The 54,417-nt window shown below is 71.9% G+C and carries 58 protein-coding genes and 1 pseudogene (1 of these 59 only partly in view); 19 read left to right on the forward strand and 40 right to left on the reverse strand.

Features of this window, described 5'->3' with window-relative positions:
- Positions 1 to 127: 127 nt before the first annotated feature.
- Positions 128 to 451: an aldo/keto reductase gene (locus tag ACGFYQ_RS34310; RefSeq protein ID WP_393750118.1), complete on the reverse strand. Its 324-nt coding sequence runs from the start codon at positions 449 to 451 to the stop codon at positions 128 to 130.
- Between the two features lie 239 nt (positions 452 to 690).
- On the opposite strand from ACGFYQ_RS34310, the gene ACGFYQ_RS34315 reads away from it, so the two are divergent.
- Entirely contained in the window at positions 691 to 1,416 is a 726-nt protein-coding gene (locus ACGFYQ_RS34315; RefSeq protein ID WP_393750119.1) for a hypothetical protein, read from the forward strand.
- 58 nt (positions 1,417 to 1,474) lie between these two features.
- Here the strand turns inward: ACGFYQ_RS34315 and ACGFYQ_RS34320 are convergent, their stop codons facing one another.
- The 8 genes from ACGFYQ_RS34320 to ACGFYQ_RS34355 all read right to left on the reverse strand — a co-directional run bounded on the left by ACGFYQ_RS34320 (position 1,475) and on the right by ACGFYQ_RS34355 (position 9,192).
- Positions 1,475 to 2,377, reverse strand: a complete 903-nt coding sequence (locus tag ACGFYQ_RS34320; protein WP_393750120.1) for a branched-chain amino acid aminotransferase — start codon at positions 2,375 to 2,377, stop codon at positions 1,475 to 1,477.
- The gene (locus ACGFYQ_RS34325) at positions 2,374 to 3,681 is read right to left on the reverse strand and encodes an ATP-grasp domain-containing protein (protein ID WP_393750121.1); all 1,308 of its coding nucleotides are present in this window, start codon (positions 3,679 to 3,681) and stop codon (positions 2,374 to 2,376) included. The genes ACGFYQ_RS34320 and ACGFYQ_RS34325 overlap by 4 nt, the downstream gene beginning before the upstream one ends.
- On the reverse strand, positions 3,678 to 4,715 hold the full coding sequence (locus ACGFYQ_RS34330; RefSeq protein ID WP_393750122.1) for a DMT family transporter: 1,038 nt from the start codon (positions 4,713 to 4,715) through the stop codon (positions 3,678 to 3,680). Before ACGFYQ_RS34330 ends, ACGFYQ_RS34325 begins: the two co-directional genes overlap by 4 nt.
- Positions 4,716 to 4,723: 8 nt before the next feature.
- Positions 4,724 to 5,992: a DUF6421 family protein gene (locus tag ACGFYQ_RS34335; protein ID WP_393750123.1), complete on the reverse strand. Its 1,269-nt coding sequence runs from the start codon at positions 5,990 to 5,992 to the stop codon at positions 4,724 to 4,726.
- Entirely contained in the window at positions 5,989 to 6,591 is a 603-nt protein-coding gene (locus tag ACGFYQ_RS34340; protein ID WP_393750124.1) for a bacilysin biosynthesis protein BacA, read from the reverse strand. Before ACGFYQ_RS34340 ends, ACGFYQ_RS34335 begins: the two co-directional genes overlap by 4 nt.
- A gap of 357 nt (positions 6,592 to 6,948) precedes the next feature.
- A complete protein-coding gene (locus tag ACGFYQ_RS34345; protein ID WP_393750125.1) occupies positions 6,949 to 7,539 on the reverse strand; it encodes a DinB family protein in 591 nt (196 codons plus the stop codon).
- A 59-nt stretch (positions 7,540 to 7,598) separates the two neighbouring features.
- Positions 7,599 to 8,474, reverse strand: a complete 876-nt coding sequence (locus ACGFYQ_RS34350) for a glycosyltransferase family 2 protein (protein WP_393750126.1) — start codon at positions 8,472 to 8,474, stop codon at positions 7,599 to 7,601.
- 85 nt (positions 8,475 to 8,559) lie between these two features.
- Positions 8,560 to 9,192, reverse strand: a complete 633-nt coding sequence (locus tag ACGFYQ_RS34355) for a hypothetical protein (RefSeq protein WP_393750127.1) — start codon at positions 9,190 to 9,192, stop codon at positions 8,560 to 8,562.
- A 111-nt stretch (positions 9,193 to 9,303) separates the two neighbouring features.
- Here ACGFYQ_RS34355 and ACGFYQ_RS34360 point away from each other — a divergent pair, with 111 nt between their 5' ends.
- Positions 9,304 to 9,828: a hypothetical protein gene (locus tag ACGFYQ_RS34360; RefSeq protein WP_393750128.1), complete on the forward strand. Its 525-nt coding sequence runs from the start codon at positions 9,304 to 9,306 to the stop codon at positions 9,826 to 9,828.
- Positions 9,829 to 9,851: 23 nt separating this feature from the next.
- Here the strand turns inward: ACGFYQ_RS34360 and ACGFYQ_RS34365 are convergent, their stop codons facing one another.
- From ACGFYQ_RS34365 to ACGFYQ_RS34375, 3 genes are read right to left on the reverse strand one after another with little or no spacing between them, the layout of a single operon-like run.
- A complete protein-coding gene (locus ACGFYQ_RS34365) occupies positions 9,852 to 10,784 on the reverse strand; it encodes an aminoglycoside phosphotransferase family protein (RefSeq protein WP_393750129.1) in 933 nt (310 codons plus the stop codon).
- A 9-nt stretch (positions 10,785 to 10,793) separates the two neighbouring features.
- Positions 10,794 to 11,462, reverse strand: a complete 669-nt coding sequence (locus ACGFYQ_RS34370; protein WP_393750130.1) for an HAD-IA family hydrolase — start codon at positions 11,460 to 11,462, stop codon at positions 10,794 to 10,796.
- 48 nt (positions 11,463 to 11,510) lie between these two features.
- A complete protein-coding gene (locus ACGFYQ_RS34375) occupies positions 11,511 to 11,852 on the reverse strand; it encodes a hypothetical protein (protein ID WP_393750131.1) in 342 nt (113 codons plus the stop codon).
- A 78-nt stretch (positions 11,853 to 11,930) separates the two neighbouring features.
- On the opposite strand from ACGFYQ_RS34375, the gene ACGFYQ_RS34380 reads away from it, so the two are divergent.
- Positions 11,931 to 13,460, forward strand: a complete 1,530-nt coding sequence (locus ACGFYQ_RS34380) for a hypothetical protein (protein WP_393750132.1) — start codon at positions 11,931 to 11,933, stop codon at positions 13,458 to 13,460.
- Positions 13,461 to 13,493: 33 nt separating this feature from the next.
- On the opposite strand, the gene ACGFYQ_RS34385 is transcribed toward ACGFYQ_RS34380, so the two are convergent.
- The gene (locus tag ACGFYQ_RS34385; RefSeq protein ID WP_393750133.1) at positions 13,494 to 13,721 is read right to left on the reverse strand and encodes a hypothetical protein; all 228 of its coding nucleotides are present in this window, start codon (positions 13,719 to 13,721) and stop codon (positions 13,494 to 13,496) included.
- Between the two features lie 159 nt (positions 13,722 to 13,880).
- Here ACGFYQ_RS34385 and ACGFYQ_RS34390 point away from each other — a divergent pair, with 159 nt between their 5' ends.
- Complete coding sequence (locus ACGFYQ_RS34390; RefSeq protein WP_393750134.1) at positions 13,881 to 14,720, forward strand: dienelactone hydrolase family protein; 840 nt, start codon at positions 13,881 to 13,883, stop codon at positions 14,718 to 14,720.
- Here the strand turns inward: ACGFYQ_RS34390 and ACGFYQ_RS34395 are convergent.
- Both ACGFYQ_RS34395 and ACGFYQ_RS34400 read right to left on the reverse strand, forming a co-directional pair.
- Positions 14,717 to 16,057, reverse strand: a complete 1,341-nt coding sequence (locus ACGFYQ_RS34395) for a S28 family serine protease (protein ID WP_393750135.1) — start codon at positions 16,055 to 16,057, stop codon at positions 14,717 to 14,719. The two genes, ACGFYQ_RS34390 and ACGFYQ_RS34395, sit on opposite strands and share 4 nt — an antisense overlap.
- A 180-nt stretch (positions 16,058 to 16,237) precedes the next feature.
- Entirely contained in the window at positions 16,238 to 17,227 is a 990-nt protein-coding gene (locus ACGFYQ_RS34400; protein ID WP_393750136.1) for a DUF5937 family protein, read from the reverse strand.
- A 97-nt stretch (positions 17,228 to 17,324) separates the two neighbouring features.
- On the opposite strand from ACGFYQ_RS34400, the gene ACGFYQ_RS34405 reads away from it, so the two are divergent.
- Positions 17,325 to 18,629 (forward strand): MFS transporter, encoded by a 1,305-nt coding sequence (locus ACGFYQ_RS34405; protein ID WP_393750137.1) that lies wholly within the window; start codon positions 17,325 to 17,327, stop codon positions 18,627 to 18,629.
- A 10-nt stretch (positions 18,630 to 18,639) separates the two neighbouring features.
- Positions 18,640 to 19,581, forward strand: coding sequence for a PhzF family phenazine biosynthesis protein (locus tag ACGFYQ_RS34410; protein WP_393750138.1), 942 nt, complete (start codon positions 18,640 to 18,642; stop codon positions 19,579 to 19,581).
- Positions 19,582 to 19,597: 16 nt separating this feature from the next.
- Here ACGFYQ_RS34410 and ACGFYQ_RS34415 read toward each other — a convergent pair whose 3' ends face one another.
- The 3 genes from ACGFYQ_RS34415 to ACGFYQ_RS34425 form a co-directional block, all read right to left on the reverse strand.
- Positions 19,598 to 20,497: an aminoglycoside phosphotransferase family protein gene (locus ACGFYQ_RS34415; RefSeq protein ID WP_393750139.1), complete on the reverse strand. Its 900-nt coding sequence runs from the start codon at positions 20,495 to 20,497 to the stop codon at positions 19,598 to 19,600.
- Positions 20,498 to 20,570: 73 nt separating this feature from the next.
- Entirely contained in the window at positions 20,571 to 21,380 is an 810-nt protein-coding gene (locus ACGFYQ_RS34420) for a GNAT family N-acetyltransferase (protein WP_393750140.1), read from the reverse strand.
- Positions 21,381 to 21,456: 76 nt separating this feature from the next.
- A complete protein-coding gene (locus tag ACGFYQ_RS34425) occupies positions 21,457 to 21,873 on the reverse strand; it encodes a hypothetical protein (RefSeq protein WP_393750141.1) in 417 nt (138 codons plus the stop codon).
- 238 nt (positions 21,874 to 22,111) lie between these two features.
- Between ACGFYQ_RS34425 and ACGFYQ_RS34430 the strand changes: the two genes are divergently transcribed.
- A complete protein-coding gene (locus ACGFYQ_RS34430; protein WP_393750142.1) occupies positions 22,112 to 24,865 on the forward strand; it encodes an exo-beta-D-glucosaminidase in 2,754 nt (917 codons plus the stop codon).
- 22 nt (positions 24,866 to 24,887) lie between these two features.
- On the opposite strand, the gene ACGFYQ_RS34435 is transcribed toward ACGFYQ_RS34430, so the two are convergent.
- The 11 genes from ACGFYQ_RS34435 to ACGFYQ_RS34485 form a co-directional block, all read right to left on the reverse strand.
- Positions 24,888 to 25,859: an NAD(P)-dependent alcohol dehydrogenase gene (locus ACGFYQ_RS34435; RefSeq protein WP_393750143.1), complete on the reverse strand. Its 972-nt coding sequence runs from the start codon at positions 25,857 to 25,859 to the stop codon at positions 24,888 to 24,890.
- Positions 25,856 to 26,119 (reverse strand): helix-turn-helix transcriptional regulator, encoded by a 264-nt coding sequence (locus ACGFYQ_RS34440; RefSeq protein ID WP_393750144.1) that lies wholly within the window; start codon positions 26,117 to 26,119, stop codon positions 25,856 to 25,858. Before ACGFYQ_RS34440 ends, ACGFYQ_RS34435 begins: the two co-directional genes overlap by 4 nt.
- Positions 26,113 to 26,541 (reverse strand): hypothetical protein, encoded by a 429-nt coding sequence (locus ACGFYQ_RS34445; protein ID WP_393750145.1) that lies wholly within the window; start codon positions 26,539 to 26,541, stop codon positions 26,113 to 26,115. The genes ACGFYQ_RS34440 and ACGFYQ_RS34445 overlap by 7 nt, the downstream gene beginning before the upstream one ends.
- Positions 26,542 to 26,633: 92 nt before the next feature.
- Positions 26,634 to 27,623, reverse strand: a complete 990-nt coding sequence (locus ACGFYQ_RS34450) for a hypothetical protein (RefSeq protein WP_393750146.1) — start codon at positions 27,621 to 27,623, stop codon at positions 26,634 to 26,636.
- Entirely contained in the window at positions 27,620 to 28,897 is a 1,278-nt protein-coding gene (locus tag ACGFYQ_RS34455) for an MFS transporter (protein ID WP_393750147.1), read from the reverse strand. Before ACGFYQ_RS34455 ends, ACGFYQ_RS34450 begins: the two co-directional genes overlap by 4 nt.
- A complete protein-coding gene (locus ACGFYQ_RS34460) occupies positions 28,897 to 30,216 on the reverse strand; it encodes a discoidin domain-containing protein (protein ID WP_393750148.1) in 1,320 nt (439 codons plus the stop codon). Before ACGFYQ_RS34460 ends, ACGFYQ_RS34455 begins: the two co-directional genes overlap by 1 nt.
- A 329-nt stretch (positions 30,217 to 30,545) precedes the next feature.
- Positions 30,546 to 33,377 (reverse strand): DUF5682 family protein, encoded by a 2,832-nt coding sequence (locus tag ACGFYQ_RS34465; protein WP_393750149.1) that lies wholly within the window; start codon positions 33,375 to 33,377, stop codon positions 30,546 to 30,548.
- The gene (locus tag ACGFYQ_RS34470) at positions 33,374 to 34,486 is read right to left on the reverse strand and encodes an AAA family ATPase (RefSeq protein WP_393750150.1); all 1,113 of its coding nucleotides are present in this window, start codon (positions 34,484 to 34,486) and stop codon (positions 33,374 to 33,376) included. The genes ACGFYQ_RS34465 and ACGFYQ_RS34470 overlap by 4 nt, the downstream gene beginning before the upstream one ends.
- A 12-nt stretch (positions 34,487 to 34,498) precedes the next feature.
- The gene (locus tag ACGFYQ_RS34475; protein WP_393750151.1) at positions 34,499 to 35,911 is read right to left on the reverse strand and encodes a VWA domain-containing protein; all 1,413 of its coding nucleotides are present in this window, start codon (positions 35,909 to 35,911) and stop codon (positions 34,499 to 34,501) included.
- Positions 35,908 to 37,326: a hypothetical protein gene (locus ACGFYQ_RS34480; RefSeq protein ID WP_393750152.1), complete on the reverse strand. Its 1,419-nt coding sequence runs from the start codon at positions 37,324 to 37,326 to the stop codon at positions 35,908 to 35,910. The genes ACGFYQ_RS34475 and ACGFYQ_RS34480 overlap by 4 nt, the downstream gene beginning before the upstream one ends.
- Complete coding sequence (locus ACGFYQ_RS34485) at positions 37,296 to 37,763, reverse strand: hypothetical protein (protein WP_393750153.1); 468 nt, start codon at positions 37,761 to 37,763, stop codon at positions 37,296 to 37,298. The genes ACGFYQ_RS34480 and ACGFYQ_RS34485 overlap by 31 nt, the downstream gene beginning before the upstream one ends.
- 241 nt (positions 37,764 to 38,004) lie before the next feature.
- On the opposite strand from ACGFYQ_RS34485, the gene ACGFYQ_RS34490 reads away from it, so the two are divergent.
- Entirely contained in the window at positions 38,005 to 38,403 is a 399-nt protein-coding gene (locus ACGFYQ_RS34490; protein ID WP_393750154.1) for a DUF4440 domain-containing protein, read from the forward strand.
- 120 nt (positions 38,404 to 38,523) lie between these two features.
- Positions 38,524 to 39,219: pseudogene (locus tag ACGFYQ_RS34495) on the forward strand (serine/threonine-protein kinase); the annotation flags it as partial.
- Positions 39,220 to 39,402: 183 nt separating this feature from the next.
- Here the strand turns inward: ACGFYQ_RS34495 and ACGFYQ_RS34500 are convergent.
- From ACGFYQ_RS34500 to ACGFYQ_RS34510, 3 genes are all read right to left on the reverse strand, one after another.
- Positions 39,403 to 40,407, reverse strand: coding sequence for an MASE1 domain-containing protein (locus tag ACGFYQ_RS34500; RefSeq protein ID WP_393750230.1), 1,005 nt, complete (start codon positions 40,405 to 40,407; stop codon positions 39,403 to 39,405).
- Between the two features lie 62 nt (positions 40,408 to 40,469).
- Positions 40,470 to 41,303, reverse strand: coding sequence for a PP2C family protein-serine/threonine phosphatase (locus ACGFYQ_RS34505; protein WP_393750155.1), 834 nt, complete (start codon positions 41,301 to 41,303; stop codon positions 40,470 to 40,472).
- 106 nt (positions 41,304 to 41,409) lie between these two features.
- The gene (locus tag ACGFYQ_RS34510) at positions 41,410 to 42,030 is read right to left on the reverse strand and encodes a DinB family protein (RefSeq protein ID WP_393750231.1); all 621 of its coding nucleotides are present in this window, start codon (positions 42,028 to 42,030) and stop codon (positions 41,410 to 41,412) included.
- 99 nt (positions 42,031 to 42,129) lie between these two features.
- On the opposite strand from ACGFYQ_RS34510, the gene ACGFYQ_RS34515 reads away from it, so the two are divergent.
- Both ACGFYQ_RS34515 and ACGFYQ_RS34520 read left to right on the forward strand, forming a co-directional pair.
- Positions 42,130 to 42,384, forward strand: a complete 255-nt coding sequence (locus ACGFYQ_RS34515) for a hypothetical protein (RefSeq protein WP_393750156.1) — start codon at positions 42,130 to 42,132, stop codon at positions 42,382 to 42,384.
- A gap of 73 nt (positions 42,385 to 42,457) precedes the next feature.
- A complete protein-coding gene (locus tag ACGFYQ_RS34520; RefSeq protein ID WP_393750157.1) occupies positions 42,458 to 42,616 on the forward strand; it encodes a DUF6126 family protein in 159 nt (52 codons plus the stop codon).
- A gap of 144 nt (positions 42,617 to 42,760) precedes the next feature.
- Here the strand turns inward: ACGFYQ_RS34520 and ACGFYQ_RS34525 are convergent, their stop codons facing one another.
- A complete protein-coding gene (locus ACGFYQ_RS34525; RefSeq protein ID WP_393750158.1) occupies positions 42,761 to 43,069 on the reverse strand; it encodes a hypothetical protein in 309 nt (102 codons plus the stop codon).
- A 234-nt stretch (positions 43,070 to 43,303) separates the two neighbouring features.
- On the opposite strand from ACGFYQ_RS34525, the gene ACGFYQ_RS34530 reads away from it, so the two are divergent.
- Positions 43,304 to 44,284: a hypothetical protein gene (locus tag ACGFYQ_RS34530; protein ID WP_393750159.1), complete on the forward strand. Its 981-nt coding sequence runs from the start codon at positions 43,304 to 43,306 to the stop codon at positions 44,282 to 44,284.
- Positions 44,285 to 44,287: 3 nt separating this feature from the next.
- On the opposite strand, the gene ACGFYQ_RS34535 is transcribed toward ACGFYQ_RS34530, so the two are convergent.
- Complete coding sequence (locus ACGFYQ_RS34535) at positions 44,288 to 45,424, reverse strand: MFS transporter (protein ID WP_393750232.1); 1,137 nt, start codon at positions 45,422 to 45,424, stop codon at positions 44,288 to 44,290.
- A gap of 87 nt (positions 45,425 to 45,511) precedes the next feature.
- Complete coding sequence (locus ACGFYQ_RS34540; RefSeq protein WP_393750160.1) at positions 45,512 to 45,670, reverse strand: hypothetical protein; 159 nt, start codon at positions 45,668 to 45,670, stop codon at positions 45,512 to 45,514.
- Positions 45,671 to 45,770: 100 nt separating this feature from the next.
- On the opposite strand from ACGFYQ_RS34540, the gene ACGFYQ_RS34545 reads away from it, so the two are divergent.
- A complete protein-coding gene (locus ACGFYQ_RS34545; RefSeq protein ID WP_393750161.1) occupies positions 45,771 to 45,968 on the forward strand; it encodes a hypothetical protein in 198 nt (65 codons plus the stop codon).
- Here ACGFYQ_RS34545 and ACGFYQ_RS34550 read toward each other — a convergent pair whose 3' ends face one another.
- Positions 45,969 to 46,559: a hypothetical protein gene (locus ACGFYQ_RS34550; protein ID WP_393750162.1), complete on the reverse strand. Its 591-nt coding sequence runs from the start codon at positions 46,557 to 46,559 to the stop codon at positions 45,969 to 45,971.
- 113 nt (positions 46,560 to 46,672) lie between these two features.
- On the opposite strand from ACGFYQ_RS34550, the gene ACGFYQ_RS34555 reads away from it, so the two are divergent.
- Positions 46,673 to 47,914 carry a monooxygenase gene (locus tag ACGFYQ_RS34555; RefSeq protein ID WP_393750163.1) on the forward strand — a complete coding sequence of 414 codons (1,242 nt, stop codon included), beginning with the start codon at positions 46,673 to 46,675 and terminating at the stop codon, positions 47,912 to 47,914.
- 14 nt (positions 47,915 to 47,928) lie between these two features.
- On the opposite strand, the gene ACGFYQ_RS34560 is transcribed toward ACGFYQ_RS34555, so the two are convergent.
- A complete protein-coding gene (locus ACGFYQ_RS34560) occupies positions 47,929 to 49,191 on the reverse strand; it encodes a hypothetical protein (protein WP_393750164.1) in 1,263 nt (420 codons plus the stop codon).
- A 60-nt stretch (positions 49,192 to 49,251) separates the two neighbouring features.
- Complete coding sequence (locus tag ACGFYQ_RS34565) at positions 49,252 to 49,545, reverse strand: hypothetical protein (protein ID WP_393750165.1); 294 nt, start codon at positions 49,543 to 49,545, stop codon at positions 49,252 to 49,254.
- 225 nt (positions 49,546 to 49,770) lie between these two features.
- Between ACGFYQ_RS34565 and ACGFYQ_RS34570 the strand changes: the two genes are divergently transcribed.
- Positions 49,771 to 50,394 (forward strand): class I SAM-dependent methyltransferase, encoded by a 624-nt coding sequence (locus tag ACGFYQ_RS34570; RefSeq protein ID WP_393750166.1) that lies wholly within the window; start codon positions 49,771 to 49,773, stop codon positions 50,392 to 50,394.
- 31 nt (positions 50,395 to 50,425) lie between these two features.
- Here the strand turns inward: ACGFYQ_RS34570 and ACGFYQ_RS34575 are convergent, their stop codons facing one another.
- Positions 50,426 to 51,274 carry an SDR family oxidoreductase gene (locus ACGFYQ_RS34575; protein ID WP_393750167.1) on the reverse strand — a complete coding sequence of 283 codons (849 nt, stop codon included), beginning with the start codon at positions 51,272 to 51,274 and terminating at the stop codon, positions 50,426 to 50,428.
- Between the two features lie 89 nt (positions 51,275 to 51,363).
- On the opposite strand from ACGFYQ_RS34575, the gene ACGFYQ_RS34580 reads away from it, so the two are divergent.
- Positions 51,364 to 51,831, forward strand: a complete 468-nt coding sequence (locus ACGFYQ_RS34580) for a MarR family winged helix-turn-helix transcriptional regulator (protein WP_393750168.1) — start codon at positions 51,364 to 51,366, stop codon at positions 51,829 to 51,831.
- A gap of 137 nt (positions 51,832 to 51,968) precedes the next feature.
- Positions 51,969 to 52,328, forward strand: coding sequence for a UBP-type zinc finger domain-containing protein (locus ACGFYQ_RS34585; protein WP_393750169.1), 360 nt, complete (start codon positions 51,969 to 51,971; stop codon positions 52,326 to 52,328).
- Between the two features lie 10 nt (positions 52,329 to 52,338).
- Here the strand turns inward: ACGFYQ_RS34585 and ACGFYQ_RS34590 are convergent, their stop codons facing one another.
- Positions 52,339 to 53,286: a DUF5996 family protein gene (locus tag ACGFYQ_RS34590; protein WP_393750170.1), complete on the reverse strand. Its 948-nt coding sequence runs from the start codon at positions 53,284 to 53,286 to the stop codon at positions 52,339 to 52,341.
- 147 nt (positions 53,287 to 53,433) lie between these two features.
- Between ACGFYQ_RS34590 and ACGFYQ_RS34595 the strand changes: the two genes are divergently transcribed.
- Positions 53,434 to 53,946, forward strand: a complete 513-nt coding sequence (locus tag ACGFYQ_RS34595; protein ID WP_393750171.1) for a pyridoxamine 5'-phosphate oxidase family protein — start codon at positions 53,434 to 53,436, stop codon at positions 53,944 to 53,946.
- A gap of 309 nt (positions 53,947 to 54,255) precedes the next feature.
- On the forward strand, positions 54,256 to 54,417 hold the beginning of the coding sequence (locus tag ACGFYQ_RS34600) for a VOC family protein (protein ID WP_393750172.1). The gene runs 246 nt beyond the window's last position; 162 of the gene's 408 nt are visible here — the first part of the coding sequence; it begins with the start codon at positions 54,256 to 54,258; the stop codon falls past the right edge of the window.

The raw sequence follows: 54,417 nt of genomic DNA on the forward strand, positions 1-54,417 counted from the left end.
GACGTCCCCCAGCTACCGCTGGGAGGTGCCCCCACCGCGTCGATTCCCTCCTCCGCCTTGCGATCGCACGCACCAGACCCCACCAGCCCCGCCCTCCGGGCGGCCGACGCCACTTTGACGACACTCCCTACTCCGCCCCGCCTCCCGCGACCCGCGCCTCGTCGGGGTTCACCACGAGGGCGGCGCCCTTGGTGGCCAGGAACACCTGGTCGCGCCGCCCGCCGCGGGCCATCCAACGGCCGAGCAGTTCCTCGCTCTCGCCGCCATGACTGCCCGGACGATCCCACCAGCAGTAGCAGTTGGCGGTGTCCAGGAAGGTGCCGCCCGCCTCGGTGAAACGGTCGAGCATCGCGACCGACACCGCCTCGTCCGTCGTCGTCCCCATCAGCATGCAGCCGAGCCCGACCTGGCTCACGCTCTCGCCCGTACGCCCCAGTTCGACACTTCTCACAGGAATCCCCCTCACGGTCCGCGTGGTCACGCGGGTGGCCGATGTGCTGATCGACTGGAGGCTAGATGTTCGAGTGCACACGAAGGCAACCCCCGGCGCGGGGCTGCGGTAGCGGAAGCGGAAGCCGTAGCGGTAGCGGTAGCGGCCCGTGACTCCGCCGAGGCCGTGGCCGCTCACCCGCCGGAGATCGGCCCGTGTGACCATGACCCGTCAGCACATCCGCACCTCATGGGGGGACCATGCACACCCGCACCACCACCGCCGCGACCGGCCTCGTCGCCGCGCTCGCAGCGCTGCTCGTCCTGGCAGGCTGCACCGCACCGGGCGAGAGCCCGCGCGGGGCGGTGACCTCCGGGGCTTCCGCGCCCACGCCCGCGCAGAGCGGCGGGTCCGGGTCCGGGTCCGCGTACCAAGGACCCCGGCCGCAGGACCAGAACCTGCTGGCGTGGACCGGCGACCCCAACGACGCGGGACACGTCACCGCCCAGTCGCCCGCCGGGGTCGGCGGGCGGGTCACCCTGGTACGGATCGTCCTGCACGAGCAGATCACCTGGTCGAACATCTGGCTGGGTCTGGCCGGTATCGATCCGAACGCCCAGCTCGCCAACTGCTACCTCGGCGTGTACGACGCCACCGGCACCCTGGTCGCGGCCACCGCGGACATCTCGCCCCAGCTGATGACCGACGCGATCGCCAAGCCACTGCCCCTCGGCAAGCCGTTCACGGCCGCCCCCGGCACCTACTTCATCGCCCTCCTCCTCAACGGCAATTGGGCCACCAACGCCCTCACCCTGAAGTCCACGGGGGCCGGCATCTCGGTCAATGCCGGTCTGACGCCGCCAACACTCCGGTACAGCACCGTCCTGACCGGTCAGACCTCGCTGCCGGCCGGCGTGAACCTCGCCGAGCAGTCCACCAGCACCATCAACACCGGCTGGGCGAGCCAGTGGTACGGAATCTCCTGAACGGCGGTGTTCCCGGTCGGCGACACGACCGGGAACACCTCGTTCCGGTTGCTGGCGGTCAGTGCGCGTCGCCCATCCGGTCGACGCCGCGCGAGTGGACCAGCCGGGTGTACGCCTCCACCAGTGAGGTGGTCGTCTTGCCCACCCGGTACTCGTGCTGGTCGATGGCCCGGACGGGCTGGACCTCGTAGGCCGTGCCGGTCAGGAAGCACTCGTCGAAATCACCGAGCTCCTCGGGGAGGATGTGCCGCTCGACAACCGGGATGCCGAGCTCACGGGCCAGGTCGAGCACCGTCCGCCGGGTGATGCCGGCGAGGAAGCAGTCGGCCGTCGGCGTGTGCAGCTCGTCTCCGGCCACGAGGAAGAGGTTGGCCCCGGTGGCCTCCGCGACATGGCCGCGGTAGTCCAGCAGCAACGCGTCGTCGAAGCCGGCCTCGTCCGCGGCGTCGCGCGCCAGCGTGCAGATGTTGTACAGGGAGGCCGCCTTGGCCCGTACGGGGGCGGTGTCCGGTGCCGGGCGCCGCCAGCGCGAGGTGCCCAGGCGGATCCCTTGCTCCTTGGCCTCGGCCGAGAAGACATGCGGCCACTCCCAGGTGGCGATGGCGACGTGTACGGAGGCGCCGGCGCCGGACACGCTGATCTGCTCACTGCCGCGCCATGCCACCGGCCGGACGTAGCCGTTGCCGATGCCCTGCCTGTCGACGAGTTCGAGCGTCGCCGCGTCGAGCTCCTCGATCGAGAACGGGAGGTGGAAGCCGAGCTCCCGCGCCGACTCGTGCAGCCGCCGCGTGTGCTCCGTCAGTTTGAAGACGTGGCCGTCGTAGACCCGTTCTCCCTCGAAGACACCGCCGCCGTAGTGGAGACCGTGGGTGAGGACGTGCAGGCGGGCGTCGCGCCAGGGAACGAACTGGCCGTCGAGCCAGATCACGCCGTCGCGGTCGTCGAGGGACGGGAGGGTCACTGTGCGGCCCCTGTCGGTGCGTAGTCGATGCGGATGAGGCTTTCGAGGGAGCGGTGGAACTCCTCCGCGTCCTCGGTGGACCCGTGGTGGGACAGGATGAACGCCGGATACCCGGTGAAGTCGGGGTACGGGCGCACGACGTCGCCCGGGTGCAGCATCTGCACGACGTGGTCCACGCGCGGGTCGTCGGCCAGTTCGTCCAGACCGTGGATCGTGGTGATCCGACCCGAACCGCCGCACGGAACGATGTAGTTGGCCGCCGCGCCGGTGGCCCGCGCCAGCCGCGTCGGCGAGCCGGACCCGCTGCGGGTCAGGCTGTCGGTCACGCTGGTGGGTGCGAGTCCTGCGGCGATGCGCAGCGCGTCACCGGCGAGATCGGCTCCGGTGACGTGCTCGGCGATGTAGTGGGAGACGCCGGAGCCGCCGACGCGGGCGCCGAGTTCCAGCAGGTAGGGGCGGGCGCCGCCGCGCAGCCGCAGTTCCGTGTGGGCCGGGCCGTCGGTCACCCCGAGGGCGGAGTGGGCGGCAACGACCTCCCGTACCACCGCGTCCTGGACGTCCGGCGGGAGCGGAGCCGGTGCCCGGTAGACGCCCTCCTCGAAGTACGGGCCGGTCGGCTCTCCCTTGTACCCGATGGAGAGCACGGTGACCTCGCCGCGATGGGCGAGGGACTCGACGGCGAGTTCCGGGCCGTCCAGGTACTCCTCGACGATCAGACCGGTGGCCCGGCCGAGCTTGGTCCGGCAGACCTGCCGGACCTCCTCGATCACGGCGCCGAGCTGCTCCGCGCTGTCGGCCTTGGTGACACCGAGGCTGGAGAAGCCGTTCGCCGGCTTCACCACGACCGGGAAGGTGAGCCCGCTGTCCCCGTCCCACACTCCTTGGTCGTCCAGGACGACGAAGCCGGGCACGTTCAGTCCGGCTTCGGCCAGCCGCTGTCGCATGAGCCGCTTGTCCTGTACCGCCCGCGCGTCGGCGCTGCCGAGGCCGGGCAGTCCGAGGGCTTCGGCCACGTCGGCGACGAACGGCACGGCCGGGTCGTAGAGCGTGGTGATGCCGTCGAACGGAGTGCTCCCGTACCGTTCCCGCAGGATGGCCAGGGCCTTGACCGGGTCGCCTTCCACATCCAGCGGGAGGACGTCCACCACGGCGGGCGGCAGCCGGTCGGGCGCTACGGACTCGTCGGGGCGGGGGACCAGGACGAGGTCGATTCCGGCGCGCAGCGCGCTGTCGAAGACCCAGCGGAGCGAGGTGCGCTGGTAGACGAGGACGACGGTGGGGCGCGGCGCGCGTGGTGCTGTCACGGTGTGCTTCTTCCAGATTCTGTCGAGGGGACGGGCCTGGGGTCTTGCGCTGCCGGCCCGGAACGGGAAGGTGCGACCGTCATCCACACGCCCGCCGAGCAGAGCCCCAGGAACAGGACGGAGAGCGGGCTCGGTGCGTCCGCCGCGCCCCACACCCGCTCCCCCAGCCGTACGAGGAACGGCACCATCAGGGCGACGGCGGAGGTGAACAACGGGCCCTTGCGCACGATCAGCTCGTGGGAGATGAGGAAGACGGGCGCGGTGAGCACCGCGCCGAGCACGGCGACCGCGGCCCACTGCGTGGCGCCGATGGTGCCCAGCGGTACGAAGACGATCGCGGCGAGCCCGAGCATGACGGTGCCCGCGCCCGTCACCGCCGGGAGCGCGGCCATGGGCGGTACGTCGGACATGTGCCGGCGGTACACGTAGCCGTACAGGGCGTACGCGAACGTGCCCGCGAGGGCGAACAGGACACCGGTGACCAGCAGGCCCGTCCCGGTGCCTCCGCTCGCCGAGCCGCCGTCGATCGCGTAGCCGAGTGCGGCGGCGACGGCGAGGACGGTACCGAGGGCCTTGCGTGCGCTCGTGGGTTCGCGGAAGGCCACGATGCCGATGGCGAAGGTGATGCACGGCAGGAGGGAGACCACCAGGCCCACCTGGGAGGCGCCGATCCGGTCGACGCCGAGCAGCGTGCCCGTGTAATAGGCGAAGAACCCCAGGAACGCGAGGAGGACGACGGCCCGCCGGCGACCCGCGGTGACCCGGATGGCGGGCCAGCTCCGTGGTTGCAGCGCGGAGATCGCGCTGATCACCAGGAAGCTGGCCCCGGTGCGGCCGGCCGCGACGGCCAGCGGCGGAGTGTCGCTCACCAGCCGCCCGGACACCACCCAGCCTGTCGCCAGCAACAGCACCATCAGACAGGACAGGACGGGGACGCCCAGGCGGCCGCTGCCGGCACCGTGGCCGCTGCGGCCGATGCGGCAGATGCGGCCAATGCGGCCGATGCCGCCACGGTGCCCGGGGTCGTCGCTCATGGCCGGTGTCACCACTCGGCTTCTGCGAACCGCAGCGGCGGCAGTTCTGCCAGCGGCTGCTTGGCCCGCAGCAGTACGCTCTGGTCCTCGGTGAAGCGGTACCGCTGCTTCACCTCACCCTCGGGCAGGTAGGTGCGGACGAGCGCCTTGGCCGCGGTCCGGTACTCGTCATCGGTGGTGACCTGCTCTTCGAGTTCCTCGACGGTGGCGACGAACTCGCGCAGGGCGTCAAGGGTCTTGTCCCGGTCGAAGTGCAGCAGCCCGCCGGTCTCGGGCGATCCGGTCAGGGCGCCGTGCGCGCGAAGCCAGGAGTAGAGGAAGACGCCGGTGCCGGAGTCGAAGTTCCGGGTGGCGTCGTCCGCCTGCGGGTAGCGGAAGATCCGCTCCAGCAGGATCATGTCGATCTGCTCCCGCGCGAACGGCACCCCGCCGCTCGCGCAGGCGAGGACGGTCTTGGCGTCGACCTTGGTCTCTTCGAGGAGGCCGACGAACCAGTTCATCTTCAGGGAGATGTGCTGATCGAACGGCCAAAGGCCCTGGTAGTGCATGGAGTCGTGCAGGTAGCCCCAGATCGCGCGGGCCTCGTAGCAGACCTCGGGTGCCAGCCCGGACGAGGACCGGGGCACGGACTCGGCGGTGAGGACCGACTCGGCGCCGGGAAGCGCGTACGTCTCGTGGATCTTCCGCATCTTGTTGTAGAAGAACATCGCGTAGGGCTGCTCTTCGACCTTGTCGCGCGCGGCCACGTTCTCGGGGAAGAACACGAGGCAGTTGCCGTGTGCGAAGCCGTCGCTGCCCGTGATGAGCACCAGCGACTGACAGTTGTTCTTGGGGTGCGGAAAGGTGGTGGCCAGTTCCGGCAGCGCGTCGGGTTCCTTGCGCAGTGCGAAGAAGCAGTCGAGCCGCTTGCCCACCGGCGGCACGCTGTTGGTGGTCTGCGCGGGGGCCAGGAAGAAGACCGGCGTTCCGTCGGCGGGCGGCTGGAGCGCGTCCCGGGAGCGGGCGAAGTGCGGCGCGCTGTCGAGGCCGTCGGCGATCCATCCGTCCACGTCGGCCACGAGCGCGTCTGCCTGGTGGGCCCGGTCGTTGCGGCGGTACCAGGCAGTCGCCTCGTCCCGGATCGCGAGGAGCAGCTCGCGGTCGGCGGCCTGCGGCTCCGGCACCGTTCCGTCGTCGGCCTGGCGGCGGCGGAAGCGGTTTACCTTGGGGACGAGGGAGCGGGAGAGGTCCGCCGCTTCGGCGCGCAGGGCGGCGGTGAGGGGGGCGCTCGTCGTCACAGCATCGCCCCGATGGTCTCGCGCCGGCCGGCCGCCTCGTCATCCATCGCGAGCACCTGGTGGATGGTGAAGACCATGGGGACCGGGCCGAAGTCCCGCAGGACGCGCAGTCCGTGCCGCTCGGCGGCGACGATGGTCGTGATGCAGCCCTCGGTACGGCCGGCGGCGCAGTCGATGGCCGCCTGGGAGTTGCTCAGCACCAGCCGGGACTCGGCCTGCGCCGGGACCAGTCCGACCGGGGCGGGGTGCGTGGAGACGGTACGGGGATCGTCCGCACCCGCGCTGGCCAGGACCATGTTGTGGGTCGGCATGATGAAGCTGTCGACCATGCGTAACCGGTGCAGGTTGCCGAAGGTCAGCGTGTGCAGATCCGGATAGACCGCGCAGGCCGCCAGTGCGTGCTCCCCGTCGTCGGGTACCGCTTCGAGGGCGGCCTCCAGCGACGCGTGGAGTTCGATCTTCCCGTCGATGCCCCGCCGGTGCAGCCACTCATGGGCGGCGGCTTCCAGGTTCGTGCCCTGCGGGCCGAGCGTATGGACATAGCGGATGCTGTCCACGCCTATGCCCGTGCCCGTATGGCGATGAGTCTCAGTGGTCATGGTCAAGAGATCCCCCTTGTCGGCTGCCGGGGTTCTCCGGCGCCGGGTAGCTCTGCTGCGACCGGCGGATCTCACCGGCCCCGCAGCGTCGGGCAGTCAGGCCCGACGCCAACCTGGAAGATCGAATCTTCCTTTCGCCGTCGAGGCAAGCCCCTTGTGTGACGTCTCACATACCAAGGCTCCACGGGTGAGGAGTCGGATTCTCCGTAACTGGGCGCATGTGATGCGCTGTTCGAGTCCTCTCCTCCCGTCGCGGCTCGAACTGCGTGCCGCGGTCCGCCCGCTGACCTGGTGCGTTGCCCAGGGAACAGCGGGCGACGGCGGCGCCGCTCGGCTGCTTCGGCCTCTGAGGCGGAATCAGCTGTGGCCGAATTCCTTCGCCACGCGCTCCAGTCGGAGCCGGTGGTTCTCCCACGACGTCTGGTCGCCCGGCGGCATGTTGTCGTTGCCCTCCCGCATACCGACGGCCCCGTCGATGAGCTCACGGACGATGTCGGCGTGGCCGGCGTGCCGGTGGGTCTCGGCGATCATGTGCACCAGGATCTGGTGCAGTGTCACCTCGCTTCGTTCCTCGGGCCACCACGGCACGTGGCCGACCGCGTCGAGCGTCAGCGTCTCGATCGTGGCGTCCGAGTGCTTCCACGCCCGGTGGTACAGCCCGACGATCTGTTCGCGCGACTCGTCGGCCGTGGCCCACATGTCCGCGTTGGGTTCGGCGTCGTCCGCGAACCAGGGCAGCGGCTCGCCGGACGGCCGCCCGAACGTCTCGCCGAAGTAGCCCAGCTCCACACTGGCGACGTGTTTGACCAGCCCCAACAGGTTCGTGCCGGTCGGTGTCAGCGGACGCCGGACGTCGTACTCCGAGAGCCCGTCGAGCTTCCACATCAGGGCTTCGCGAGCGGCTTGCAGGTAGCGGAGAAGGTCGGCTTTCGGTTTCGTTTCGATCATGCCAGGCAGTTTCCCACTCGGCACTGACAGCCGGTGCGGAGTCCCGCGTACGTCGGTGGTCACACGATCGGCGGTCGGCCGAGTCGGGTCAAGCGCCACACCGTGCGCCACTTCATGGGCTTGCGGGGACCGCACGGCGTGCGCATGCCCTCGACGAATCCAGCGGTCCAAGACCGCAGCCCGGGCAGCGAGTGGATCCTCGCCAAGGTCAGGAGCGTCCATACGCCCAGATACACCGGCAGCAGAGCGGACGGAAGCCGGCGCTTCGCGAGCCAGACGCGGTTGCGCGCGGTGTTTCGGAAGTACACCGCGTGCCGGGCCGGGGAGGTCTTCGGATGCTGCAGCACGAGCTCGGGTTCATAGAGGATCTTCCAGCCCGCGTCGATCGCTCGCCAGGCCAGGTCGGTCTCCTCGTGCCCGAAGAAGAACTGCTCGGGCCAGAGGCCGATCTCGTCGAGCATCGGCACCGAGAGGGCATGGCCGCCCCCGAGGAAGGCGGTGACCAGACCCCGGCGCATCGGATCGTCGGCACGCAGCCGGGGCACCCAGCGTCGCTCGGTCTCCCCGAACTCATCGGCGACGCGGAACGACACGATCCCGAGCAGGGGATCGGCCAGATACAGCCGCTGCACCGTGCGGAACACGTCGTCGGCGATGAGCAGCCCGTCGTCGTCCAGCTCGACGACGACGTCCACCTCGCCCGACTCGCACAGGAGACTCAACCCGACGTTACGGCCACCGGGACAGCCCAGGTTCTCATCGAGCGGGATCTTGGTCACGTCGGCGGAGACATCGGTGAGCGGAGTCGCGTTTCCGACCAGGACGATCCGCGCGGGAGCTACGTCCTGCCCCACGACGGAGGCGATCAGGGCGTCCAGCTCTCGCGGGCGCGTGCCCATCGTGACGATGACGACTCCGATGCGTGGCAATGACATTGCGGTCAGCTCCAGTGGTGGGCGAAGTGCTGGGATGCTCATCTGACGGCCATCGGCCCGGTCCCGCCGCGGTAGGGCGTGGTCTTCACCGGAGTCCGATCAGGCCCCAGCCCCGTGCCCCGGCACGCGTGACCACCTCACCCCACTCGCGCATGAGCGCGACGGCGCCGTCGAAGGCGTCGGGCCGGGCCGCCCAGCGGGCGGCGTCGGTGGCGAAGGGCTCGCGGAGTTCCTCCAACCGCGGTGCGGCCAGTTCCCAGGCGCGGACGAGCGCCGGCACCTCGTCCGGAGCACGGAGCAGGAGTACGCGGGGGCGCCACGGTGCGGGGTCGTCCGGGAAGCCGCCCGCCGACGGGGGGGCATCGTCCGGCCCCGCCCCCGCGGCGTCATCCGGGCCGTCCCACACCAGGCCGCCGAGGAAGCGGTCGAGGGCGTCTCGCAGATCGGGCGCGACCGACGCCCTCATGTCGTCCCAGGCATTGGCCAGATGGAAGTGCCAGCTGTAGGAACCGGTGGTCCCGAAGAACCGGTACTCGGCACACCACGACGACTCCCGCGGCCACACCCAGCCGCCGCTCACCGCGAAGTCGGCGTCCTCGCACGGCACGCAGCAGAAGTCCGGGTACACGGCGTCGGTCAGCGCCTCCAGGCGCCCGCCCGCCGGGATCCGGGCCAGCTGCTCCCAGTCGGCCATGACCACGGTGATGTCCAGTCCCATCAGTACAGGCTAAGGCTCTGCTCCGAACGCGGGTCCCTCGCCGCGGGCAGAATGGACGGCCCGGGTCATGTGCAGCGGGCACGAGGCCGGAGGAATTCACGGGGTGCGTCGGTGGAACTCGGTTCAGTGGTCATCGCGTTGGCGGGCGTCGCGGGAACCCTCGGCGGAGCGCTGCTCACCCAGCGGGGCCTCGAACGCGCGAAGCGCCGGGAGATAGAGCTCGTCCGTGGCCACGAGGAGATCCGCGAGAGCCGTTCGCTCCGACGCACCTGCTATGTGGAACTCAACCGCGAGGCCCGGCAGTTCACAACCGCGCTCAACCGCCACCTGCACGTCCTGAGAGAGCGCGGCGCGGAGGAGTCCGACAGGGAGGCGCTCGAAGAGGCGAAGAACGCTCACCGCGATCGGTACTCCGAAGCACAGATGACCGCCTCCGACGAGGTGCTCCTGCGGGCGAGTGTCGTCAACCAGGCCCTGAACACGGTCTACGGCCAGGTCAAACGCCTCGAACGAGGCGCCCCCGGACGCGGCGAGACGCCGGAGACCGCGGCCCGGGCCCAGCACGAGGTCTGGGACATGCTCCGAGCCATGAGAACCGCCATGCGTCACGATCTCGGTGTGTCGCAGGAAGGTTGAGAGGCGGCACGCCTAGAAACGGTCTAGCGGCCGTTCGTGAGCAGCGTTGCCAGGCGGTCGGTGAATTCGGTGAGCCAGTCCAGCCTTGGCCCGCTGCGGGCGGCACGGAAGCCGTGGCGGCGGCCCCAGAACGAAGCCTGGACGGCATGGAACTGGGCCCAGCGCAGGGCGCGTTCGCGATCGAGCTCCGCTGCCTCGGCGAAGACGTCCAGAGCGCGGTGGACAGCCCTGAGCAGGTCGTCTGCTTCGAGGAGGGTCCATGCGCGTGACTTGAGCAGGGTGCCGCCGTCGTAAGCGGGGTCTCCCACGTAGCCCTTGGGGTCGACGGCCAGCCAGGGCTCACGGTCGGCGCGCAGGATGTTCCTGGCGTGGAGATCGCCGTGGATGAGGGTGTCCGGCTGGACGCGGCCCAGCTCGCGGACGGTCGCCACCGCGGCGTCCACCACGTACGGCGACAGCGTGTGCGCCAGCTCCCCGGCGTCCTTGCGCAGCTCCTCCTCCCATGCGTCGGCCTGCTCCCGTAGCCGGGGCAGACCGGGCGGCGCGGGAACGGCCAGCCGACGGCTGATCCGCCCCGCGACCCTCACCACCTCGTCGCCGTCCTCGACCTCGGCCAGGGTCGACGGCCGGACCCGCTCCAGCAGCATCGCGAAGCGCTCGTCGTCACGCTCGTGCAGCAGCACGGCCCCGCGCCCGCCCCACGCCGCGAACGCGTCCGGCTCGTGGACGTTGCCCGGGTGCGGAAAGGACGCCTTCAGCACGGCGGTCCCTCCGTCCCGCCGCAGCACCGGGACGATGACTCCGACGCCCCCGTGCATGACCTCGCCGTCCGGTACGCACCCCCAGCGCTCCAGCAACTCGTCCACGATCCCGGGCAGTTCGGCGAGCCACGCCGCTCCCGCCGCTCCTTCGCGCGCGATGGTGCTCCGTGAGAAGGCCTCTGGTGTCCCGGTCATCCAGGCACCCTACGCGCCGGACGTGGAGGCGCGGATGTCGATGGTGTCGAGGATGTCGCAGACCGCTTCGCGCAGGCTTCCGTAATGACGGTGGACGCCGTCCACCGCCACGGGCGCGTTGACCCCCCACACGGTCATTCCCGCACGCAGCCCGGACCGCACCCCGGAAGGGGCGTCCTCGATGACCAGACACTCCTTCGGGCCGGCGCCGAGTCGAGAGGCGGCCTGGAGATAGGGCACAGGCGACGGCTTGCCTTCCTCGACGGCGGCCGCGTCCACCAGGACCTCCGGGACGGGCAGGCCGGTCCGGGCGAAGCGGCCGCGCACGCGGTGCTCGTAGTTCGACGTCACCAGCGCCCAGCGGCCCGGCGGCAGCGCGGCCAGCAGTTGCGCGGCGCCGTCGAAGGCCGCGTAGACACCGGACCGGACGTCCTCGTCCTCCAGCTCGTGCAGTGCGGCCAGACACTCCTTGGGATCATGGTCCGGAGCGACGTGCGCGAAGGTCTCCATCGGCCTGGTCCGCAGCGCCACCTGGTAGACCTCGTCGGGGTCCCGCCCGTATCGCTCCGCCCACGTCCGCCAGACCCGGCGCTGATTGTCGACGGCATCGATCAATGTGCCGTCGACATCGAACAGGACGTACTTCAAGGCCCCGGGCCGTGACGGTTCGCTGATCACGCCTTGATCATGTCAGCAGGCCCCGAGCAGGCGGACTGCGGGACGACGTCAGCCACCGGTCTCCGCCACCGCCTGCCACACCTCGGCCGCCAGGTCGAGCGTGCCGCGGCTGCGGGCCTCTCCGGCCAGGCCCTTCAGGCGTTCGCCGGCCTCCGGATCGGCCTGGATCACGCGGATCTGTTCCTGAAGCATCGCCAGACGCACCCGGTCGCGGAAGTTGAGGAACTCCTTCGCGACGGACGCCTGCTCGCACAGCGCCTCCGCCTGCTCGTAATCGCCGTGGGCGTAGGCGAGTTGGGCGCGCAGGAACGCGTACTCCTGCTCGTGCAGGGTGTTGCCGTCCGCGTACGGAACCGCCGCGCGGCGGCCGGACCCGAGGGGCGTCCCCACAGGCGGGCTTCAGCCGACCGGCTGACATGCGCCGACTCGCGGGTGCAGAATCGAGGGAGCTGACGTCGGGGGGCGCTGATGGGTCGGGCATTGCGGGTGGGGATACCCGTACTTCTGGCGGGCCTCGCGCTGTGGTACGCCTCGTACGTCACCACGATCGTGGCGTGGGAGCTGCGAAAGATCGTTTCTTGGCTGGCCCTGCCGTTGCTGTTCGCGGCGGTCGTCGCCCTTGCGTGGCTGGTGGCGAAGCGGATCCGGCGGCGGAGGGGGAACGACTCGGGCGGGTCCGACGCGGCGGCGGTCGTCGGGTGCCTGGGCGCCGTCGTGGGGCTGGGCCTTGCCGTCTCGTGGCTGGTCTACGGCGCGTACCTCCAGGACCGCGCGTACATGGACGACGTGCGGATCGTCTCCGAGCCGGTGCCGGAGCTGGCGGCCCGGCCGCCGTACGTGGTCGGCAAGGCGCAGGCCGCTCCGCACCTGGGCGATGTGACCGGCGAGATCTCCGACATCACCTACCTGCCCGACTCCGACCGGTTCGCCACGCTCGTGGAACGGCGTGGCTGGCTGGCCGGGTACGAGGTCGGCCTGGTGCAGGACATCCCGCTCGGCGGCAACAGCCGCAACCAGCAGCGCTGCGCGTTCGACGTGGAGGTGGCGGACGCGCGGATCGGGGGCTGGTTCACCCATAACCTCGGCCGGAAGATCTCGGCCGAGAAGCGCTGGGTCCGGTTCGAGGCCGACGACGCCTACGTGACCTGCTCGGGCGACACACCGATCGTGGTCGTGCCCCTCAAGCGCCAGACCGGGTTCCTGATCGTGACCGAAAGGCCCGCCGGACTCGCGCTCTACAACGGGCGGACCGGGAAGCTGACGATCACCACCGACACGTCCGCGGTACCCGGCCCGTCCTATCCGATCAGCATCGCGGCCCGGCAACGGGAAGCGACGGCCGCGGTCGGCAGCTTCGCCGACTGGTGGTTCGAGCGCAGCGGCTGGGACGCGTCCGAGGACGGCGCCAATGAGGGCAACGAGTCGGAGTTCACCCTGCAGTACCGCGACGGGTCCGGGAGCAGCGCGTACGTCACCCCGCTCACCCCTCAGGGGGAGGCCAGCTCGGTCGTGGCCGTGTCGACGGTGCCGACCCGCCATCAGGGCGACGGGCTCGCCCCGATGACCGTCCACCGGCTCAGTCCGACCTGGTCGTCGCCGAAGGCGCTCGTCGCACTGATCAAGGCCGAGTACCGGGATGTCTGCTGCTACAACGACGACCGGGTGTTCGAGGTCGTTCCCACCGGCGGCAGCACCTGGACGGCCACCATCGGCAGCGAACAGAACATCCGGTACCGGGTGGAGGGCAGGGGCCAGGTCGCCGGCCGTGAGGCGACCTGCCTGAAGGCCGCTGACGGAGCGCTCATCCGGTGTGCGTACGCGGCGCCCGGATCGCCGGAGGAACAGGAGCTCAAACGGCAGGAGGAGCAGAAGAAGAAGGGTGAGACCGGGACCGCCCCGCGGGACGTCGGCGATCTCACCGCCTACAGCGCCGCGGAACTCGCCGAACTGCACCGCCGCGTGTCCGAGGAGGTCGGCCGCCGGCTGAAGGGCGGGTAGGGCGGGTAGGGCGGGTAGGTTGACCCACAGCCATCAGGGCGGGAAGTAGAGCGCCAGGAACACGGCGAAGTCGCGCAGCCCGGGGTCGCCGTGGAGCCCGTGCGACAGCTGGGCGGCGAGGGCGACGAAGACGAGGCCGAAGAAGAGTTCGAGCCAGTCGGCGTGGCGTCCGGGATGCGCCGCCGCTCCCGGCCGCGCCCCCGCGCCCGGCTCCGACCGAGGTGTGCCCATGGGTCCGCCCGCATCCGTGCTGCCGCGCACGCGGCCTGCCTCCTGGTAGCAGACCGCGCCGCCCTCCGGCCCGCCTCCCGGGGCCGGGGACGCCCGTCACGAAGGACATATCGCCAACAGTGACCTCATGGGTCTTACTTGGCGGTAACTTGCTGGTGGCCCAGGAGAGTCGGCGGAGGGAGCAGGACCGTGGCGGACCACGACCTGACCGGATTCACACAGAGCACGTTCACCCACGACGGCGCCACCCGCCGGGTGCTGCGCCGGGGCACGGGCCCCGCCGTGATCATCATGGCGGAGATACCGGGCATCACCCCCAAGGTCATCGAGTTCGCCGAACACGTGGCGGCGTCCGGTTGCACGGCCGTGCTCCCGGTGCTCTTCGGAACCCCCGGCCGCGACGCGGATCCCACCTCCTGCGGATGGCCGAGTGTCGGCCGCTCCATGGCGTCGTCCCTGTGGCAGGTGTGCGTGAGCCGGGAGTTCACGCTGCTGGCCACGGGACGGAGTTCGGGTGTCGTACGGTGGCTGCGCGCCCTGGCCGCCGCCGAGCACGAGCGCTGTGGCGGCCCCGGAGTCGGCGCCGTCGGCATGTGCCTGACCGGTGGATTCGCCCTGGCCATGGCCACGGACTCGCGTCTCGTCGCCCCGGTGCTGTCCCAGCCGTCGCTCCCGCTGGCCGTCACCAGGAGCCGCGCCGGCGCCATCGACATCAGCCCCGGGGAGCTCGCCGTCGTCCGCCGGCGCTGCGAGCGCGAGGGGCTCCAGGTCCTGGGGTTGCGGTTCCGGGGTGACCGGCTCGTGCCCGGGGACCGGTTCGCGTACCTCCGGCGCGAGCTCGGCGACGCGTTCGTCGCCGTCGAGCTGGACGACAGCGCCGCGAACCCCAAGAGCGCGCTCCCGCCGCACTCCGTCCTGACGGAACATCTCATCGACGAACCCGGTCAGCCCACACGGCAGGCACTGGACACGGTCCTCGACCTGTTCCGCACACGACTGCTCGGTGAGGAGCGGCGGGCCGCCCCCTAGCGAGCCGCTGTGCCCGCCTGGCCCGCCCAGCGGCGCAGTGCGGTCGTTGCCCGTTCGGCGTCGTCCGGACGCAGGCCCTTGATGGATATGTGGTGGTTGGCGTCGGGCACGTCGAAGAGGTAGGAGTCGTGGGTGCCGGCGCCCAGGCGGAAGTGTTCCGCGACCGCGATGTCGTTCTCGCCGTTGACGAACATGAGCGAGCTGCCGTGACGGCGCACCCAGCGGTCGATGTCCGCCATGGCAGCGGCCTGGAAGCGCAGGGGTATGTCCTTCGGCACGTAGGCGCGCATCTCCTGGATGCCGGGGTAGCGCAGCAGCCCGTCCAGGTGGGGGGCGGCGAACTGGGCGTATCCGAGTTGGGTGCCCAGTTGATAGAAGTACGGCGTGAAGGCTTCGAGGGTCTGGTCCGTGTAGACAGGGAGTTGGGTCACCTCGGCGACCCATGCGTAGAGCACGTCCTCAGTCGCGGTGGCCGGAGGTACGGATGCGCAGCCGTCCGTGGACTGATGCATCCAGAACATCATCGGCAGGCGCAGCACGGCGAGTTCGAACGCGCGGTCCGCGCTGCCGATGATCTGGAAGGTCTTCTTCTCGCCCTCTGCCCACCGGCCGTACCGCTCCGCCATCGCCTCGCGCCGCGTCAGCGCCTCTCGCTGGGCGGTCTTGATCGCGGCGCGGCACTCCGGGGTGCCGAGCTGCTCGAGGCGGGCGTCGTACGCGGTGTCGTCCTGGTCGTCCGTGTTGTTGGGGGCGGAGTACGCGACCGTACCGGCCACGTCTTCCGGATAGAAGCGGCGGTGGTAGACGGCTGTCATCCCACCCTTGCTGCCTCCGGTGGAGATCCACGCGCTGCGGTACACCTTCTTGAGCGCGGCGATGAGGCGATGGTGGTCACTCGCCGCCTGCCAGATCGTGAGCGTGGACCAGTCCGAGCCCTCGGGCCTGGATGTCCCGAAGAACCGCTGCTCGGTGGTGATCTGATTGGCGTCCAGCAACTGGGTCGGCTCGGCCGAGCGGTTCGGCGACGGTCCGAGGTCGTAGCCGTTGGAGTAGAGCACCATGGGCCGTAGGGTCGATTTGTGCACCAGAGTCAGTCTCTGGTCGAAAGAGCCCCGGTCGGGATGCCGGTGGTCGGTGGGCTGGCGGTAGGCGAGGTCGAGGACGATCTGGCCCGGGGCGGCGGGCCGTTCGCCGACCACGCGCATTCCCGGGACGGCTTCGATCCGGGCCCGGATGTCCCCGTCCGGCGGCTGGGCCAAGGCCGGCGCGGACAGCCCGGTCACCGTGAGCGCGGTCAGCAGAACCAGTGTGAGCAGGCGTCTTGTCGCTGTCTTCATGTCTCCAGACAACCGCACGCGATCGGGCGGCGGATCCCCCGAGCGTGGATAGCGTCTCCCCCTCATGGGGGGAGACAACCTCTGCCCACTGGCGTAGTCGTCACGAAAGCCCGTTCGCAGTCGCGGAGTGTCGGCGGGACGTCCACCCGCCCGCGCGTGGCGGACCGACCCGCTGCCGGATCACCGCGCCCGCTCCAGCAGCGCGTTCCCGAGGTCGCTGGCCGTGTAGTGGACCTCGCGCCGGTAGCGGTGGCCGGTGACCAGGCCGGCCTCTCGCAGTACGGCGAGGTGCTGCGATACGGCGCCCAGGCTCAGCCCGGTCCGTGCTGCCAGCCGGGTCGTCGTGGACGGCGAGCTCGTGTGGGCGAGGACCTGAGCGCGGCTGCGGCCCAGCAGACGGGCCAATCCGTCCCCGGCGGCGTCACGCCGTTCCCACAGAGTGCCCACCGCCCGGGAAGGGTAGACCGCGCACGGTGGCGCCCCGCCCTGCCCCGACTGACCGGCCAGCAGACGGCAGCGGACCGCGAACCCGCTGGGAGCCAGGGTGATCCCGCCGCCGTCCAGGGCGAGTTCCCCCGTCGGCAGGTCGGCGGACACCAGGCGGTCGTCCCGCCAGTGCAGCGCCGGGTGGAGGTGGGCGAAGATCTCGCCGATGCCGTCCTCGGCGAGCTGGCGGGTACGGTACGCGACGTCGGCCTCCAGTACGGCGCGGATCCGCGGCCAGTACGGACGTACACCCGCATGCCACCACGCGAGCACCGCCTCGGCCAGCTCGGGCAGTACCCGTCCGGGGTCTTCGGCCAGCCGCTGCTCGAAGCCGGTAAGGGGAGTTCGCCGGCCGACCGCTTCGAGCCCGGCTCGCACCCTCTCGGCCGGCAGGGCCGCGAGCGCGGCGAGCTCCTCCTCCATCTCGGCCAGCGGACACCGCGGGGGCGGCGTCAGGAAGCTCCGTACCGCGCCGTCCCGGCCCACCAGGGCATGCAGCGGTGCCGTTCTTCCGGCGAGGTCGCGGTCCTGCCGGAGGGCCAACGCCTGTTTGATCCACGGCAGATGGACGGCATGCCGCCCGGGATCGGCCACCGCCGCCAGACTGGCGACCGTCTCCCACAACGGCGAGATCGCGAACCTGAGGTTGGCCATGTCGTCCACCCCGAAGAGCACCTCGCCCATACCCGCGTCCCCGCCCCTGCCCGTCTCGCCCCGGTGATGTTTTCACCCAGGCTAAAACAATGGTTCCGCCGTCCACGGGGTGGTGGTGTTCGCGGTCATGAAGACCTCGCTCACCGACACCACCGACACCACCGACACCGCCCACACTGCCGACGCCTCCCTCGACTCCGGCAGCGGCCTCCCCGCCCTCTTCCGCACGGCCGACTTCCGCCGCTTCTGGATCGGCGACACCGTCAGCCAGGCCGGCACGGCCGTCACCCTCCTCGCCCTCCCCCTCCTGGCGATCGGCACCCTGGGCGCCACCCCGTTCGAAGCGGGCCTGCTCGTGATGTGCGAATACCTTGGCTTCCTGCTGATCGGTCTGCCGGCCGGGGCCTGGGTGGACCGGATGCGCCGGCGCCGCGTCATGATCGCGGGCGACCTCGGCCGCGCCACCCTCCTCGCCTCCCTTCCCGCCGCGGCCTGGCTCGACGTCCTGACCCTCCCCCAGCTGTACGCCGTGGCCTTCGGCATGTCCCTCTGCACGGCCTTCTTCGACATCGCCTACCAGAGCCACCTCCCCGGACTCGTCGACGACTCCCGTCTGATGGAAGCCAACGTGGCCCTCGAAACGACGCGCACCCTCACCGCGGCCGGCGGCCCGGGTGCGGGCGGCGCGCTGGTCGGCGCGTTGACGGCGCCCGTGGCGATCGTCGTCGACGCGGTCAGCTTCCTGGTCTCCGCACTGTGCCTGTCCCGCATCCGCCGGGCCGACGCCAGGCCCGAGCCCCGCCCGGACGTACCGCTGCGAGCCGAGATCGCCGAGGGGCTCCGCCTCGTCTTCGGCGACCCGGTCCTGCGGGCGCTGACCCTCACCTCCGCGATCTCCAACCTGTTCGGCACGATCGGCGCCGCCATGCTGCTCGTGCTGCTGGCGGGAGAACTCGGCCTGTCGCCCCTCCTCTGCGGCTTGGTCTTCACCGCCGAGGCCGTCGGCGGTTTCCTCGGCAGCCTGCTCACGACGCGGATCGCCGCGCGTTTCGGGCGGGGCCGGGCGATGTGCGCGTCGGTGATCACCAGTGGTGTGCTGTGGCTGTCGGCGGTGCCGCTCTTCCACGACGACTGGCGCTTCGCCGTCGCCGTCACGCTCCAGAGCCTGGGCTGGACCGCGTTCATGACCTTCAAGATCAGCTCGGTCGCCTTCCGCCAACAGGTCTGCCCGGAGCCGCTCCTGGGCCGGATGACGGCGACGTTCCGCTTCGTGGTGTGGGGGTGCATGCCCGTGGGCGCGCTCGTCGGAGGGCTGCTGGGTGAGCACTTCGGCGCCCGGACGGCCCTGTGGACCGGGGCACTGGGCGAACTCCTGGCCGTACTCCCTCTCCTGCTCTCGCCGCTGCGGACCGCACGTGAACTCCCCCGGTAGCGTCGGCCCCATGCGCTACACCCACGTCGACGTGTTCACGGACCGCCCCTACAGCGGCAACAGCCTCGCGGTGTTCCCCGATGCCGACGCCCTGACCGGCGCCCAGATGCAGAGCGTGACCCGGGAGCTGCGGCACTTCGAATCCGTCTTCCTGCTTCGCGACGGCGCGGGGGACGAGAAGGAGGAGGAGGGGGACGCGGGAGACGCGGGATACGAGGGGGATGCGGGGGTCCGTACCCGGCGGGCGCGCGTCTTCGACCTCACCCGGGAACTGGACTTCGCCGGCCACCCCCTCATCGGCGCCGCCGCCGTACTGCACGCCCTCCACGGCGCCGAGGACCACGAAACCTGGACCCTGCGCCTGCCGGCCCGGACGGTGGAGGTCACCACCGAACGCCGCGGCCCTGGCCGGTACGCGAGCCTCCTCGACCAGGGCGCCGCCGAATTCCTGGGCCGCCCCGACCCGCACGACCCCGCCGCTCTCGCCGCGCTGGCCGCCCTTTTCGGCCTCGAACCGTCCGACCTCGACCCCGCCCTGCCCCCGGAGGTCCTCTCCACCGGCTTGCGCTACCTCGTCCTGCCCGTACGCGGAGACGCCCTTGCCCGGGCCCGCGTCCGCGCGCCGCTCGACACTCCCATGGCCCGTCTCGGCGCCCAGTTCGCCTACGTGCTCGACGCCGCCGCGCTGGAGGGACGGCATTGGGACAACGACGGCATCCTCGAGGACGTGGCCACCGGCAGCGGTGCGGGCTGCGCCGCTGCCTATCTGCGCCGCCATGGCCGCATCGGCTCCGGCGAGCGGTCCGTCCTGCGCCAGGGCCGTTTCACGGGGCGTCCCAGCGAGATGACCATCAGCGCGGAAGGCGACGGTCAGGACATCGGGTCCGTGCGCGTCGGGGGTGGCGTCGCCTTCGTGGCGGAGGGACACCTCCGCCAGCTCCCGCCGGCGTAGCGGTGATCCGGAGTCCTCAGCCCTCCTCCAGCACCGCCCGGATCACGTGCCGGGCGTTGCCCGCCATGGTCGGGTTCGTCTTCCGGTGGTGCGGCAGCGCGATCAGCGCCTGCGAAAGCGTCCGTGCCCGGCCGCGCTTCCAGGTCGCGTCGTCCACGCCGAGCGCCTCGCGGAAGACCTCCCTCGCGCCGGTCGGGAGCAGATTCCAGGCGGGGAACAGATCGCAGGCCGGGTCACCCACCCCCATGCACCCGAAGTCGATCACCGAGGACAGCCTGCCACCGCGCACCAGGAGATTGCCCGGCATCAGATCGGCGTGCAGCCATACCGGCGGACCGTCCCAGCCCGGGGCCCGCAGCGCGTCCTCCCATACGGCGGTCACGGCATCGCAGTCGACGCCCTCCTCCGGGATCCCGCGCAGTTCCCCGATCGCCGCCCGGGTCGACGCGTCGAGCGAGGCGAGCGGCCCACCGCGGTATGCCTTCGGCGCCGACGGCGCGGTGATGCTCCGCATGGCCGTCACGAACCCGGCCAGATCCCCGGCCAGCGGGACGGGCTCGCCGAGCGCCCCCGCCTCGGGGTTCTCCCCCTCCAGCCACCGGTACACCGACCACGGCCACGGATACCCCTCGGCGGGCTCCCCCGCGCCGAGCACCTCGGGGACGGGCGTCGGCAGCCGGGGCGCGAGACGGGGCAGCCACTCCCGCTCCATCGCCACGTCCTCGGCCCCGCCCTTCACCAGCGGCAGCCGTACGACCATGTCGTCGCCCAGCCGGTACATGCCGTTGACCGTGCCGCCGGAAGGGAACCGCTGCACCGCCAGCTCCGCCCACCGGGGGAACTGCCCGGCGACCAGTCGTCGTACGAGATCGACGTCGACGGAGTGCAGGCCGGGATGTATCTGTCCTGTGGTCATAGGCTGCCATCCGATCGCCGGACCCCGGCGGCCGTCAAACGCTTTTCCGGCCGTCCCGGCAGCGCCCAGCTCCCTAGGGCCGCTGGCCGCGGGCGGGCTGGTCGGCGATCAGCAGGGTGGTTCCGGCCGGCCGGAAGCCCAGCCGGGCGTAGAGGCGGGCGACCGACTCGCGTGCGTACGCGAGGAAGACGGTCCGCACACCGTGGTCCGCGGCGTGGGCGGCGAGGGCGGTGGCCACGGCGGCCCCGAGACCCTGGCGGCGCGCGGCGGGGTGGGTTCCGATGCCGCCGATCTCCGTGACACCGTCGCACGGGTGGTAGTGCCCGGCCGCCAGCGGCGAGCCGTCCGGTGCGAACGCGGCGACCAGCACCTTCGTACCGTCGCGCAGGGTCTGTCGAACGGCCGGTATCTCTCCGGCGGGTACGGACGCGGGTCCCCCGAAGGCGAGGCTGGGCACGGCGAGTACGGCGGCGAGGGCGGGGTCGTCGGCTGCCACGGCCCGTACGGTCACCCCCGCGGGGAGCGGCGCCGCGGCCGGTGCCCGCGCCGGGTCGAGGACCATCAGCGGGCGCTCCTCCACCGCGATCCCCGCCCCCTCGACCGTGGCGCGCAGCCCCGGTCCGGCCTCGGCGAGCCACTCGAAGGCCTGCGGAACGCCCAGCTCCCGCTGCCGGGCCCGTACCCGTTCCAGATCGGCGACCGTCACCGCCCGTCCACCGTCCCCCGGGACCGGCTGCGCGTGCGAGGGCCCGCCGTAGTACGGGGCGCCCGCTGCCCGGCGTACGAACAGCCGCAGCGTGCCGAACTCCTCGGCCTCGGCGAACAGCAGGGGCACGTGGGCGTAGTAGTGCTCGATACGGTCACGCAGCGTCAGCTCGGTCATGCGTGCATCCCATCACGTTCCCCGGGCCCGGGGCGTGGAGGGGGCCGCCTGCGGCAGCGGGCTCCGGTTCCGGCTCCTATTCCGGCTGGGTCACCGTCAGGGACCACCGGATGTTCTCCGCCGAGGCGTCGACCGACACCGAGAAGGATCCGCGCTGTACGACACCGGCGTCCATGGTCACCGAGCCGACACCCGCGCTGCCCGCCGGACAGTCCACCGCGAAGTCGGCCACCGGCGACCCCTGCGATTCCATGGCCACCCGCACGCTGCCGCCCCCTTCACAGGCCACGGTGAGTACGGTCGGCAGGCCGTCCCAGGCGCCCCCGGACGCGACACCGCCGTCTCCCGTGCGCTCGTCCACCCACACCAGGCCGTCGGGCCCGGGGTGCGGGAGGAGCGGGTCGCCCGCCGCGACTGCGGGCACCGCCCCCAGGCCCGCCATGGCGAAGGCCGCCAGCGTCGCCACGGCCAGAGTCTTCCTCGCACGTATCACGTCTGCTCCTTGATGATCCGTCATGGAGTAGACAGCGTCTGCGAGGGACGGTCCGCACACATGAGTACGCGTACTCATTCCTCGCTCCTCGCTCCTCGCTCCTCATTCCTTCCTGTGACGAGCCTTCCGCCTGCGGGGCCGCCCGCCGCCCGGGTCCGAGAGCCGCGCCGCCACGGGTGTCGCCGCCACCTGCGGGCCCTCCCGTGGCAGACTCGGCTCGTCCCCGTGGGAGGTCACCGTGTTCCACCGCCTCGCCCTCGTACACGGAAGAACCGCCGCCCTGGCCGTCATCGGCCTGGTCCTCGCCCTCACCGTCGGCACCTCCCGTGCGGCTCCCGCTCCGCGTCCGGCTCCCGCGCCGCCACGGGCGACCGCGGTCGCCGCCGTCCCGGGCAGCGAGACGGCCTTGTCCGGGTACGCGATCCAGTCGACGGCGAAGGTCGGGGACCCGGAGGCCGTTTCCAGCCCCGGCTATCCGGCGGCCGGCTGGTATCCGGCCGGCGCCCGCTCCACCGTCCTGGCGGCGCTGCTCGCCGCCGGCGTCCACCCCGACCCCTTCTACTCCACCCAGCAGAAGCTCATCCCGGCCGCGGACTTCACCGTGCCCTGGTGGTACCGGTCCGACTTCGTCATCACCGACACGACCCCTCGTACCTACCTGGACTTCAGCGGGGTGATCTCCGCCGCCGACGTCTTCGTCAACGGCCGCCGGATCGCCACCGCGAGCACGGTCGCGGGCGCGTACACCAGGCACGAGCTCGATGTCACCGACCTGGTCACGGCGGGCACCAATACCGTCGCCTTCCGGATCCGGCCCAACGATCCGCTCAAGCACCTCACGATGGGCTGGCTCGACTGGCTGCAGCCGCCACCCGACAAGAACATGGGCATCGTCCGTGACGTCGTGGTGCGCCGCGGCGGGCCGGTCGCCCTGCGCGACGCGCACGTGGTGACCGCCCTGACCATGCCGTCGATGTCCTCGGCCGACCTGACCGTCAAGGCGCGGGTACGCAACGACTCACCGGACACCGTCACCACGACGGTGTCCGGCACCGCGGGTCCGGCCACCGTCAGCCGGGGCGTCACGCTCGCTCCGCACGAGACCAGGACGGTGGTGTTCTCCCCCGCCGACCACCCCGGACTACGGCTGAGTTCGCCCCGCGTGTGGTGGCCCGCGGCCATGGGTGAACAGCCGCTGTACGGTCTCGACCTGACCGCGACCGTGAACGGCACGCCCTCCGACACCGCCCACGAGTCCTTCGGCATCCGTGAGGTACGGGCACCGCTGAACGCCGACGGCGCCCGGCAGTACCACATCAACGGCCGCCCGCTGCTGATCAAGGGCGGGGGCTGGTCCCCCGACGAGTTCCTGCGCTGGGACGCGACCTACGTCGAGGACCGCCTGAAATACGCCCTCGACCTGGGCCTGAACACCCTCCGGCTGGAAGGGCACATCGAGCCCGACGAGTTCTTCGACCTCGCCGACCGGTACGGGATCCTGACGCTTCCCGGCTGGGAGTGCTGTGACAAGTGGGAAGGCGAGGTCAACGACACCGGTGGCGGGGAGAGTTGGGACGCCGACGACCATGCCGTCGCCAAGGCGTCGATGGCGGCCGAAGCGGCCCGCCTCCGCCACCACCCCAGCGTGATCTCCTTCCTGATCGGCAGCGACTTCGCGCCGGACGAGGAGATCGAGCGGGGGTACGTCGACGCCCTGAACGACGCCGACTGGACGACTCCGGTGGTCCCCGCGGCCTCCGAGGCCTCCGCGCCGATCACCGGAAGCTCCGGGATGCGGATGACCGGTCCGTACGACTGGGTCCCGCCCGCCTACTGGTACGGCAAGCGGGAAGGGGGCGCCACCGGCTTCAACTCCGAGACCAGCGCCGGCCCGGATGTCCCGACCCTCGACACGCTGCGCCGCATGATGTCCCCGGCCGAGCTGGAGACCCTGTGGAAGAGCCCTTCCGCCGCCCAGTACCACCGCTCCCCCTCGGCCACCTTCGCGACGCTGCGGCTGTACGACGCCGCGCTGGCGGGCCGGTACGGTCCCCCGACGAGCCTGGAGGACTACGTACGCAAGGCGCAGCTCGCCCAGTACGAGAACGTGCGCGCGCAGTTCGAGGCGTACACCCGCAACGCCAAGGACGCCTCCGCACCGTCGACCGGCGTCATCTACTGGATGTTCAACAGCGGCTGGACCTCGCTGCAGTGGCAGCTGCTGGACCGCTATCTCGACCAGGGCGGGGCCTACTTCGGCGCGAAGAAGGCGAACGAGCCGCTGCACATCCAGTACGGGTACGACGACCGCTCGGTGACGGTCGTCAACAACCGGACGACCGCGGCCTCCGGGCTGACGGCCCGGGTGACGCTCTTCGACACCGACGGCACGCAGAAGTACGACCGGACGGCAACCGGCCTGAGCGTCGCGGGCGGTGGCGCGAGCAGCACCGCGCTGACCGTTCCATCGCCGGTCGCCGGCCTGTCCACCACCTATCTGGCCCGGCTGCTGCTCACCGACGGCGCCGGGCGGGAGGTGAGTCGCAACGTCTACTGGCTCTCCACGAAGGCGGACGTGCTCGACTACGCGCACACCGACTGGTACTACACCCCCACCACCTCCTACGCCGATCTCACGGGCCTGAACTCGATGGGGCGGACGAACGTCACCTCGACGGCCTCGACGACGGCGGACGGTTCGGGGGTGTCCACGACGACGGTCACCGTACGCCACGCGGGCACCGGGAACGCCCCTGCCCTGCTCACCGACGTCCACCTGGTGGGAGCGCAGGACACACCCGTACTGCCCGTCCGGTGGAGCGACAACCAGATCAGCCTGTGGCCCGGCGAGTCGGCGACACTGACGGCGACCTACCGGACCGCGGACCTGCACGGCTCCGCGCCACGGCTGCGGATCTCCGGGTGGAACACGCCGACGGTGACGGTCCCGGCCGATGCCCGGCGCGCGGGTGGACGGCCATGGCGCCGATGACCTGGGTGACGGGGGCCGGTCCCTACACGCGGATCGCGATCTTTCCTCGTACCTGACCACTCCTCAGGCGGTGTATCGCGGCGGGGACTTCGGCCAGCGGGTACGTACGGTCGACGACCGGGGTGAGCGAGCCGGACTCGATGAGCTCCCCGAGGACGCGCAGGTCGTCGGGGCGGGGGACGGAGGCGAGTGCGCGCAGCCGGTGACGGACGAAGGGCGACAGCAGCAGGGCCCGCAGCTGCCGGTCGTTGCCGCCGATCCAGCGGCCGTCGGCCTCCCCACCGACGATCACCAGGCTCCCGTGCGGGGTCAGGGCCCGGCGGAGCCGGCTCAGAGGGCGGTTGCCCGCGATGTCGAGGACGACGTCGTAGCGGTGGACGCCGTCGGTGGGGTCCTCGAGGACGTAGTCGACGACCTCGTCGGCGCCGAGGGAGCGGACCAGGTCCGCCTTGGAGCCACTGCAGACCCCGGTGACGTGGGCGGCCCCGAGCGCCTTGGCCAGTTGTACGGCGTATGTCCCCACCCCGCCCGAGGCTCCGATCACCAGGACCCGCCCGCCGGGCTCCAGCCGGCCGGCGCGCAGGGCCTGGAGGGCGGTGCTCGCGGAGATCGTGACGACGGCCGCCTGTTCGGGCGTGAGGCAGGCCGGCCGGGGAGCCAGCTCGTCCTCCTTGGCACACGCGTACTCCGCGAAGGAGCCGGTGCAGGTTCCGTAGACCTCGTCGCCCGGCCGGAAGCGGGTGACGTCCGGGCCGACGGCCTCCACGCGGCCCGCGACGTCCATGCCCCGGACGCGCTGCTTGGGGACCCTCAGGCCGAACCCCGCGGCGCGGATCGCGTACGGCATGCCCGCCATCAGGTGCCAGACGCCCTGGTCGACGCCGGCCGCGTGCACGTGCAGGAGCACCTCGCCCCGGCCGGGCACGGGCTGGTCGATCTCGTCGAGGTGCAGGACGTCGGGTGATCCGTAGACGTCTTGGACGATGGCTCTCATGCGGTGTCTCCCTCGGTGCCGGTGCTGTTCGAGCTGCCGGTGTGGGCTGCTGAATACTGAAAGACGCTGTCGAGCGGGACGCCGAAGACCTGGGCGATCTGGAAGGCCATCTCCAGTGACGGCGAGTAGCGGCCCTGTTCGATGGCGATGACCGTCTGGCGGCTGACGCCGATGCGCCGGGCGAGTTCGGCCTGGGTCATCTCGCCGTGGGCGAAGCGCTGGGCCCGGATGGTGTTGGTGACCCGCGTCGCCTTCACCACGGGTGGAATCCGAACCGGTAGGAAATGATCTTGACTGCCGAACCGAGCACCGACGACAGGACGAAGGCCAGGAAGATGGCGTTGGCGATCCAGAACGGATCGGCCTCTGCCATCGCGAGGACCAGCCCGGCGACCCCGCCGATCACGACGAACGACTGCCCCACGTACTCGCCGAAGCGGTGGATCTCCCGGTCGCGCTGGTCCTTGACGTTCGCCTCGCGCGGCGAGAACGCGGCGATCACGATGTGTGCGGCGATCGACGCGACGATCGACGAGCCGACCGTCCACAACAGGACTTCCACGTACGGCGCCCGGGTCAGCGGCACTCCTGCGGGGCGTCCCAGCACGACCCACAGGTACACCGCGTACGACCCGACCGCGGCCACCAGCATGCTCCAGGCACGCTTCTCCTCGATTGCCACTCCCGCTCCCCATGTCAAGAAAACCAGACACTCGGAGTGTCAAGCAGTCGCGACACCGTGTCAAGTATTCTTGACCTTCCACACGGCGGCGTTCAGCGCACGGCGACCGGCGAGGAGCCACCCGGCACCACGAGGCGGGGCGCGCCCGTGCCGTCCGCCGGGACCGACCAGATGTCGCTCGCACGTCCGTCGCGTCCCGGCAGGGCGTAGGCGACGCTCATGTCATCGAGCCAGGCGGCCTGGTCGTCGACGCTGTGCGGCTCGGACAGGGGGTGTTCGCGCATGGTCGCCAGGTCGAGGACGTACAGCCGCCAGGGCGCCGCGGGGTCGTCCGAGACCTTCTTCTTGAAGGCGATCCGGGAGTTGTCCGGCGACAGCGACGGACATTCGGCGTTCTCGCGCAACGCCGTCGCCGTCCAGTTCCGCAGGTCGCCCTCGACGAGGTGGGTACGACCCTTGGTCGAGACGGTGGCGTAGAAGCGGTTGTCGTCGCGGGCGAAGGTCACACCCCAGTAGTTGACGTCGGGGGCGTGGTAGCGGGCCCCGTCCAGGGTCAGCGGGATCTCCTCCATCGACTTGACCAGATAGCCGGTGTTCAGGTCCAGGATCGACGTCCGCGTCGAGAAAGCGGAGGTGGCGTAGGAGTCGCCGGTCGCGAACGTCGTCCAGGACAGCAGCCGTCCGGAGGCGGAGACGCGGGCCCGGTTGGGGATACCGGGGACGGTCACGCGGCGGACCTCGCGCAGCTGCCGGTCGAGCACGAGGGCCTGGGTGCGCGCCGGGATGCCGGGCAGCTTGCGCAGGCACAGGGCACGGTCCCCCGCCGCGTGGAACCGGTCGCAGGAGGGGCCGCCGGGCGTACGGGAGCCGTCGGGGCCGGGCCCGCGGGTGACCAGCCCGGTGGCCGGGTCCCGGAAGTAGAGACCGGGCTCTTCAAGGCTGAACGAACCGTCGGCATGGGCCTGTTGGGGCGGCTGGTCGCGATGCCTGGCGTGCAGGACGTAGCCCAGGGAGCCGCCCGCGAGAAGGAGTACGGCGGCCACGACGAGGACGAGGCGGAGCTGCTGCGGACGGGGCTTCACGGCGCCTCCGGGGCGACGGGGGCGGGGGCCGGGGCGGGGGCCGGGGCCGGGGTCGGGGTCGGGGCCGGCAGGATGCGCCAGGCCGCCGTGAGCGCCCCGGCCAGCGCGAGCGCCGCGGTCCACAGGGCGGGCCCCTGCCCCCAGAGGGTCCAGGCGGCCCCGAACCCGGCCGCGCCGAGCAGCCGGGCCAGCGCCTGGCCGGTCTGCAGCACCGCGAGACCGCCCGCCCGGCCGTGCGCGGGCAGCACGGGGCCGGCGAGCGCCATCAGGACGCCGTCCGTGAAGGCGTAGAACACGCCCAGCAGAACCAGTACGGCCAGGACGGTCGGCCAGACGACAGGGGTGAGCAGCACCGCGTACGCGCCGAGCAGCGCGGCGTGGCCGAGCAGGAAGGGCAGCCGCCGCCCGGTCCGGTCGGCGAGCCGGCCCGCCGGGACGGCGAGCAGCAGATAGCCGGCTGCCGCGCCGAGCGGCAGCAGCGGGAACAGGGTGGGCGGGAGGTCGAGACCGCGCTGGAGCAACAGGTAGAGGAAGGCGTCGCCGATGGTGGCGGCGCCGAGCAGGGAAGCGGCGCACAGGATGCGACGGAAGGCGGGGTCACGAAGTGCCCTTCGCCGAACGAGAGTTGTCACGGAAGCGGCGGGGCGGGACGCGGCGGCCGGGACGTACAGGACGAGGAGGAGCACGCCGAGCAGTCCGGTGCAGAAGCTGACGGCGAACACCGCGTCGTAGGCGTCGGCGGTCGCCCACAGCACGGCGAACGCGGCGAGCGGGCCGAGGAGTGCGCCCGTGGTGTCCATGGCGCGGTGTACGCCGAACGCCCGGCCGAGGGTCTCCGGCGGGCCGCTGAGCGAGATCAGGGCGTCGCGCGGGGCGGTGCGGATGCCCTTGCCGAGCCGGTCCGCGGCGAGTGAGGCGGCGATCCCGGCGGTGGCGCCGCCGGCGAGGAGCAACCCGAGCCGGGAGAGCGCGGAGAGCAGGTAGCCGGCTCCGGCGACCCGCTTGTGCCGGCCGCCGCGGTCGGCGAGCCGCCCGCCGAGGAGCCGCACGAGCGCGGTCGCGCCGTTGAACATGCCGTCCAGGAATCCGAATTGGAGCGGCGAGAGACCGAGGCCCAGGACGAGGTAGAGCGGCAGCACCGCCGTGACCATCTCGGAGGAGACGTCGGTGACGAGGCTGACCGCGCCCAGCGCGAGGACGGTGGCGGGGACGCGCCGCCGGGCCCCTGGGGTGCGGGGCGGCGCGTCCGGGCGGCCGGTGTTGGCCAGGTACATCAGTGGCAGCTGTACTTCGGGCTCGTGTCCTTGACCTGTCCGTCGCTGCCGACGTAGGTCCAGCCGTAGCCGGAGTCGGTGAACTCCAGCTTCAGTACGCCGTATTGGCCGCTGATCCGCTTCTGGCTGTTGGGCTGGACGTCCTCGATCGGGTAGGGCTCGGCGCCGCCCATGCCTCCGACGACCTCCACGATCCCGCCCGCGGTCGCCTTGCCGTCGGGGTCCTGCGGGGCGAACCGCTCGTAGTGGTGGTCGTGCCCGTTGAGGACGAGGTCGGCCTTCGCCCCGTACAGGATCTTCCACACGGGCTTCGAGACCGGGTCGTTGCCGTGGCCGCCCGACGAATACAGCGGGTGGTGCCAGTAGGCGGCTATGCACCGCTTGCCGTTGGCGGCGAGGTCGGCCTTGAGCCAGTCGATCTGGGCGGCCTGGTCGAAGGAGTTGGAGTCGAGGGCGATGAAGTGCCAGTTGCCCTCGTCGAAGCTGTAGTAGCTCTTGCCCTGCGGGTAGGCGATGCTCCCGAAGTAGCCCTTGTACCCGACGAGGGAGCCGGCCGGGTCGTACGTCTCGTGGTTGCCCGGAACCGGGTGGGTCTTGGCCTTGAAGGCGCCCCAGGTCTTGTCGTAGTAGGTGCGGTAGTCCACGAGCCGGGCGTCGTCGTACTGGTTGTCGCCCATCGTCAGATAGAACTTCGGATCGATCTGCCGGGCGAGCGCGGCGGTCTTCGGGTGCGCGCAGCCGCTGTCGGAGGCCGTGCACTGGGCGGCGATGTCACCGGCGGCGACCACCGTGAAGGCGCCTGCGGGCGGCGGCCCGCCGTCGAGGGTGCCGTACACCTCCGCCTCGAAGAGCGAGTAGCCGTACGCCGTGCCGCGCGCGGTGCCGTAGACGCGCAGGTACCTGCCCTTGCCCGACAGCCCGGTCCAGTCGTCGGTGCCGCCGTTGCCGGCGCTCTCCTGAGCCATCGGGGTCCACGTCGCCCCGTCCGTGGACACCTCGACGCGGTACGCCTTGGCGTAGGCCGCCTCCCAGTTCAGCCTGACCCTGGAGACGGTGGCGGCGGCGCCGAGGTCGACCCGGATCCACTGCGGGTCCTTGCCCTCGGCGCTGGCCCAGCGGGTCGTGGCGGCGCCGTCGAAGGCGTTCCCGGCGTCGAGCGAGGAGCTTTCGGCGGAGGAGGCGGTGGCGGGTTTTCCGCGCGAGATGAGCGGGTCGGCGGCGGCTCCGGCCCGTCCGGGCCAGGCGAGCAGGAGCCCGCCGACGAGCGCGAGCGTGGCGGCGAGGACGAGGAGGTGGGTGTGAAGTCGGCTGCGGAACACGGGGGGTCGAGCGAAGCCATGCAGGTGCATACCTGGACTCCCTGGCCTTGGGGACGGCGAGAGCTGGACACCGGTGCGGGACGCCGCCCCTCGGCCGGGGGCGGGCAGAGGGGCAGCGTCACGGCGGCCGGGGCAGAGCTCTCGCTGAGCGCGTCATGCCCGAGGTGGGGCACCGCGCCAAGCCGCCGACGGGGAGCGTAGCGGATAGGAAAGTTTCCTACCAGTGGTGTAACCGGACAGGCGAGGAGGGGCGTTGGAACACGATCCGGCCCCACCTGCCACGCACACGCGGGGCGGCGGCCCTGGTGCGGGGCAGCCGCCCCCGGAGGTCATGCGCCCGCCAGCAGCACCTCCAGGGCCTCGGCCGTGGCCGGATGGAGACCGACCAGGACCGCGCCCTGCGGGCCGGGATCCGGCGACTGCCAGGTCCCGTCGCAGCCCAGCAGGCTCGCGACCGCGTCGCACGTCGCCGGGTGGGCGGCGAGCAGCGCGCAACCGCCGGTGCCTCCGTCCGCCCGCCGCGTCGCGACCGCCGCTTCCGGCTGCGCCCGCCACGGCGGCACCCACTCGTCCAGCGCCGCGAGCCGGCCGGGGAAGATCCGCCCGGCCTCACGGATCAGCAGTGGGGCCAGCTCGGCGCCACCCGCTCGCAGGGTGGTGATCAGGGTCGGCAGCCACGGCAGGAGAACCGGGTCCGGCAGCCGTCCGAACGCGTGCGACACGGCCTCGACGACGAAGTCGGTGAGGCCCGGGACGGGTTCCAGGGCGTGTACGAAGCCGCTGAGGTAGCGCGGATAGGCGGGCACCACGAGGGGGTTGCCCAGCAGTTCGTCGCACCGCGTCCGGAGGTCCGCGCGGGAGAGGCGCCCGAGCTGCACCTGAGCCGCCCACAGCAGCGCCGTCTTCGGCGGGTCCTGCGGATGCGACTGGGCGACCGCCAGCTCGAGTTGGGTCCGGTCGCACCCCAGGGACAACGCCAGGCTCTCCATGCTGAACAGGAAGCCCAGCGTCGCCGCCACGTGCCGGACGGTGGCGTCGTCGTCGGTGAACGCCGTCGGCAGCAGGGTGCAGTAGTGCGCGTATCCGGTCTTGGCGAAGGACTCGATCCACGGCGGCAGCACCGGCTCGCTGGTGCGGTAGTACGCCAGCAGTCGCCGTACCCGGCGCAGCACCTCGGGTGCGCCGTCGACGCCGCGTTCGGCCGAGAGCACGTCCAGGGCGCGTGCGCCCAGTTCGTCGGCGAGGCGGCGGCTGCGCAGGTACAGCGTCGCGTCCTCGACGGTTTCCAGGACCGTCGCCGCGGTGGCCCGCGGGGCGTACGCCGTGCGGCGCAGGCGCTGCTCCAGGACCTGCTCGATGCTGACGCCCTCGTAGCCGAGCTCGATGAGCGCACGCTGGTGGGTGCCCAGCGCGAGGTCCCACGACTCCTGGATCGGCCGCTCCCCCAGCCTCCGCTCGCCCATGATCGGCCGGGCGGTGCCGTGCGGCATCAGGTACCGCAGCATCCACAGCACGTCGGAGCACTGCTCCAGCTCCGGCCGCCCCGCGATGTCCAGCAACGCCCGTTGCACGCCACGCTGCTGGAGCTTCAGGTTCAGGGGCGCGAGCCGGTCGTGCACGTCACGGGCCAGCGGTGGCAGCGCGTCGTAGCCGACCTGGCCGATCCGGTCGCCGCCCATCATGATCTCGACGAGGCGGCGCACGTCACGCCGGCCGGGCACCGTGTCCTTCTCGATGCAGGTGACGGCCGCGTCCTGGAAGTCGTACGGCGTGGGCCTGGCCCGGTCGCGCATCCGGGCCAGCAGGATCGACGTCTCGAACACCGCGATGGCGTCGGCGGTGGAGGCGAGGTAGCCGTTGCGGCGCGCGGCGCGCACGATCTCCACCGACCAGCCGAGCAGTTCGGCCTCGTCCAGCCGGTCCAGGACGGGTGGTTGCCGCAGGAACCCGGTCAGCTTGTCGGAGGACGGTACCGCCGGTTCGGGAGCCGCGGCGGCCGCGGTCTTCTTCGCCTTCGGTCCGTTCGGCCCCTTCAGTCCCTTCGGCCCCTTCGCGCCCGCCTGCCCCGCCAGGCGGTACGGCTCCACGCGCGTGCGCCTGACGTTCTTCGCCCAGACCGTCGCGGCGATCGACACCGAGCCGGCGGCGAGGCCGAACTGTGCCTCGATCGCCGCGTGACTGGACGGGATCAGTCCGTGCAGCCACTTGGTGCCGCTGCGCGGGCTGATCTCGAAGGTGTCGGCGCCCTGGACGCCGAACTCCGCGACACGGCTGGCCGCGTGGAAGGCGCCGCAGACGTAGAGGCAGTCCGCGGGATCGGTGCCGGTGGCGGCCAGGTGCTCGCGCATCCTGGTCCACATGTAGCGCTCGCGGTCCTCGTCCACGCGCACGCGCCCCGGATCGCCGGGGGCGAGGCGCCGGAACAGGCTGCCGATCAGGAGCATGACCTGTCGGTAGGTGTCGTGGTCGCTGTCGCCGAGGGGCAGTTCGACGTACTGGTGCCACCACTCCGACCAGTGCCGCACCTTGCCGTGACGCAGCAGGTGCTCCTCCAGCTCGGCGAAGCGCGGCCGGAGGTCACCGATCTCCACCCCGACCGCGTCGCCGTGCAGTGCGGCCTCCTCGTCGGCGGGCGGCGCGTCGGCATCGGCATCGGCGGTCTCACCGGGGTGCGTCCCGCGCGCGTCCCACTGGAAGACGTGGTCCGAGGAACGGTCGACGAGGACCAGTTCGACGCCCGGCGTGTCCAGTGCGTACGCGATCGCCTGGTACTCGGCCGAGGCCTCGGTGATCGGTGCGACCACCGAGAGCGGGGACCACTCGGCCGGGAATCCGTCGGTCTCGGTCGCGAACGCCTGGACCGCCACCGGGAGCTTGCAGTTGCGCAGCTCGGTCAGCAGCGGCGCCATGTCCTCGCACAGCTCCAGGTACACGACCTTGGGCTGCTTCTCCCGCAGGCGGCGCGCCATCGCGACCGCCGAGGCCGGCGAGTGGTGGCAGACGGGGAAGATCTCCAGTGGCTCACGCACCGCGCGGTCGACGTCGTCGACGATGCCGAGGAGGATGCCCTCCAGGGCGTCGGGCCCGTCGGCGAACGTCCCGGCGGCCTCCTGGAGCTGCCCGCGCAGCGCCTCGAAGGTTCCCTCGTGGGTGCTGCTCACGACAGGGTGGCGATCGCGTCGCGGCCGCCCTCCAGGAACTCCGGCCAGCATCCGCCCTCCTCCTTGCTGCGCGGCTCGACGACGCCGTGCAGGTACTTGTTGAGGATGGCCAGGTCCTCGGGCTCGCGCCGGGCCAGTGACCCGACGAGCGAGGACGCCAGCGCGTGGGCGGTCAGGGCACGCTCGCCGAAGAAGTCGCTGTGCAGGATCGCGTCCTCCAGCACGCCGATCTGTTCGGCGGTGGACAGCGCGGACTCCAGCTTCTCGTCGTCGCTGCCCGCCGCGGCCGCCGAGGCGCGCAGGTCGGCGAAGCTCTGGAGCAGCACGTCGAGCAGTGTCGGCGGCACGTCCAGTTCGAGCTGGTGGCGGCGGAGCAGTTCCTCGGTGCGGAAGCGGACGATCTCCGCCTCGCTCTTCTTGTTCGTCACCACCGGGATGCGGACGAAGTTGAAGCGGCGCTTGAGCGCCGAGGACAGGTCGTTGACTCCCCGGTCGCGGCTGTTGGCGGTGGCGATGATCGAGAAGCCGGGCTTGGCGAAGACGATGCCGTCACTGTCCAGTTCCGGGACCGAGAGGTACTTCTCGGACAGGATAGAGATCAGCGCGTCCTGGACGTCGCTGGTGGAGCGGGTGAGTTCCTCGAAGCGGCCGATCGTGCCGGTCTCCATCGCGGTCATGATCGGCGAGGGGATCATCGACTCCCGCGACTGGCCCTTGGCGATGACCATGGACACGTTCCAGGAGTACTTGATGTGGTCCTCGGTGGTGCCGGCCGTGCCCTGCACCACCAGCGTGGAGTTGCGGGAGATCGCGGCGGACAGCAGCTCGGCCAGCCAGCTCTTGCCGGTGCCGGGGTCGCCGATGAGCAGCAGCCCGCGGTCGGAGGCCAGGGTGACGATGGAGCGCTCGACGAAACTGCGGTCGCCGAACCACTTCTGCGAGATCTCCCGGTCCAGGCCGTCGGAACGCTCGGAGCCCAGGATGAACAGGCGGACCATCTTGGGTGACAGGCGCCAGGAGAAGGGCTTGGGGTTGTCGTCGATGGACTCCAGCCAGTCCAGTTCCTCGGCGAACTTGATTTCGGCGGGGGCGCGCAACATGTCGGACATAACAGGGCCTTTCTAAGCGAGAAACGTCTTGAGTTCGTGGACGAGCTTGCGGATGTGGCCGGAGAGCACCGGCGTACCGAGGTCCTTGAAGCGCTCCCGGAACCACGGGTTGACACTGCCGCGGCCGGAGCTGGTCACCGAGCCGACCGGGATGAACTTGGCTCCGGAGCGGTGGATGGCGGCCATCGACTCGAACAGCGGCTCGGTCTGCCATTCGTAGAAGTCGGAGATCCACACGACGACGGTGTTGCGGGGCTCCGCGATCTTCGGCTGGGCCAGCGCCATGGCGACCGTGCCGTCGGTGCCGCCGCCGAGGTTGGTGCGCAGCAGGGTCTCGAAGGGGTCGTGGACCCACGGGGTGAGGTCGAGCGCCTGCGTGTCGTACGCGATGAGGTGGACGTCCACCTTCGGCAGCCCGGCGAAGATCGACGCCAGGATGGTGCAGTTCACCATCGAGTCGACCATCGACCCCGACTGGTCCACGACGACGATCAGCCGCTGCGGTGTCGTCTTGCGGGCGGTGTGCCGGTAGTAGAGGCGGTCGACGTACAGCCGCTCCTCGTCCGGGCTCCAGTTGGTGAGGTTCTTCCAGATCGTGCGGTCGAGGTCGAGGTTGCGGAACACCCGCTTGGGCGGAATCGAGCGGTCCAGGGCGCCGACCGTGGCCTTCTCCACCTGGGTGCGCAGTACTTCGGCGACCTCGTCGACGAAGCGGCGGATCAGGGCCTTGGCGTTGGCCAGGGCCACGCCCGAGAGGTTGTTCTTGTCCCGCAGCAGCTGCTCGATCAGTGACATGCTCGGGGTCAGCTGTGCGGCGAGTTTGGAGTCGGCCAGCACCTCGCGCAGGCGCATCCGCTTGACGAGGTCGGCCTCGATGGCGCCGAGTTCCGGGCCGATCTCCGGAATCAGTCTGCTGAGATCGGGCGTCGTGCCACGCCCGCCGGTGCCGGTCGGGCCGACTCCCCTTCCCGCGCCCGCTCCCCCGGCGCGGCCGCCGCGCAGCTCGCCGGGCCCGCACCCGAGGGCGCGCTCCAGCCAGGCCGCGTCGGACTGCCAGCGCGTCAGCTGCCCGGCGGTGACCGTGCCGGAGCCGGAGGCGAAGACGTTCAGCAGCACCTTCGACACCAGCGCCGCGCGCCGGACTTCGGCGGCGCGGTCGCGTGCACCGCCCTCGTCCGGCTCGGGCGCCATCAGACCGTCGAACTCGGCGGCCAGCTCCGGGTGTCGCTGCACGACGGAGTCGACGGAGGCCTGCGGGTCCAGCAGCGAGGACGGCAGACCGATGTCCTCGACGACGGCGAGGCTCGCCGATTCCAGTGCGGCCTGCTCCTCCGGGTCGAAGAGGCGGGCGAGGAGCCGCCAGTACAGGACCTGCCGACGGTTCTCGTCGGGGTCCACCGCGGGTCCGGTCATGTGCTCCGTCATTTCCGCAGCAGCCTTCCGGCCCGCTCCCGCAGCACGGCCACGGCATCGGTGGCGGCCTTCTCGGCCCTGACCCCGGCCTTGTCGGTGGTGCCCCCGGCCCAGCCTCCGGCGTGGATCGCGACGGCCTTCTTCCGTACGGTCGTCTCGACGGCCAGCGGCTGGATCCGGTACGTCCCCGCGTCCCAGCGGAGCAGCCCGATGCACGCCCCGGAGGCCGCGACGGCTTCGGGGGTGAGCGGTCCGGCGGTCGGGATCCGGTCGGTGTCGACGGCCAGCGGGTGTCCGGCGACGGTGAACGTCAGTGCGTCGTCCTCCGTCTGGGCGGCGTAGCCCTCCAGGAACACGGGTACGGAGATACGCGCCGGGTGCCGGTCCAGCGGTGCGGTCGGTGCCTCGGTGGCGGTCGGCAGGGCGACACGGGCCGTGGCGAAGGCGTCGGCGGGCTCGCCCGGGCGTGCGTGCCCGTCGCTCCAGACCAGGTCGCCCTCCGCGGTGGCCGGCATGTCGGTGATCTCCATCGAGCGGCCCTCGCCGACGGCTGCCAGGAGCGACATGTGCGGGCGGAGCAGCTGCCAGAGGCCGGCTCCGACGACCGTGTCGGGCTTCGGCACCGACACGCCGGCACGCACCAGACGGGGCGCGCCGCCGTCCGCGGGCTCGAACACCGCGTGGACCTGGGCCTGTACGGCGGTCGCGTGCTCCTGCACGTCGACGCCGAGGGGCAGCAGCCGGCCGGTGACCGTACCGGTCAGGTGCGCATCGGCCGCACCCGGCAGCGTCAGCAACATCGCGCGCGACCACAGGTCGGCCCAGCGGCGTGCCGGTACGCGCTCCAGGGTCGCGCCCGGGCAGGACGCGGCGAGTTCGGCGGCGAAGCCGTCGAGGAGCGTGGCCAGGCGGCGCAGCGCCGGGTCCGGAAGCATCGCGGAGACGACCTGCGCCGACCCGGAGACCACGTCGTGGTCGATGCCCTGCCATCCGGTGCGCGCCAGGTCGCAGAGCCAGGAACGGGCGGCGGCGAGCAGGTTCACCGGCTGCCGCTCACCCGGCGCGGGGAGGCTCTCCTCGCCGCGGGGGCGGCCGGTGGCCTCCTCGACGCGGGTCGTCAGCGCGTCGTGGACGGAGCCGAGGAGTGCGGTGCGGGCGGCGGCGAGGGCGAGGAAGTGGTCCTCCCCCGCTGCTCCGGCGGCCGCCTTCTCGGCCGCCTCGGCGACCGTGGAGGCCAGCGGCGTTCCCGCGACGGCGTGGGCGAGTTCCGTCAGGCCGGCGGCCTGGGCGGGCTGGGGACGGAGCAGACCGGCGACGAGGGCCCGGTCGAAGGCGTCGACGGCGGCCAGGGCCTCATCGAGCCCGGAGACGGTTTCGGCGAGCAGGTCCGCGCGCATCACGCCACCGCCCTGGTCGGCGGGAACCACTGCATCTCCGGCAACGGCGTGGTGGTCGGCGCGAGTTCCAGGTAGGCCAGGTGGCGCAGGAACCGGCTGAAGACGGGCGCGGCGGCCTTGGTGTCCCCCTGCGGCGGACGTGCGCTGATCATGTCGGCGGTGATGCTCTGGGCGCTCGGCTCCCCGGCGGCGGCCTCGACCCTCAGGTAGCGGGCCACGCGCTCGGCACCGTACTGCAGCACCGCCTCGGTGATCAGGGCACGGATGTGATTGCAGAACGAGCCCCGTGCGCCACCGCAGGGCCGGTTGTTGTTGGTGCTGCAGGCGAACGCGTAGCTGCCGGCCGCCACCGACGAGACATAGACCCGCTCTATGTCCGAACCGCTGGACACCACTCCCTGCACGCGTCCGTCGGCCAGCTCGACGAACGGGACCTTGGCGAGCTTGCGCGGCCGCGCGGGTGTCATCACCCGGGCCGTGCTCGACCTCTCCCAATCTGACAACGCACCATCTCCTATGCACCAAGGGGGCGTCCGAGCCACATCGGCGGGACACGACTGAACATAGGCGCGACCACTGACAACGCGGGTCGGCGCAGGCGTCGGGCGGCGCAGGCGCCTCGGGGCAGGCCGGCGGCGAACAGCGTCACGCGCCCCGGCTCGCCGAGACCGCCTCTACCGGGCGCCCCTCCGGTGTTACCGTCGCGCCATGTCCAAGACCGAGATAGACCAGGTGACCGCCGAGTTCTTCGGTGCCTTCGACAATCGTGGCGGCAAGTCCGCCGATGTCGCCCGGATCCGCCGACTCGTCCTCCCCGGTGGCGTGATCGTCAAGACCGGCCCGGATCTCACGGCCTACACCGTGGAGGAGTTCATCGAGCCCCGAGAGAAACTGCTGGCCGACGGCCGGCTGGTCGAGTTCTCCGAGTGGGAGACCTCCGAACGGACCGAGATCGAGGGCGACATCGCGTCCCGGTTCGGCGAGTACCGCAAGTCCGGAGTCCTGGACGGCGAGCCGTTCGAGGGCAGCGGGACCAAGACCATCCAGTTCGTCCGCACCCCGGAGGGCTGGCGCATCACGGCGTTCGCCTGGTACGACCGGCCCTGACGCCACGTCCGGGGCTCGGCCCTGGCCCTGCGTTCCCTTCGCGATCACTCCTCTGCTCTTGTGCCCGCCGGGTAGGCGATCGACGCGTGGCGGACGAGCAGCAGTGGAGCGGAGCGTGCGGTGCCGACGGGGGATGCGAACGACGGAGAGCTGGTCGGCAAGGTCCTCGGAGGCCGCTACCGGGTAACCGCGATGGTCGGGCGGGGCGGCATGGGAGTCGTCGCCCGGGCCGTTGACGAGCTGCTCAACCGGGAAGTCGCGGTCAAGGTACTGCGGGCCTACACCGACGCTTCCGCCGCCGAACTGGCCGATCTGCGCGCCCGGATGCAACGGGAGGCGCAGGCCGCCGCCCGGATCCGGCACCGCGGCGTGGTCACCGTGCACGACGTGACCGACGACGAGGGCCTGCCGGTCATCGTCATGGAACTCGTCGGCGGGCCTTCGCTCGACGACGTCCTGACGGAACGCGGCGCGCTGGAGCCGCACGAGGCCGCGGCGATCGGCGCCGAGCTGATGGACGCCCTGGACGCGGCGCACCGGGCCGGCGTGCTGCACCGGGACGTGAAGCCGGGGAACGTGCTGCTGGAGCCTGGCGGCCGGGTCGTGCTCACCGATTTCGGCATAGCCAGCATGGAGGCCTCCGACGACGACGCCATGGCCAAGCTGACCCGCAGCGGTGAGATCGTCGGGTCCCCCGACTATCTGCCGCCGGAGCGCGCGCAGGGCAGGGAGCCCGGTCCGGCCTCCGACATCTGGCCGCTGGGCATGACGTTGTACGCGGCCGTGGAGGGCACCTCGCCGTTCCGCCGCACCTCCCTGGTACGGGAACAAGTGGGCCTACGTCCGGATCGAAGGCACGAAGACGTCGGGCTGGATGTCCAACGACAACCTCACGCGGCAGAACGGACCGTCGACCCCCTGCTGATGGCGACCCCCTGCTGAAGTCGACCCGCCGATCACGAACCGGTCGGCGTCCGGGGCGGCGGGCCGGATGCAGGGCTATCCGCCACCGCCGCGCGGCCGCGGACGGTCCTCCTCTTGCGGCGGCCAGCTGGTCGCCCCCCTCCCCGGCGCCAGCCGGTCCACCACTTCGGCCAGTTCCTGACACGCCTGTTCGATCCTCAGGCGGATGGAGTTCTGCTCGGTGACGAGCGCCGACAGCAGCAGCGAGGTCAATGCCGCGCAGCCGTTGAGCGCCTGGAGGTTGGCCATGGCCTCGACCAGGGTGTGGTCGTCGAAAGGACCGCTCTGGTCGATGGCCGCCGCGTTCGCCATCACGGAGACGAGCAGCATGCAGGGCGCGCTCCCCTCCAGCTGGAAGCGCAGGGCGGCCCAGATGAGGAGCGGGAAGACGAGGAAGAGCAGCGCCAGCTGGCTCGTGGTCGCCAGGAGGGTGACGGCAAAGGCGGAGACCAGCAGGACGGCCGCTTCGACCCACCGGTAGGCGTCCTGGGGCAAGGTGGCCCTGCGCAGGACCAGGAGCAGCGGCGTGATGACGAGCACGCCCATGGCATCGCCCGCCCACCACGTCCACCACACGGTCCAGAAGCCGCTCTGCGGCAGGCTGTCGGCGAGTACCAGCACCCAGGCTCCGACGGTGGCACTGATCAGCATCGGCGCCAGGCCGCCCAGGAAGACCAGGGCCACACCGTCCCGGAACCGGTCCAGCTCGATGTGGAAGCCGACCCGCCGGAGCATCAGGCAGGCGCAGACGGGAGCGAGGGTGTTGCCCGCGGCGATCCCGAAACCGACGAGGTCGATCGGGCTGATCGACTGGATGACGAGGCAGGCACCGAGGGCGATCCCCGGCCAGACGCGGATCCCCATCCAGAGCAGGCAGGCGAGGGCGATACCCGTGGGCGGCCACAAGGGCGTGGCGGTCGCGCCCTCGATCACCACCTGCTGGAGCAGGCCGACCCGTCCGCCCGCGTAGTAGGCGACGGCGACGGCAAGGATCCGGAGCACCGCCAGGCACAGACGTCGGAAGGCCTCGGTGCGCATCACTTCATCAGACAACAGCACGGGCCCGCCGAGGGAGCGTGACACGCGCTACGGCGCGCTCCACGTCATCCGGCTCGGGCCCGAACGGCCTCATGGCGCAGCACGAGCACCGCGGCGTCGTCCTGGTGGCCGGTGGAGTCGGCGACCTTCATCACCTCGGCGGCGAGGTGACCGGGGTCCGTCCCGGCTCCCGTCCTGACCACCTCGGCCACGCGCGCCAGGCCCGCTTCGATCGGGAACGACGGGCCTTCGACCACGCCGTCGGTGACCAGGACGAAGGAACCCTCCGTCTCCAGGCGGCGTCGGGTCACGGCGTACTCCGAACCCGGCAGCATGCCCAGCGGCAGGCCGCCCTCGTCCTCCACGATGCCGTGCTCGCCGTCGATCGTGGCCCAGACCCCGGGCACGTGGCCGGCGCGGGCGCTCTGGATCTCCCACGTGGCGGGGTCGAAGCGGAGGAACGTGCAGGTGGCGAAGAGATCGCAGTCCACGGAGAGCAGCAGGTCATTGGCCCGGCTCAGTACCTCGCCCGGGTCGGCGGCGGCAGCGGCCACCGCGCGTACGGCGATCCGCACCTGCCCCATGAAGGCGGCCGCCTCGACGTCATGGCCTTCCACATCACCGATGGAGAACCCCAGAGCGCCCCCGGGCAGCTGGAAGCCGTCGTACCAGTCGCCGCCTATGCTCAGGCCGTGACGGGCGGGGGCGTACCGGGCCGCTGCGCGCAACCCCGGCACGCCCGGGAGCGAGGCGGGCAGGATCTCCCGCTGCAGGGCTTCGGCCAGCTCCACGCGAGCCCGCTGGAGCTCCGCCCCTTCCCTCGCCTGGGCCGTGAGCCGCCCGAGTCTGGTCAGCAAGTCGTCCGCGGTCACCGACCGCGTGGACCTATGGGGGGTCATGGACCGCTCCGGGGTACGCCCGCTTCAGGGCCTGGCACAAAAATCCACGTTCATCGTATGGAGGGAACCGGCTGATCGCATCACGAGCGCCGCCCCGCCAGGGTCCTCACCGCTGTCGTGCGCGGTGGAGGTCGCGGAGCAGGGCGATCTCGGCGCCGTGGTGCAGCAGCTCCTGGTTGACCCACCACGCGATGTCGATGAAGGGTTCCTCCGCGTCGCTGCCGTGCGGGTACGTGCAGTACCCCACGGTGTCGAGCGCGGCGTCGTCGACGCTCAGCAGTGCCTTGCGCCAGGCGGCGGCGCCGGTGTCGAAGGCCGCGACGGCCTCCGCGGCGCCCCCGCTGACGGGGTGGTCGTCGCGGGTAAGAACGCGGCTGCCGGCCGTGTGGTCGGCGCGCAGGGTCAGCATTTCGCTGAGGTGGCTCAGGCGCCACGCGATGGTGGTGAAGGGCGGCGGCCAGGGGTGCGGGTACGCCGCGGCGTCGCGCCCCCAGTCCCCTGCGCCGGCCAGGAGGGTCGCACGCGGCCCGGGCCCGTCCGTACGCCGCCGCACCGACCAGCAGCCCGGCACCGGCTCCCAGAAGAGCTCCTCGTCGGTCATGGGGCCGACCTCGGTGTCCGACCCGTCGCCGCTGTCCATGACGGGCCCGGTCATGCGGTGGGTGAGGCGCTCGCGCGCGAAGTCGAACTGCTGCAGCAGCGGGGCCAGGCGGGGCGGGATCACGATCGCTGAACTCCTGTAGAACCGCCGGCCCTCGGGGCCGGTCTGCCGACGCGCCAGCCTGTCAGAGTCGGCACGTCACCGCGACTCATTTCCAGTCGGCCGGTGAGGTTCCTGGTCGACCTCACCGCCGGGCTGACGGTGCGGAAGCTCGCGCTCGCCCTCGGCGCCGGTACCCGTGGGCGCGGGCGCCGCCGCGCGGCGGCGCGGCCTGGCCGGTGCGTCCCTGGCCGCGCTCGTCGTGACCGCCGTCCTGGCCGTCGTCGACCGGCAGCGGTCGGCATGGTCCCCGCGGACGGCCTGGTCCAGGCCGGCTGCGACGCGATCGCGGAGCAGCAGTGGCACCTCACCCGAGGCTAGACTTGCAGAGTTCTGCAATTCGCGAGTTACGGATTCCAGGCCCCCGGACGACGAGAAGCGGAGAGCAGCAGTCATGACGGACGACAAGCCCGAGAAGAACGCGGCGGCGGAGCACGAGAATTGGAAGGAGAAGGGCGTCGCACTGCGCGCCTTCTTCTACATCTTCGGAACCCACGTGTTCGCCGGGTTCATCTGGCTGCTCTTCTACCTGGGCCAGCACGCCCAGAAATGACGGCATCGGGCACACCCCCGTACCGACCGCTGCCCGGCAGCACACCACCGTGAGGAGCGGTACCGGTCACCGCCCACGGCCGGGCGGGCTGATCCGGAAGGGACGCCCCCGTGCCGTCCCTTCCGGATCACGTGGTGCCCGGGCTCAGCGGGTCTGGACGGACATGCTGGTCGCGCCGATGCCCCTGGGGCATTCGGCCTTGTTGTACTCCCAGCGCCAGGGCGCGCTGCCGTACGTGCGTCCGTTCGCGCACTTCACGGTGACCTTGACGTCGACTCCGGGACAGCTGGCGTGGGCGCGGCCGCGGTCGGTGTAGTCGATCCACTTGGAACAGGCGGCGGCCTGCGAGCCGGTGCCCGTGCCGGTGGGGGCCGCGGTGGCCACCGCCGGGAGCACGAGCCCGGAGAGTGCCAGTCCCGCTGTGGCCACGGTCACGGCGAGGATCTTCTTCATCTGTGTCTCCGCTCTGCCGTCGAGGCCGGGTCGCCTCGGACGGCGGCAACTCTCGCCAAGCGGCCGGGACCGCGACAAGGCCGTCCGGGCGTCCCGTCGCGTCCCGGACAGGGAGGCGCTGTCCGGACTGGTCGGACGGCTGTCCCGGACATCGGCGCGATCTGGTCTTGGAGGCCGCGGGGCGGTCCGGCCAGAGTTACCCGCAACGTCGCCGGAGCCGGTCGGGAGGGTCGCGTGGACATCACCCCGGAGCACCATCCGCCACGGGCTCCGGTCGGCCCGGTCACGGCGGCCGCGTACGTCGCCGCGCTGCGCGGGCTGAAGGAGCACAGCGGCTTGAGCCTGCGGCAGTTGGAGGCCGAGGCGGCGCGGCTCGGGTTGCAGCTGTCGCGGAGCACGGTGGCCGGTGCGCTGGCACGCGACACGGCGCCACGGGAGGACGTGGTGGTCGCGCTGCTCCGGGTGTGTCTGGCCGACCGGGAGGAGGCGGTCGGCGAGTGGCTGGCCGCGTACCACGCGCTGGAGGACACGGACCGCCCGGCGGAGCCGCCGACGGACCGGCCGACGGACCGGCCGGGCCTCCGGCAGGGGTGGTGGCGCAGCCACGTGCGCTGGGTCGCGGGGGCCGTGGTGCTGCTCACCGTGGCCGCCCTGCTGCTCACCGGCGCGCTGGTACGGGGGCAGGCCGGTGCGGACGCCGGTGGGACCCGGCGGGACGGCCCGCGGCACGCCTCGGGGGCCACGGGGAGTACGGGGACCACGGATGCGGCGGTCGCGGCCGGGCCGGTACGGATCCGGGCGAGCCGCTCGGGCCTGTGCCTGTCCGAACTCGCCGACGGGGACGGCTCCCTGTACCTCGACGCGTGCGCGGCGGCGTTCCCGCCGATGTCCCTGGTGCCGGGAGCATCCGGCACGCACCGCGTCCAGACCCATCACCCGGTGGCGGGCATCGGATGCATGGGGATCATCAACGCGTCCAAGGAGGCCGGCGCGCGGGCCGGGGACGACTACTGCACCCCGCACGACTGGATCGAGTTCCGCATCGAGGCGGTGCCCGAAGCTCCGGGCCGGCAGTTCCGGATCGTGCCGACGCACACCGGCATGTGCCTGACCGTGGCACAGGACGCCGTACGGCTGCGTACACCGGTTCAGCAGTCGCCGTGCACGGCGCGGGACGCGGAGGGACAGCGCTTCCTCATCGAGCCGGTCACCTGACGCCTACCCGGCTCCCGCCCCACCGGTCGCCGGCCGCCGGAGCAGGTAGACGCCCGCGATCGAGACCAGTACGGCCATGCAGCCGATGAACACCAGCCCGGCTCCCTCCAGGCCGATCGGACCCGCCAGTACCCCGACGCCGATCACCGGCACCGAGATGCCCGCGTACGCCACCACGAACAGCGTCGAGATCACCGCCGCGCGCTGCTCGGGGGGAGACGCCCCGGCCACCGCGGCCAGCGCCCCGCGAAACGCCAGCCCCTGCCCGGCGCCGCCGACGACCGCGCTCAGCACCACCAGCGCCAGCAGGTCCCACCGCAGCGCGCCCGCGAGCAGCGCCAGCCCGGCGAAGAGCCCGGCGCAACCGATCGGCAGCGACCGCTGCACCCCGACGCGCCCGACCGCGAGTTGGCCGGCGGTCGAGGCGAAGAAGGCCAGCGCGACGACCAGCCCGCTCACGGCGTGGTTGTCGACGCCCAGGGACTGCGCGAGGAACGCCGGGCTGACCGACGTGAACACCCCGAACAGCGCGAACCCCACGAACGACGCGATCGCCGCGGGCCCGAACACCGCCCGCACCTGCGCGGGCAGGCCGGGCCGCTGCGGCCGTACGGTGCTCAGCGGCCGCCGCTCCCGGACGGTCTCGGGAAGCCGCAGCAGGACGGCGGCCGAGCCGGCCACGAGTACGAGGTGCACGACGAAGGGCAGGTACAGCGGCCAGGGGGCGTACTGGGCGAGCACCCCGGCGAGCAGCGGACCGCAGCCCAGCCCGCCCATGTTGGCGGCAGTGGCCACGAACGTGGCCCGGGAGGCGCCACCGGACGGTGCCAGCTCCATCACGTACGCCGTGGCGGCCCCGGTGAACAGGCCGGCGGAGAATCCCGACAGCAGCCGCCCCGCGTACAGCCAGCCCAGCCCGGTGGCGCACAGGAAACAGGCGGCGCTCGCCGCCGCGAACCCGAGGCCCGCAAGCAGCACCGGCCGCCTGCCCACGGCGTCCGAGGCGTTGCCCACCAGCAGCAGTACGCCGATGACCCCGAAGGCGTACACGGCGTACACGACGGTCACCATCAGCTCGGAGAACCCGAACTTCTCCTGGTAGAGGCCGTAGAGCGGGGTCGGAAGCGTGGTGCCGGCCATGCAGACGGCGAACACCGCACCGCCGAGCACACACGGGCGCCACCCTCGGCGAATGCCGGCGGCCGAACGGGACGTCGACGACACGACCTAGGACCCGGACCCGGACCCGGACCCGGACTCGGTGCAGATCGGGATCGTCGCCGCAGTGGTCGCCGCCACGACCGCCGCGGCCGCGCCCGAAGCGGCGTACGCGGCACCCCACTCCTGGCCCGACCGCATCATGAACTCCTCGACGCTCTCGCTCATTACCGCTCGCCTCCTCCCGGCCCGCCGACCATAACCCCCGGCAGGTGACGAAACGGTCACGCACCGCCACAGTCGGGGCCGCAGAATCGTTGAGCCACGTATGCACGAGACGACGTTCGCCGCCCAGGACAGAGCCAGGATCCCGCGACCGCCCGGGCCGTCCCCGGCCGAGTCCGGCTCCCCGATCTACGACCGGCTGGTGCGTGAATGGATGCGCGCCGGCCGTACGGTCCCCAGGCCGACGGGCCCGGCCGGGTGGAAATGGGCCGACGACCAGGACTGGTTCGGCCGGGCCTGATCACGACGACGCCTCCGGGGCGCGCCTTCGCGCGGCGATCACCGTGCTGAGGGCGAGGAGAAGCACGGCCCAGAACACGGCACTCCACGGCGAGGTCTCCCCCTCCACCGCCGGAGACACCCGGCGCCGGGGATCGTAGGCGACCCGGACCTCCTCTCCCACGGAGGCGATGGGACGGTCGTCCTTGAGCTCGACGGGGTAGCCGCCGGGACACCGCAGCACGAGCCGGTACACGGTCTTGCCGGAGGGAGCGCCCTCGCCGAAAGAGTCCTGGACCTTCGTACGGACCTCGCCCACGACACAGGTGGTGACCGCTCCCCGCGCCGCCGTCTGATCCGCGGCCGCCACGGCCAGCAGCATGCCCACGGCCAGCAGGAGTCCGCCGAAGAGACCGCCACTGCCGCCGACGCGTACGAAGTACGCCACACAGGCGGCGACGAGCAGGACCGTACCGACCGCCAACGCGGCGGGGGTCGGAGGCGACGAAGGGCCCGCGTAACACCAGTGGGCCCAGCCGAACACGGCCGCCGCGGCGACGACGGGCAGGACCGCGACGAGCGGCCACGCCCCCTGCCCTTCCACCCCTGACATGAACTCCGCCCCAGGAGTGAGACGCCCGCCACCCCGCCCCGGTTTCCGCTCCGGGGCCGCGCCGGATCGTGTGGCGCCCCCGGGCAGCGGATCACGGGGAGCAGGAGGCGGTTATGCGGGGCGGAACGGTCGCCGTGGTCGGCGGGAGCATCGCGGGCTGCGCACTGGCCACGGCGGCGGCGCGAGCGGGCGCCGGTGAGGTCGTGGTGCTGGAGCGCACGCGCGGGCGGCTCGCGGACCGGGGCGTGGGGCTGTGCATCAACAACGAGCGGGCCGGCGAGCTCGGCGCGAGCGGGGCGTTACCCGAGGGGATCGCCGCGCACCGGCTGGAGCGGCGCCGCTGGGTGGTCCGGGACCCCGAGGAGGCGGCTGGGCGGGTGATCTGGGAGCAGCCGTTCCCGTTCCACTCCTACCACTGGGGCCTGCTCTGGCGCGGGCTGCGGGAGTCGGTCCCGGACTCGGTGGTCTACCGGCAGGGCGAGACGGTGACGGGCGTGGCCGGAATCGGGACCGGAACCGGTGCCGCGGCCGCAGAGGTGCGGCTCGCGGGCGGCGGCGTCGAGACGTACGACCTCGTCGTCGGCGCGGACGGGTACCGCTCCGTGGTCCGCGAGGCGGTCTGCCCCGAATCCCGGCCGCACTATGCCGGATACGTGTGCTGGCGGGGGAACTTCGACGCCGCGCGGCTGGCAGAGATCGGCGGCGGTGCGGACCCGGCAGCGGACTCGGCCCCGGACGCGGTCACCACCGTCTGCTTCCCCGGCGGTACGTGCGTCATCTACCGCATCCCGGGACCGGACGGGCCCCGCGTGAACTGGGTGCTGTACGCCCCGCCACCGCTGGACGGACGGCTGCGCTTCGACGACCCCACGAGCTTCCCCCCGGGCGCCCTGACCCCCGAACTCGCCCGGCAGCTCCGCGCGTTGCTCGACCGGGAGTTCCCGCCGTACTGGGGGCGGGCGCTCGGGCTGACGGACCCGGCGGACACCTTCGTCCAGCCCATCTACGACCTGGAGACCGCGCGCACCACCGCGGGCCGGCTGCTGCTCGTGGGGGACGCGGCCAGCGTCGTACGCCCGCACAACACGAGCGGAGCCGCCAAGGCCCTCCAGGACGCCACCGCCGTCGCCGGCATCTGGCGCCGCTGCGACTCCTTCGAGGAACTGCTGCGCGGCTATCAGGACGCGCGCGGCGCCGCCGGACGGGAGCTGGTCGCGCTGGCCCGCCGGCTCGGCCGCGCCCAGGTCGAGCGGACCCCGGCCTGGGCGGCCATGCACCCTCGCGATATGCAGACCTGGTGGCAGGGGCAGCTCGGCGGCGCCCCGGGGATCGGTGGCCAGGCCATGACCCCGTAAATCCTGACCGGCCGTCAGCGGTGGCTCGGTGCGCGGTGCAGGAGTTCCAGCCGCTGTTGTGCCAGATGCAGGTACTTGGGATCGACCGACGGCAGCGAGCGCAGCAGGTCCATGAGTTCGGTGCCGGCGTCGCGGACCGCCGCCTCGTCCTTCAGCTGCGTCCAGCAGTAGAGGGCGCCGGCGGCCGCCGCGTGGACTTCGGCCGCGTCCGGGGGCTGGTAGGCCAGCCGGGTCCGGCCGACGCCGGTCCACAGCCGGGTCGCCAGCCGGAAGTCTCCCGCCATACGGGCGAGATCGGCGCGGATCTCCACCCACTGGACCGTCTCCGGGGAGGTGAACCCGTACGTCTGCAAGGCGTGCTGCTCCCATGCCCGCGCGAGCGTCGCCGCTTCCAGGTGCCGGCCGGAGGTGGCCAGGGAATGGATGTGCGGCCGCGGGTCCTGGACGGCCGCGGTCACGGCGGCGGTGGCGGTGGCGGCCGGTCGAGGACCCAGTGCCGCTTCCCGCTGCCCGACCGGGACGGCCTGGTGGGACGCGCCGTCAGCGGTGCGCCCCGGAACCGGAACCGCAGCCGCAACCGGAGCCGGAGCCGGAGCCGGCGCGCCGAGCTCGCGGGCGGTGGGCAGGACGAGGGCACCCGGCGGCAGCGCGGCGGCGCCCACCGCGAGGACGTGCAGCTGCAGGTTGGCCGGCCGGGACGGGCTGCTGCGGAGCTGGTCGATCCAGTGCCGCGTATAGCTGCTCACGACGTTCCCGCCGCCGGCGAAACCGGGCGGGGAGACCACTCCGTACACCTCGGCGGAGGGAGAGGCGGGCAGGCTGCCGTACTCCTGCAGCAGCGGCCACGCCGCCTTGTCCGCCGCGAGGTCGAGCAGCACGGTGGTCAGCCCGGGAGGGCGGGCGCCCAGCTCCGCGCCCAGCCACTCCCAGGGCAGCGCCGTGTAGCGGACCGAGGCGTCCGTCGTCCCCGCCAGGGCGAGGTGGAGCCGACGGCTTCGGCGGTCGACCGTGAGCCGGCCCGACAGGTAGACGAGCAGCGGTCCCGGCGTGGCAGCGGCCGTACGCAGCCGCGTCAGCGCCGTGTTCGGGTCCCGGACCCCGTCCAGATACGTCGTGTCGCTGGGAACGCCGCTGTTCAGCAGAGCGGAGACGGGCACCACCCCGAGCGCCGCCAGGTTCGCACTCGGCGCCACCTGAACCGTGCGGCGACGCACGGCGGCATCCCCCGCGACGAGAAGTACATGCCCCCGCTGCTGCGTCGGACCGATGATGTGCATGAACAGACGGTACTCACATCCTCCGGTACCCGAGGCCGCACCCCGGGCCATCGTTCGCGTTCACAGCCCGGCGACGGCCTCCACGAACCGTTCGACGCCGCCCTCGGCCGCCGTCAGGAAGAGATCGGGCTCGATCAGTTCCAGCTCCATCACCACCGGGGACCCGTCACCGGCCGGCGCGAGGTCGACCCGCGCGTACAGCAGCGGTCCGCCCGCCGGGGTGCCCACCGTGGCGAGCGCCGCTGTGGCGACGGCCGGTTCGGGCGCATCGGGGACGTACCCGGCCAGGTCCGGGTGGGGCACGCGCGTGTTGTCGACGCGGCCGGTGTCGGTGAGCACCGGCCCCTTGCGCATCGCGTGGCGTCCTTCTCCCTGCCGAACTTGTCCGTGGCCAGCGCCACCCTCTTCACGCCCGAGTCACCCGCACCTGAACCCGTACGCGTCATACGTCACCTCCCCGAACGGCCTGCTCCGCCCACCCTACGGAACCCCGCCGGGGCGGCGGCAGGGCCGGCGTACCGCTCCGGTGCCATGCTGGGATGGGACGGGAGGGGAGGGGACGGAGACACGGAGGCAGCCATGGGGTTCTACGCCGACCAGGTCCTGCCGAGGATCCTCGATGTCGTCTGCGGGCTCAAGACGGCCCGACCACTGAGACGCCGGGTGTGCGTGGGTCTGACGGGCGACGTCGTGGAGATCGGCTTCGGTACGGGCCACAACATCCCCTTCTACCCGCAGGCCGTGACCGGCGTGGCCGCGGTCGAGCCGTCCGATGTCGGATGGAGGCTCGCCGCCGGCCGCGTCAGGGCCGCGCGCGTCCCGGTACGGCGGGCCGGACTGGACGGCCAGTCGTTGCCCTTCGAGGACGACACCTTCGACACCGCCCTGTCCACCTGGACGCTGTGCACCATCCCCGACGGCGACGCGGCCCTGCGTGAACTGCGGCGCGTCCTCAAGCCGGGCGGGACCCTGCACTTCCTCGAACACGGGCTGGCCCCCGCGGAGGACGAGAACGTACGCCGCTGGCAGCGACGGCTCGAACCCGTCCAGAAACGCGTCTTCGGCGGATGCCACCTCACCCGCCCGGTCGTCGACATGCTGACCGGCGCGGGGTTCCGGATCGAGGAACTCGACGTCTTCTACGAGGAAGGCGCCCCCAAGCTGCTGGCCGCGGACTCCCTGGGCGTCGCCCTGTCTCCCTAGCTCTCCCCAGATCCCCCCAGACCGGGTCCGGTCAGCGGATCCAGTCGCCCGTCTGGGTCTGGACGGCCGATCCGTCCAGGTCGGAGAGCTTGGCGGCGACGAACTCGCGGGCCCAGTCGGAGGTCTGCACCCGGAAGGCGGGCTTCTCGGCGGTCAGGGCTTCGACGATCGGAGCTGCCGCCTCGGCCGAGGTCTGGGCCTCGGCGAAGGTCTTCATCGCGCGGTCGACGTACGCCTGGAGGGCCGGGGCGTACGGGCCGGCGGCGGCGAGCATCGCCGGTACGTCCACGCCCACGCTGGCGACGAACTCGCTGGCCACCGCGCCCGGTTCGATGACGGTGACGCCGACGCCGACGGTCGCGGCGACCGGGGCGAGCGACTCCATGAAGCCTTCGACCGCGAACTTGGCGGCGCAGTAGGCCTCGTTGAACGGCTGGCCGATCACACCGCCGACGCTGGTGACCGTGATCACGCGGCCCTGCGAGGCGCGCAGGTGCGGCAGGGCGGCGCGGGTGACCTCCACGACGCCGAAGAAGTTCACTTCCATGGTCGCGCGGACGTCGTCGACCGTGCCCTGCTCGATCGTGCCGACCCGGCCGGCCCCCGCGTTGTTGACCACCGCGTCGAGGCGGCCGTACTCGGCGAGCACCTCCTCCAGGCAGCCGGCGACGGAGCCGGCGTCGACCACGTCCAGGCGCTTGACCGCGACGCGGTCGGAGACGCCCGCCTCGGCCGCCGCGCGGCGGAGCGGGCCGGCCTTTCCGGTGTCGCGCATGGTCGCGATCACCTGCCAGCCGGCCTGCGCGGCCGCCACGGCGGCGGCGAGGCCGATTCCGGAGGACGTGCCGGTGATCAGGACGGTCTTGTGGGTCGTGCTCATGAGGGGTCTCCAGACAGCGGTGAGTTTATGTGCGTGCACACACACCATAGAGATATGTGCGCGCACACGCAAACAGGTACGCTTCCCCCATGGCCCGTACCGACCTCACCATGGGTGACCTCACCTCCCGCGATCATGCCTTCTACGGTCTGATCTGGGCGGGCACCACGCTCGCCGCCCGGATCGACCAGGCCCTGTCACGGGCCCACGGCCTGCCACTGTCCTGGTTCGAGGTGATGCTCTGGCTGAACGGGCAGAGCGAGCCGGTCGCCGCCTCCGACCTGGGGGCCAAGACCCTGCTCAGCCGCAGCCAGGTCTCGCGCGTGGTCGACCAGCTCCAGGCCCGCGGACTGGTGGAGCGGCTCCCCTCCCCCACCGACGCCCGCTCCGTGTGCGTCGCGCTCACCGCCGACGGCCGCGCGGCCTTCGCCCGGGCCGACGCTACCCGGCGCGAGGCCCTGCGGGAGGTCTTCGACGACCGGCTCGACGACGCGGACATCCAGGCGCTGGAAACCGTATGGGCCAAGCTCAAGGGGCGTGCGGATCCGTCCGTGTGAAGGAGGAGCCGGCCCGCGCCCCCCGCCCGCGCACGCCGCTCCTGGCCGCATCGGGTCGTCGGCGTTCGTCTTACGATGGCAGGAGGCTCCGCCGGGCACCTGCCGGGAGCCTCGTCCCTCAGCAGGGAGGCACGTCCATGGCGCACGACCAGATCCCGGGTATCGATCCCACGGCGGTCCCGAGCGGCGACGGCTGCGTGGAGTGCCTGACGGGCGACGGGCCGGGGTGGTGGCTGCATCTGCGGCGGTGCGCCGAGTGCGGGCACATCGGCTGCTGCGACTCCTCACCCTCGCAGCACGGTACGAAGCACGCGCGGAAGGCCGGTCACCCCTTCCTGACCAGTTTCGAGCCGGGCGAGGACTGGTTCTGGAACATCGAGACCCAGGAGTACTACGAGGGGCTCCAGCTGCCCCCGCCCACCGAGCACCCGGCCTCCCAGCCGACCCCGGGCCCCCGGGGCAAGGTCCCCGCGGACTGGCAGGAGCACCTCCACTGACCGGGATCTGTCAGGTGGCACGCGGTACCGCCCGCCACGGGTCGGTGACGCCACCGGGACAGGCGAATCCGGCGGTGTCCCAGCCCGCCCGCCCGGCTCCGGCCCGGTACGCGCTCTCGTAGAAGTCGAGGACGGCGGCACGGGGATCGCTCTCGGCGCGGGCCGCGTCGTACGGCAGTACGGCCAGGTGGCCGGCGTTGTAGTCGGCCCAGCGCGCCGAAGCCGGCGTGAGCGGCTCATCGGTCAGCGCCGCGGGCTCGGGGGCGGTGTAGGAGTAGAACGCCGGCTCGCCCAAGGTGTCGTCGCCGAACCAGAACCCGAAGCTGATGAGTTCCCGCGAGTAGGCCTCCCTGGTCACCGGGTCGGCGTCGGACGGCGGGTCGACGTGACGCCCCGAGAACCGGGTGTGGGCGATGTCGAGGCTGTGCCAGAAGTGGTGTACCGGGCTGGCCTTTCCCGAGAATCCGGCCGCGAACTCCTCCAGCACCAGCGCGACCTGGCTGAGCACCTGCCAGTAGCGGTTGGCCTGGCCGGGATCGTAGGTCGCGTGCTCGGTGTCCTCGGCGAACGGCCGGGCGGAATCGGGCAGGTCGTACGGACGGGCGACGGGGATCTCCACCCGGACTCCCAGGGCGGCCAGCGCGGCGAAGACCTCGTGGTGGAAGGAGGCCACGGACTGTCCCGTGAGCGGGAAGGACATCGCCGTGCCGTCCAGCGTCGCGACGACGAGGCGGTGGTCGACGAAGTCGAAGTCGATGGTGAAGACCGGACCGCCGTCGGACCGCCCCGTCGGGCGCGTGGTCATACCGCGTCCGGTGAGATGGAACGGCACGTTCCACCAGTGGTTGCGCCGCACGCTCGTCGCGAGGCGGATCTTGCCGACGATCTGGGCGAAGCGGTGCAGGGTTTCCTTGGTGTCCCGCCACTCGGCGAGCGGGATCGGCGGGAACAGCTCCATCGTGTCCCCCTTCCTCGTGCGCCTGTCGGCACGCGCCCTTCCCATGATGGCCACCGCCCCCGCCCTCGGCACCTCGCCCGTGCCCGCGGTGGACGGCCGGGCCACCAGGGCACAGGCTGGAAGCCGACTGCGTCAGGAGGACACCCCATGCCCGACAAGGAACCCCGCACCGAGCTGGACGAGCGCTACAGCGACGAGCGGGCGACGGCCGTGCCGTGGTCGCAGGCCGTCACCCGGCTGGCCGAGGCGGAGCTGTACTGGCTGACGACCGTACGCCCGGACGCGCGGCCGCACGTCACCCCGCTGATCGGTGTCTGGGCGGACGGCGCGCTGCATTTCTGCACGGGCCCGGAGGAGCGCAAGGCCAAGAACCTCCGGGGCAACGCGCACGTCATCCTCACCACCGGCTGCAACGCCCTCCACGAGGGCTTCGACCTGGTCGTCGAGGGGGAGGCGGCCCGCGTGACGGACTCCGGCAGGCTGCGCGAGCTCGCCGCCGCCTGGGAGGCGAAGTACGGCGCCGAATGGCACTTCGACGTGGGCGACGGCGTGTTCGTCCATCCCGACGCGGGCGAGGCCCTGGTCTTCGCGGTTCCCCCGCGCACCGCCTTCGGCTTCGGCAAGGGCGGCTACAGCCAGACGCGCTGGCTCTTCTCCTGACACCCGACCCCGGGGCCGCCCGTCCGTCAGGCCAGGCGGCGGCGCGGCCACCTGGCGCTGCAGCCGGCCGGCAGCGGCCCGGAAACAAGGGGCGGCCCGGAAATGGCGTTGCCCCGGGCCCGGGACGCGCACTACGGTCACTCGCGTGACTGCCGGGTCGGCCATGGGCCATACACGAGTGGGACTCCCGGCCTCCGCGTGAGCGCGAGGCGGGCACGAGGCCCGCCGCTTCTCCGCGTCTTCGCTCCCGGCGCCCCGCGTGCGGCGCCCCCTCCCAGCGGATCCCAAAGACCCGGAGAAACATCACTGATGTCGTACGACCCGACGACGGCAACCGCCGTCCAGCTGAACCACATCGCCGTCTACGCCAGGGACCGGCGCCTGTCGGCCGAGTTCATCGCCGCGATCCTGGGGCTGGAGGTCGGCCGCCCGTTCGGGCCGTTCCTGCCCGTCGACCTCGGCAACGGCGTG

The organism is Streptomyces sp. NPDC048258, assembly GCF_043201995.1.
Lineage (GTDB): Bacteria > Actinomycetota > Actinomycetes > Streptomycetales > Streptomycetaceae > Streptomyces.

Bases quoted from the DNA above. Each gene is read 5' to 3' on its own strand.
- ACGFYQ_RS34315 (WP_393750119.1), top strand. From the start codon at position 691: ATGCACACCCGCACCACCACCGCCGCGACCGGCCTCGTCGCCGCGCTC.
- ACGFYQ_RS34330 (WP_393750122.1), bottom strand. From the start codon at position 4,715: ATGAGCGACGACCCCGGGCACCGTGGCGGCATCGGCCGCATTGGCCGC.
- ACGFYQ_RS34340 (WP_393750124.1), bottom strand. From the start codon at position 6,591: ATGACCACTGAGACTCATCGCCATACGGGCACGGGCATAGGCGTGGAC.
- ACGFYQ_RS34345 (WP_393750125.1), bottom strand. From the start codon at position 7,539: ATGATCGAAACGAAACCGAAAGCCGACCTTCTCCGCTACCTGCAAGCC.
- ACGFYQ_RS34350 (WP_393750126.1), bottom strand. From the start codon at position 8,474: ATGTCATTGCCACGCATCGGAGTCGTCATCGTCACGATGGGCACGCGC.
- ACGFYQ_RS34355 (WP_393750127.1), bottom strand. From the start codon at position 9,192: ATGGGACTGGACATCACCGTGGTCATGGCCGACTGGGAGCAGCTGGCC.
- ACGFYQ_RS34365 (WP_393750129.1), bottom strand. From the start codon at position 10,784: ATGACCGGGACACCAGAGGCCTTCTCACGGAGCACCATCGCGCGCGAA.
- ACGFYQ_RS34380 (WP_393750132.1), top strand. From the start codon at position 11,931: ATGGGTCGGGCATTGCGGGTGGGGATACCCGTACTTCTGGCGGGCCTC.
- ACGFYQ_RS34395 (WP_393750135.1), bottom strand. From the start codon at position 16,057: ATGAAGACAGCGACAAGACGCCTGCTCACACTGGTTCTGCTGACCGCG.
- ACGFYQ_RS34400 (WP_393750136.1), bottom strand. From the start codon at position 17,227: ATGGGCGAGGTGCTCTTCGGGGTGGACGACATGGCCAACCTCAGGTTC.
- ACGFYQ_RS34405 (WP_393750137.1), top strand. From the start codon at position 17,325: ATGAAGACCTCGCTCACCGACACCACCGACACCACCGACACCGCCCAC.
- ACGFYQ_RS34410 (WP_393750138.1), top strand. From the start codon at position 18,640: ATGCGCTACACCCACGTCGACGTGTTCACGGACCGCCCCTACAGCGGC.
- ACGFYQ_RS34415 (WP_393750139.1), bottom strand. From the start codon at position 20,497: ATGACCACAGGACAGATACATCCCGGCCTGCACTCCGTCGACGTCGAT.
- ACGFYQ_RS34420 (WP_393750140.1), bottom strand. From the start codon at position 21,380: ATGACCGAGCTGACGCTGCGTGACCGTATCGAGCACTACTACGCCCAC.
- ACGFYQ_RS34435 (WP_393750143.1), bottom strand. From the start codon at position 25,859: ATGAGAGCCATCGTCCAAGACGTCTACGGATCACCCGACGTCCTGCAC.
- ACGFYQ_RS34455 (WP_393750147.1), bottom strand. From the start codon at position 28,897: ATGTACCTGGCCAACACCGGCCGCCCGGACGCGCCGCCCCGCACCCCA.
- ACGFYQ_RS34470 (WP_393750150.1), bottom strand. From the start codon at position 34,486: ATGTCCGACATGTTGCGCGCCCCCGCCGAAATCAAGTTCGCCGAGGAA.
- ACGFYQ_RS34475 (WP_393750151.1), bottom strand. From the start codon at position 35,911: ATGACGGAGCACATGACCGGACCCGCGGTGGACCCCGACGAGAACCGT.
- ACGFYQ_RS34485 (WP_393750153.1), bottom strand. From the start codon at position 37,763: ATGACACCCGCGCGGCCGCGCAAGCTCGCCAAGGTCCCGTTCGTCGAG.
- ACGFYQ_RS34490 (WP_393750154.1), top strand. From the start codon at position 38,005: ATGTCCAAGACCGAGATAGACCAGGTGACCGCCGAGTTCTTCGGTGCC.
- ACGFYQ_RS34505 (WP_393750155.1), bottom strand. From the start codon at position 41,303: ATGACCCCCCATAGGTCCACGCGGTCGGTGACCGCGGACGACTTGCTG.
- ACGFYQ_RS34520 (WP_393750157.1), top strand. From the start codon at position 42,458: ATGACGGACGACAAGCCCGAGAAGAACGCGGCGGCGGAGCACGAGAAT.
- ACGFYQ_RS34525 (WP_393750158.1), bottom strand. From the start codon at position 43,069: ATGAAGAAGATCCTCGCCGTGACCGTGGCCACAGCGGGACTGGCACTC.
- ACGFYQ_RS34535 (WP_393750232.1), bottom strand. From the start codon at position 45,424: ATGGCCGGCACCACGCTTCCGACCCCGCTCTACGGCCTCTACCAGGAG.
- ACGFYQ_RS34540 (WP_393750160.1), bottom strand. From the start codon at position 45,670: ATGAGCGAGAGCGTCGAGGAGTTCATGATGCGGTCGGGCCAGGAGTGG.
- ACGFYQ_RS34545 (WP_393750161.1), top strand. From the start codon at position 45,771: ATGCACGAGACGACGTTCGCCGCCCAGGACAGAGCCAGGATCCCGCGA.
- ACGFYQ_RS34550 (WP_393750162.1), bottom strand. From the start codon at position 46,559: ATGTCAGGGGTGGAAGGGCAGGGGGCGTGGCCGCTCGTCGCGGTCCTG.
- ACGFYQ_RS34555 (WP_393750163.1), top strand. From the start codon at position 46,673: ATGCGGGGCGGAACGGTCGCCGTGGTCGGCGGGAGCATCGCGGGCTGC.
- ACGFYQ_RS34560 (WP_393750164.1), bottom strand. From the start codon at position 49,191: ATGCACATCATCGGTCCGACGCAGCAGCGGGGGCATGTACTTCTCGTC.
- ACGFYQ_RS34565 (WP_393750165.1), bottom strand. From the start codon at position 49,545: ATGCGCAAGGGGCCGGTGCTCACCGACACCGGCCGCGTCGACAACACG.
- ACGFYQ_RS34570 (WP_393750166.1), top strand. From the start codon at position 49,771: ATGGGGTTCTACGCCGACCAGGTCCTGCCGAGGATCCTCGATGTCGTC.
- ACGFYQ_RS34575 (WP_393750167.1), bottom strand. From the start codon at position 51,274: ATGAGCACGACCCACAAGACCGTCCTGATCACCGGCACGTCCTCCGGA.
- ACGFYQ_RS34580 (WP_393750168.1), top strand. From the start codon at position 51,364: ATGGCCCGTACCGACCTCACCATGGGTGACCTCACCTCCCGCGATCAT.
- ACGFYQ_RS34585 (WP_393750169.1), top strand. From the start codon at position 51,969: ATGGCGCACGACCAGATCCCGGGTATCGATCCCACGGCGGTCCCGAGC.
- ACGFYQ_RS34590 (WP_393750170.1), bottom strand. From the start codon at position 53,286: ATGGAGCTGTTCCCGCCGATCCCGCTCGCCGAGTGGCGGGACACCAAG.
- ACGFYQ_RS34595 (WP_393750171.1), top strand. From the start codon at position 53,434: ATGCCCGACAAGGAACCCCGCACCGAGCTGGACGAGCGCTACAGCGAC.